At 67.9% G+C, this 57,671-nt stretch carries 33 protein-coding genes and 3 pseudogenes (1 of these 36 running past the window's edge); 21 read left to right on the forward strand and 15 right to left on the reverse strand.

All coding sequences use genetic code 11. From position 1 onward, the window contains the following. Together KN815_RS01775 and KN815_RS01780 are read left to right on the forward strand one after the other, a co-directional pair. On the forward strand, positions 1 to 418 hold a 418-nt coding region (locus tag KN815_RS01775), incomplete at its 5' end, for a hypothetical protein (RefSeq protein ID WP_216339484.1). 186 nt (positions 419 to 604) lie between these two features. Continuing rightward, positions 605 to 5,530, forward strand: a complete 4,926-nt coding sequence (locus KN815_RS01780; protein WP_253208686.1) for a DUF3320 domain-containing protein — start codon at positions 605 to 607, stop codon at positions 5,528 to 5,530. Between the two features lie 48 nt (positions 5,531 to 5,578). Here KN815_RS01780 and KN815_RS01785 read toward each other — a convergent pair. Then, positions 5,579 to 6,484: pseudogene (locus KN815_RS01785) on the reverse strand (DNA/RNA helicase domain-containing protein); the annotation flags it as partial. 58 nt (positions 6,485 to 6,542) lie between these two features. Between KN815_RS01785 and KN815_RS01790 the strand changes: the two are divergent. Then, positions 6,543 to 7,517, forward strand: coding sequence for a beta family protein (locus KN815_RS01790; RefSeq protein WP_253208687.1), 975 nt, complete (start codon positions 6,543 to 6,545; stop codon positions 7,515 to 7,517). On the opposite strand, the gene KN815_RS01795 is transcribed toward KN815_RS01790, so the two are convergent. From KN815_RS01795 to brxD, 3 genes are all read right to left on the reverse strand, one after another. Beyond that, on the reverse strand, positions 7,510 to 8,841 hold the full coding sequence (locus KN815_RS01795; RefSeq protein WP_216339490.1) for an SRA domain-containing endonuclease: 1,332 nt from the start codon (positions 8,839 to 8,841) through the stop codon (positions 7,510 to 7,512). The genes KN815_RS01790 and KN815_RS01795 overlap by 8 nt on opposite strands. Positions 8,842 to 8,950: 109 nt before the next feature. Then, positions 8,951 to 11,092 carry a DEAD/DEAH box helicase gene (locus KN815_RS01800; RefSeq protein ID WP_216339491.1) on the reverse strand — a complete coding sequence of 714 codons (2,142 nt, stop codon included), beginning with the start codon at positions 11,090 to 11,092 and terminating at the stop codon, positions 8,951 to 8,953. Further along, positions 11,089 to 12,426 carry a BREX system ATP-binding protein BrxD gene (brxD, locus tag KN815_RS01805; RefSeq protein ID WP_216339493.1) on the reverse strand — a complete coding sequence of 446 codons (1,338 nt, stop codon included), beginning with the start codon at positions 12,424 to 12,426 and terminating at the stop codon, positions 11,089 to 11,091. The genes KN815_RS01800 and brxD overlap by 4 nt, the downstream gene beginning before the upstream one ends. An 83-nt stretch (positions 12,427 to 12,509) precedes the next feature. Between brxD and KN815_RS01810 the strand changes: the two genes are divergently transcribed. After that, complete coding sequence (locus KN815_RS01810) at positions 12,510 to 14,357, forward strand: DUF262 domain-containing protein (RefSeq protein WP_216339495.1); 1,848 nt, start codon at positions 12,510 to 12,512, stop codon at positions 14,355 to 14,357. Between the two features lie 8 nt (positions 14,358 to 14,365). Further along, positions 14,366 to 15,400, forward strand: coding sequence for a CBS domain-containing protein (locus KN815_RS01815; RefSeq protein WP_216339497.1), 1,035 nt, complete (start codon positions 14,366 to 14,368; stop codon positions 15,398 to 15,400). 59 nt (positions 15,401 to 15,459) lie between these two features. Here the strand turns inward: KN815_RS01815 and pglZ are convergent, their stop codons facing one another. The 4 genes from pglZ to KN815_RS01835 form a co-directional block, all read right to left on the reverse strand. After that, a complete protein-coding gene (gene pglZ, locus KN815_RS01820; protein WP_216339499.1) occupies positions 15,460 to 18,378 on the reverse strand; it encodes a BREX-2 system phosphatase PglZ in 2,919 nt (972 codons plus the stop codon). Positions 18,379 to 18,412: 34 nt separating this feature from the next. After that, on the reverse strand, positions 18,413 to 22,375 hold the full coding sequence (gene pglY, locus KN815_RS01825) for a BREX-2 system ATPase PglY (protein ID WP_216339501.1): 3,963 nt from the start codon (positions 22,373 to 22,375) through the stop codon (positions 18,413 to 18,415). A gap of 294 nt (positions 22,376 to 22,669) precedes the next feature. Beyond that, positions 22,670 to 22,840, reverse strand: a complete 171-nt coding sequence (locus KN815_RS01830) for a DUF397 domain-containing protein (RefSeq protein WP_216339593.1) — start codon at positions 22,838 to 22,840, stop codon at positions 22,670 to 22,672. A gap of 29 nt (positions 22,841 to 22,869) precedes the next feature. Next, positions 22,870 to 23,742 carry a helix-turn-helix domain-containing protein gene (locus tag KN815_RS01835; protein WP_216339503.1) on the reverse strand — a complete coding sequence of 291 codons (873 nt, stop codon included), beginning with the start codon at positions 23,740 to 23,742 and terminating at the stop codon, positions 22,870 to 22,872. Positions 23,743 to 23,928: 186 nt separating this feature from the next. Between KN815_RS01835 and KN815_RS01840 the strand changes: the two genes are divergently transcribed. Beyond that, the gene (locus KN815_RS01840; RefSeq protein ID WP_216339506.1) at positions 23,929 to 24,591 is read left to right on the forward strand and encodes an ATP-binding protein; all 663 of its coding nucleotides are present in this window, start codon (positions 23,929 to 23,931) and stop codon (positions 24,589 to 24,591) included. A 4-nt stretch (positions 24,592 to 24,595) separates the two neighbouring features. Here the strand turns inward: KN815_RS01840 and pglX (KN815_RS01845) are convergent, their stop codons facing one another. Both pglX (KN815_RS01845) and pglW read right to left on the reverse strand, forming a co-directional pair. Then, a complete protein-coding gene (gene pglX, locus KN815_RS01845; protein WP_372458227.1) occupies positions 24,596 to 28,375 on the reverse strand; it encodes a BREX-2 system adenine-specific DNA-methyltransferase PglX in 3,780 nt (1,259 codons plus the stop codon). Between the two features lie 69 nt (positions 28,376 to 28,444). After that, positions 28,445 to 33,148, reverse strand: coding sequence for a BREX system serine/threonine kinase PglW (pglW, locus tag KN815_RS01850; protein WP_216339508.1), 4,704 nt, complete (start codon positions 33,146 to 33,148; stop codon positions 28,445 to 28,447). A 342-nt stretch (positions 33,149 to 33,490) separates the two neighbouring features. On the opposite strand from pglW, the gene KN815_RS01855 reads away from it, so the two are divergent. Together KN815_RS01855 and KN815_RS01860 are read left to right on the forward strand one after the other, a co-directional pair. After that, positions 33,491 to 35,383: a DUF2075 domain-containing protein gene (locus tag KN815_RS01855; RefSeq protein ID WP_216339510.1), complete on the forward strand. Its 1,893-nt coding sequence runs from the start codon at positions 33,491 to 33,493 to the stop codon at positions 35,381 to 35,383. Beyond that, entirely contained in the window at positions 35,383 to 36,285 is a 903-nt protein-coding gene (locus KN815_RS01860) for a hypothetical protein (RefSeq protein WP_216339512.1), read from the forward strand. Before KN815_RS01855 ends, KN815_RS01860 begins: the two co-directional genes overlap by 1 nt. 8 nt (positions 36,286 to 36,293) lie before the next feature. Here KN815_RS01860 and pglX (KN815_RS01865) read toward each other — a convergent pair whose 3' ends face one another. Continuing rightward, the gene (gene pglX, locus KN815_RS01865; protein WP_253208688.1) at positions 36,294 to 39,845 is read right to left on the reverse strand and encodes a BREX-2 system adenine-specific DNA-methyltransferase PglX; all 3,552 of its coding nucleotides are present in this window, start codon (positions 39,843 to 39,845) and stop codon (positions 36,294 to 36,296) included. A 282-nt stretch (positions 39,846 to 40,127) separates the two neighbouring features. On the opposite strand from pglX (KN815_RS01865), the gene KN815_RS01870 reads away from it, so the two are divergent. Next, on the forward strand, positions 40,128 to 41,543 hold the full coding sequence (locus KN815_RS01870) for an AAA family ATPase (RefSeq protein ID WP_216339516.1): 1,416 nt from the start codon (positions 40,128 to 40,130) through the stop codon (positions 41,541 to 41,543). Next, positions 41,540 to 42,187, forward strand: coding sequence for a DUF4276 family protein (locus KN815_RS01875; RefSeq protein WP_216339517.1), 648 nt, complete (start codon positions 41,540 to 41,542; stop codon positions 42,185 to 42,187). Before KN815_RS01870 ends, KN815_RS01875 begins: the two co-directional genes overlap by 4 nt. A gap of 196 nt (positions 42,188 to 42,383) precedes the next feature. Here the strand turns inward: KN815_RS01875 and KN815_RS01880 are convergent. Further along, a pseudogene (locus KN815_RS01880) lies at positions 42,384 to 42,635 on the reverse strand (lytic polysaccharide monooxygenase); the annotation flags it as partial. Positions 42,636 to 42,784: 149 nt separating this feature from the next. On the opposite strand from KN815_RS01880, the gene KN815_RS51455 reads away from it, so the two are divergent. The 5 genes from KN815_RS51455 (at position 42,785) to KN815_RS01900 (ending at position 48,669) form a co-directional block, all read left to right on the forward strand. Further along, positions 42,785 to 42,910 (forward strand): hypothetical protein, encoded by a 126-nt coding sequence (locus tag KN815_RS51455; protein ID WP_301184537.1) that lies wholly within the window; start codon positions 42,785 to 42,787, stop codon positions 42,908 to 42,910. A 660-nt stretch (positions 42,911 to 43,570) separates the two neighbouring features. Beyond that, on the forward strand, positions 43,571 to 43,801 hold the full coding sequence (locus KN815_RS01885; protein WP_216339519.1) for a hypothetical protein: 231 nt from the start codon (positions 43,571 to 43,573) through the stop codon (positions 43,799 to 43,801). 274 nt (positions 43,802 to 44,075) lie between these two features. Then, a complete protein-coding gene (locus KN815_RS01890; RefSeq protein WP_216339521.1) occupies positions 44,076 to 45,509 on the forward strand; it encodes an ATP-binding protein in 1,434 nt (477 codons plus the stop codon). A 291-nt stretch (positions 45,510 to 45,800) separates the two neighbouring features. Continuing rightward, a complete protein-coding gene (locus KN815_RS01895; RefSeq protein ID WP_216339523.1) occupies positions 45,801 to 46,616 on the forward strand; it encodes a hypothetical protein in 816 nt (271 codons plus the stop codon). 367 nt (positions 46,617 to 46,983) lie between these two features. After that, entirely contained in the window at positions 46,984 to 48,669 is a 1,686-nt protein-coding gene (locus KN815_RS01900; RefSeq protein WP_216339525.1) for an SWIM zinc finger family protein, read from the forward strand. Between the two features lie 354 nt (positions 48,670 to 49,023). On the opposite strand, the pseudogene KN815_RS49895 reads toward KN815_RS01900, so the two are convergent. Then, a pseudogene (locus tag KN815_RS49895) lies at positions 49,024 to 49,259 on the reverse strand (hypothetical protein). 201 nt (positions 49,260 to 49,460) lie between these two features. Here KN815_RS49895 and KN815_RS01905 point away from each other — a divergent pair. From KN815_RS01905 to KN815_RS01930, 6 genes are all read left to right on the forward strand, one after another. Then, entirely contained in the window at positions 49,461 to 49,865 is a 405-nt protein-coding gene (locus tag KN815_RS01905) for a hypothetical protein (RefSeq protein WP_216339527.1), read from the forward strand. Between the two features lie 105 nt (positions 49,866 to 49,970). Then, positions 49,971 to 50,981: a hypothetical protein gene (locus KN815_RS01910; RefSeq protein ID WP_216339529.1), complete on the forward strand. Its 1,011-nt coding sequence runs from the start codon at positions 49,971 to 49,973 to the stop codon at positions 50,979 to 50,981. 282 nt (positions 50,982 to 51,263) lie between these two features. Continuing rightward, positions 51,264 to 51,533, forward strand: a complete 270-nt coding sequence (locus tag KN815_RS01915; RefSeq protein ID WP_014054901.1) for a hypothetical protein — start codon at positions 51,264 to 51,266, stop codon at positions 51,531 to 51,533. Continuing rightward, positions 51,526 to 52,164 carry a DUF6879 family protein gene (locus KN815_RS01920; protein WP_216339530.1) on the forward strand — a complete coding sequence of 213 codons (639 nt, stop codon included), beginning with the start codon at positions 51,526 to 51,528 and terminating at the stop codon, positions 52,162 to 52,164. The genes KN815_RS01915 and KN815_RS01920 overlap by 8 nt, the downstream gene beginning before the upstream one ends. A gap of 181 nt (positions 52,165 to 52,345) precedes the next feature. Next, positions 52,346 to 54,586, forward strand: a complete 2,241-nt coding sequence (locus KN815_RS01925; protein ID WP_253208689.1) for an ATP-binding protein — start codon at positions 52,346 to 52,348, stop codon at positions 54,584 to 54,586. Positions 54,587 to 54,896: 310 nt separating this feature from the next. Further along, positions 54,897 to 55,949, forward strand: coding sequence for a beta family protein (locus KN815_RS01930; RefSeq protein WP_216339533.1), 1,053 nt, complete (start codon positions 54,897 to 54,899; stop codon positions 55,947 to 55,949). A gap of 245 nt (positions 55,950 to 56,194) precedes the next feature. On the opposite strand, the gene KN815_RS01935 is transcribed toward KN815_RS01930, so the two are convergent. Then, positions 56,195 to 57,670, reverse strand: a complete 1,476-nt coding sequence (locus KN815_RS01935) for a HEAT repeat domain-containing protein (protein ID WP_216339535.1) — start codon at positions 57,668 to 57,670, stop codon at positions 56,195 to 56,197. Then, positions 57,670 to 57,671 carry a 2-nt sliver of a helix-turn-helix domain-containing protein gene (locus KN815_RS01940; protein ID WP_216339537.1) on the reverse strand. 238 nt of this gene lie beyond the right edge of the window, so just 2 of its 240 coding nucleotides fall inside the window; its start codon lies beyond the right edge, outside the window; the stop codon is cut by the window's right edge — 2 of its three bases fall inside, at positions 57,670 to 57,671. The genes KN815_RS01935 and KN815_RS01940 overlap by 1 nt, the downstream gene beginning before the upstream one ends.

The raw sequence follows: 57,671 nt of genomic DNA on the forward strand, positions 1-57,671 counted from the left end.
ACCCGACCGCCCCCGCCCGCCCCTCACGACCGAGGACGAGGACTACTACCGCGAGGACCAGGAGCGCTACCGCACCCTCCTGGAAACCTTCCGCCACTCGGAGCTCCCCCCACTGGAAACGTCCCTCTGGCTCCTGAAGTCCCCCACCCTCATCCGCGCCACCTTCGAGGAACCCAAGGACGCGGCGGCCTGGCTGGGCCGCGAACTGACCGAACACGCCCCCGGCTTCCTCACCCACCAGGAAGCCGACACCGCCCGCCTGGCCCGCCTGGTCACCACGGCCACCACCCGCCTGACCCACGGCACGGACGTCTCCTTCGGCTTCTACCTGGGCCGCACCTCATTCCTCTCCCTGGCCCTGGTGACGTGCTCCCCCAACCACTGGACCCCGGCCCTCCCCTGCCCCCTCACCCGGTGACCGAGTCGTCCGACGCGGTCAGGGGGGCAGGCGAAGTGCGTCCGATTGGTATCGGAGCCTCTGTTTGAGGTGTGTTGTGTGTACTGGGCTGGTAGATACGGTGTTTGGGGGCCTCTCGCTTGCGGATCGTCCCCATGTGTGCGTTCTCGCTCCTGTGGAGGTACCGCCCGTATGACACCCCGGCCTGTGACCGGTACCGCACGCCCCCGCATCAGCGACACCGGTCTGGATCGGTTGAAGGCCGTCCTCGGCGGCTGGCGTAGTTCGCTGCTCGACATGGGCGGACGAAACAGACTGCTCAACTTCCGCCACACGAGGACCGCCACGCTGGAAATCGGGTCGCCCGATGCCGCTGTCCTGCTCCAGGGTTTGGCGCGGGGCTGGGACTTCGCTCCCATCGAGGAAGGCGAGGACGACGGCGACGACAGGAGCGGGGCGACAGCTCAAAAGACGCTGTCTTTAGGGGGAAGCCGCAGAACCATACGAAGCGACGGACTCATCACCCAGAAGACTCGGCAGACGGCGCTGGACGGGGCTCTCCGCCTTCTTCGCAACAAGTCCGCCCAGATGTTTAACGACTACGGCCTGTGGGTGCTGTGGCTGGGCGTGGGCATGCTCGATTGGCGCGAAGCGAGCGCTCAGGAGACCAGCTCGGCCCCGCTGCTGCTGGTTCCGGTGGAGCTGCGCCACGATGGGCGGACCGGCCAGGCGCGACTGTATCCGGCGGAAGGCCAGGAGCCGGTCCACAATCCGGCCCTGGAAGTGAAGTGCGACCGGCTGGGCATCGACTGGTCACCGGTGACGAGCAAGGACGTCGCCGAACTCGGCCCGGTACTCACCGCGGCGCGACACATCGCTGCCGGACAGGACGGCTGGTCGGTCGACGAGCGGGTGGTACTCGGCCTCTTCTCTTCGTACAAGGAGGCCATGTACCAGGACCTCCAGCAGAACGAGGACCGTATCCTGGCCCATCCTCTGGTACGTGCGGTCGGGCTCGGCCCCGATTCGGAACTTCCGCCTGACGCGCTCGAGTTCGAGCCGCCTGAGCTCGACCGAATCGACGAGATCCAGCTCCCGGAGCGGACCCCTCTCGTCCTCAACGCCGACGCGTCCCAGCGCCAGTGCGTCGCGGCGGCGCTCGACGGGCGTTCCTTCGTGATGAACGGCCCGCCCGGAACGGGCAAGAGCCAGACCATCACCAACATGATCGCGGCGCTGATGCACGACGGCCGTACGGTGCTCTTCGTCAGTGAGAAGGCCGCCGCCCTCGACGTCGTACGCAACCGGCTGCGGGAAGTCGGGCTCGGCGACTTCGCCCTCTCCCTGCACAGTGGTGACACCGCCAAGAAGGCCGTGGCGGTGGAACTCGCCCGTGTGCTCACCACCGAGGCGCGGGTCACTGGCGCCGCCGAGCACGAACTGGAGCGGGCGCGCCGCCTGCGCGAGGAGCTGTCCCGCTACGCGGCGGCGATGAACCAGGTGCGTGAGCCGCTGGGGCGTACTTTGCACGACATCCTGGGGCGTGTGGTCCTCCTCGAACAGGACGACACTCCTCGGCTTCCTCTGAGCGCCGCCCATCGAGAGGCCATCGGCGCTTTGAGCGCCGGGGCTCTGCAGGACGCCACCGCGGCCGCGCAGGCCGTCAGCCGCGCCTGGCGGCCTGCGGTCGAAGCGGAGGCGTTCGTCTGGCGCGGGCTCGTGGGTTCCTCGGCGATGACGGCGGCGTCGGAAGCTGCCGAGGCGCTGACCGCGCTGCGTATGGCCGGTGAACGCAGGCCCTTCGCGGCAGCGATCGACGAGCCTCGTATCGCGCACGACTTCGTACGGACGGTGGAATTACTCCGTGCTGGGCTGCCGGACCGCGATCCAGCACTGCCCACCGCACTTCCCGAAGAGGTCTCGGGCACGCTCGCCCAGCTCGCGGACCGCCTCGGCGCCCGCGAGCCGGTCACGCCCGAGGATGCGTTCACCCTGTTTGCGCTGACGGATCTGGCCTCTGCCGCCGAGCGACCACCGCGTGCGTGGTTCGGCACGGAAACGCGACGCGAGGCCCACGCGGCCGCAGAGGAGCTGCGCCGGGCCCTCGCCGTACTCGCCGAGGCGCGCGGCGGGGCCGACGACGTCTTCGAGGAGGAGATCCTCACGACGGCAGAGCTTCCGGAACTCGTACGGCGTTTCGCGGGGCAGCATCGCGGCATCACGGGCCGCTTCTCCGCGCAGTACAAGGCCGACCGGGCGATCGTCGCGGCGCTCACCCGGGACGGTGTCTGGCACAAGAGGCTCATCGGGCGCCTCGACCATGCTCTGGCCTGGCAGCGGGCGGCCACCGAGGTGGCTCGCCTCGCCGACCGGCACGGCGGGCTCCTCGGCCGCTACACACCGCGTACCGAAGCGGACCTTCCCGCCCTCGACCGGGCACTGGCCACCGCGGATCGAATCGCGGGTCTCTCCGGAGGTATAGAGCACCAGGACAAGATCGCCTCGTACCTCGCCGACGGCGGCGCCACCCCTGACCCGCTGCCGGGACTACTGGCCGGGAGCGCACGGGACTCCCTGACCAAATGGTGCGACGCTGTGACGCACCGCATTGCTCGCTGGTCGGACGCGGTAACGACACTGCTCGGTCTCTTCGATGACGCCCGGCGCGCGCACCTTTCCCCCGCGCTGCTGGGCAACTTCGAGCATGCCCAGCAGGTCCTGGACGACCTCCTGGAGGACGCACAGGGCCCGGAGGAGTGGCAGGCGTACCGCGACGGACTGGACGTGTTGGCCCGCCACCACGTCGATGAACTGGTGGCCCGCGCGGTGGAGCGCGGTATCCCCGCGGAACGGCTGTCCGACGTCGTAGAACATGCCCTGCTCAAGGCGTGGGTGGACCGGCTCCTCGACACCGACGAGAGGCTCCGCACGACGCGCTCCGCTGACCTGGACGCGCGAGTCGCCGACTTCCAAGAGGCCGACCGCCGCCTCGTCGAGGCGGCCGGCGGCGCGGTGATCGAGGCATGCAATCGGCGCAGGCCCCGCAATTTCGGCAGCGGAGCGGGCAAGGTGATCATCCGGCAGGCGGAGCTGCGACGTCGCCATATGCCCGTCCGTGAACTGCTCGGCCGCACGAGGGAAGTGGTCCGGACGATCAAGCCGTGCTTCATGATGAGCCCTCTGACCGTTAGCCAGTTCCTGCCATCGGACTACCATTTCGATGTCGTCATCTTCGATGAGGCGTCCCAGGTGCGTCCCGCCGACGCGATCAACTGTATTTACCGGGGCGATTCCCTCGTTGTCGCCGGCGATGAGAAGCAGCTCCCCCCGACGTCGTTCTTCGACGCGGCCGTCGAAGACGACGGTGATGAGTACGACGAGGACGTGCCCGACTCCTTCGAATCCCTGCTCGACGCCTGCAAGGCCGGAGCGCTGAACGTCCTTCCCCTGCGCTGGCACTATCGAAGCCGCCACGAGGACCTGATCACCTTCAGCAATCGGGAGTTCTACCAGAACTCGATGGTGACCTTCCCTGGCGCCCTGGACGCGGGAAACGACGTCGGCCTCGACTTCTTCCCTGTCGGCGGTACATACGACCGAGGCGGACGACGGGACAACAGGATCGAGGCGGAGGCCGTGGCAAGGCGTGTCATCCACCACTTCGACACCCGCTCGGGCCGCAGCCTCGGCGTCGTCGCTCTCTCTCAGGCCCAGGCATCGGCGATCGAGTTGGCGGTCCAGCAAGCCCTCCTGGCGCGCCCCGACCTCGACCACTGCTTCACCAAGGACCGTCTGCACGGCTTCTTCGTCAAGAACCTCGAATCGGTGCAGGGCGACGAACGCGACGTCATGATCATGTCGATCGGATACGGTCCTGACGAACACGGCAAGCTCGCCCTCAACTTCGGTCCCATCAACAAGGACGGCGGCTGGCGCCGGCTCAACGTGGCTGTCACCCGCGCTCGCCACCGTATGGAGGTCGTCGCGTCCTTCCACGGCGGCAGCCTCGGCGACAGCCAGAACAAGAGTGTCCAGCACCTCAAGCGCTACCTCCAGTACGCCGAGAACGGCCCCGACGTCCTCGCCCAGGACGTGGTGCAAGCCGCCGACGCTGAGCCCGAGAGTCCTTTCGAGGAGTCGGTGCTGAGAGTGCTGCGCGGCTGGGGGTACGAGGTCCAGCCGCAGGTCGGCGTCGCCGGATTCCGTATCGACCTGGGCCTGCGCCACCCCGACGCGCCCGGTACATACGCCCTGGGTATCGAGTGCGACGGGGCGATGTACCACTCCTCCAAGGTGGCTCGTGACCGTGACCGGCTGCGCGAAGAGGTCCTCCGAGGACTGGGCTGGAAACTCCACCGCATCTGGGGCACGGACTGGTACCGGGGGAGGGCCGCCGCCGAGGAGCGGCTACGGAAGGCCGTCGAGCGGGCCGTGGCGATGGACCCGCTGACCGCCTCGGCCGACGAACCGCCGCCTCCCGCGCAGACCCAATCCACTGTCCCGGCTCAGCAGAAGCCGAGTCCGGACCCCGGCCCCACCGCCGTGGACCACGAGCGGGTTCCTGTCGACACGGAGCCCGACCGCCCCTGGTGCGCCCCGTACGCGGCGCACCAGGTGTACGTGACGCCGTCGGCCGAACTCCACACCCCAGAGGCCCGGCCCGCGTTACGCCGGATCCTGACCCAGGTCATCGAGGCAGAAGGCCCCATCCACGAAGAACTGCTGGTGCAGCGCGCTCGCGAGGCGTGGGGCGTGGCCAGGGCGGGCTCCAGGATCCGCGAGAACATCAGGCAGGTGGTGCGTGGTCTGGGCCGGACGGGCAACGTCAGCGTGGACGGCGACTTCCTCGACACGGCGGATCGGCAGGACCTCAAGGCCCGCCACCCGGCGCACGGCACCGCTCCACGCCAGGCCGTCCACATTGCCCCGGCCGAACGACGGCTCGCCCTGCGGGAGCTGGCGACCGAATGTCCCGGCATGTCGCGCGAGGAGCTGCTGCGTCAGGCCTGCGATTTCTTCGGCTGGCGACGTCTGGGCCAGGACATCCGTGCCGCACTGGAAGCGGACGTCGCCGAGCTGTACGAAAAAGGGGTGTTCGTGGGAACGGAGGGCCGGATCACGGTGTCGCGGTGACCCCAGTACCGCAGCCCAGCGGGCCCCACGAGCAGGCTCAGGACACCGTCAGCCCACCGGTTCCGGGGCTCTGGCCTCGGCTTGGACGAGTTCGCGTAGCTTGGCACGCGTCTCGGCGTCCGTGGAGTAGACCACAGTGCCCTTCATGCCTCGGGTCAGCAGGACTTTGTACGTGTTGCGGATCAGGCGGTCCACGTCCTCGTCCGGTGTGGACTTCTTGAACACCGGGTCCCTCGAGGCAGAGCGATCAGCCACCCAGCGGTCATCGCGCCACACCAAGTCCGGCCCCATGATGACGCCGCTCCAGTCGTACTCGAAGCCCTGCGCCGTATAGACACAGCCGACCTGTCCGAAGCCGGCCGAGTCTGTCGCCCACAGGGCGGCCGGAGGCGCACCGGCCACCGCCCGATCCCCGTAGACGTTCCAAGGCCGGGCCCAGTCACCGATGACGACATCCAAAGGGAGCGACTGACCCGGTGCGATCTTGGTCCACTTCCAGCAGTACCCGGCGGGCATGCGGGCGCCGTACCTTTGGGCGCGTCGATCTTCGAGGAACACCTCCATCTCCTCAGGACTGTCAGCCACCATGAGCTCCATCTTGGAGTCGGGCTCCCAGGTGACCGGGCCTCCGTCCTCCAGACCGAGCAGCCGTACCACCCACTCCAGATAGGCGTCGCTCCCACCGCAGCGGAACTGGCCGTCGAGGGACACCGTGGTGACGGGCAGCCCCTTGGCAGCCGCAGCCTCTTCGATCTCGTGTAGAGAGCCCATCTCGCCGGGGTGTACGACCTGGTGCTCGTCCAGGAGGAAAACCGGCACACGGGCCGCGTCGATGAGTTCCTCCACCTGGCGTTTGCCGGTGCGATCAGCGGCCCGGGTGTAGCGGTTGGCTGAAGTCTGGCGCATCCGGTGTGCCTCGTCGCAGATCAGCACGTCGAGACCATTGCGTTCGGCGGGTGAGTTCATGGCCCTTGAGCACGCGAGGCCTGAGGTCCGAGCTTCCATCCGCCCAGTGATGGAGATCGTCCCCGACTCGGACCTCAGGGACATCTTGGAGACCTTCAGCGACCGCGCCATGGACGCTGTGCCGAATGGCACGGTGCTCACCGTCGACTGTGGTGCCCTACCAGAGGTCCAGGTTCTCCAAGGTGACGTCGGCGGTCCGATGGCCCGAGTGAGCGAGTCGCTTGGCCTCAGGGGCGTGACCATGTGCCCGGTCGTCCGGTGCACCGACACCGACGACGTGATGGCCGAGGCGGCGAGCGCGGTGGCCGGACATCAGAGCGGGGCGTGTCTTCGTGTCGCGGTGGCCGCGGACTCAGGCGAACCCTTCCCGGACAAAGAGCGAATTCGCGGGCTGCTCCGCGACCTCAAAGTCGAGCCCGAGGAGACCGACCTTCTGGTAGATGCTGGCCCCGTACGGTCCATCGCTGGTCGGGACGGCGCCGTGGAGCGCGTTCTGGAAGCGTTGGGGTTGCTTTCCCCGTGGCGATGGCGAGAGAGGTGTGTCGCTGCGGGCGCGTTCCCTGCCAATCTCACCGGCTTCCCCCGCGGCCAGGCGACACCTGTGCCACGGCTGGACGCGCAGCTGTGGCAGCAGGTGATCAATCGGTGGGATGGCGAGCCGCCGGATTTTGGGGACTTCGGGGTCACGCACCCGCACATGCCGAAGAGATCCAAGGGAACGCCAGACCCCAACATGCGCTACACGACCAGAGGTGACTGGCAGGTCTTCGTCTATCCGAGGATCCGCTCCGGCAATGATGACTTCTTCACTCTGAGCCAAGACCTCGTCGCTTCCCCTTACTGGCCGTCCACTGGTGCACAGACCTCGTGGGGGGACGCCCGGATCCTCGACTGCGCTCATCGACGACGGCCGAAAGCCGGAGGTGGTGCAGAGTGGCGAGCATGGGCAACCTCACACCACCTTGCGGTGGTTTCAGCCAACTTGGAGGCCATGGGCGCCCATGACCGCTCCGCTATGTGAGGATGTCGGCCTCTCGGCCCGGCCAAGCGAGTTCGATCCCCACTCGGTGACATATCCCGAGCCAACGGGCGTCACTGGGTTCGTGCTCCACCCAGAGGACTGCCCGAACGTTCGAGGTTCGAGTTCGGAGCAGATCGTGGTAATCGAGAAGCTGACCCACGCCGAGGCGCATCTGTCGCGCCTCATTGGTTCTCGTCAGAGACTTGACCTCGCATACGGCGAGGTCATCGGCACCCTTGCGCCAGGCGAGGTCGAAGTCCGGATCAGCCGCGCCGGGCGAGAGGACCGTCATTCCCCGCTCCCTGGCAGCCGCCGCCAGATCGTTCTGCAGTCTCCGATGTGCCCTGAGGTTCCGCGTGGCGAGGTCTGCGTTCACTGGACCGGGGGTGGCGGCGGCCGGCTCGACAGTATCGTCCGCGACTCGGTACTCACAGCCCACGGGCACGGTCGCCGGCTGCGAAGCGATGCCCACGGGTACGAGATGGAATTGGATGACCCGCCGCGTCGAGCCGCCGCCGGGCTCCGAGACATCTGCGTAGTCGTACGGAGCCGAGGGATCCACAGCGAACTCTCCGACGTAGCGGACATCATCGCCGTCTCGGTCGAAGAGACGCAGCGCCAGTCCCTCGCGTGCATGGTCACGGATCGCCGCGTCGTACCTGCCTGAGGGGGCTTGGTCACCGGTCCAGCCTTCACCGATGTAGCGGAATGTCCCATCCTCCGCCCATCCGTTACGACAACCTTGCCCGTGATCGGTGTGTGGACTGGTGAAGAGCAGAACGTTCCCGGACTCCGGGCATGTGCTGATGTCTCCGGCCCGGCTGCCTCCGTAGAGGTCGTGGAGGTCCCCGCGCCGGATCGTGTCACCGGGCCGCATCCCCCACTCGCGCGATCCAGCGGTACGGCGCTGGTCGAACGCTTCGCTGAACGCTTCCCACTGGTCATCGCTCAGACGGTGGGGATTTCCGGCGAAGAGCGTCCGAAATGGCGAGGTACCCACAAACCGTGGGTCCTCGGTGAATTCACTCCGAGGGACCGGCTCGTCGAGCCATTCATCCATGACGAGTGGGGCGTACCAGCGTTGCCCTGGGTCCTCCTGCCAGTACTCGTCCGGAGAGGATGCCTGCTGTGTCGGGGGCCCGGTGAATCGACCGCGGCCGATGAGACCTCCCTTGGGCCCCGTAATCCACATGGCGAACCGGCCGCCATCTGCTAATTCCCTTCTGTAGCGCACCACGCTCCAGGCCTCCAGCTCACGGCCGTCCCGGCGGAATGAGTCCAGATCGAACACCTTTCGGTTGCAGGTGAGGAGCCAGGCGTTCATACGTCACCTTCTGAGTCGGCCGACCTGTTGAGCAGGACTTGGAGGCTACGGCACGCCTCTGACACACCGCCCCCAGCCATCAGCCGGCTCCACAGCGATCGGCGTCCCGTCACGCATTCCACGTCGTGAACCTGACCGGTTCGCGGAGCGCCGCGGACGCTCCGTCGAGATCGGCCAGGCGGGTAGCCAGCGTCGCCTCGGCGAGGCGCGGTGGAAGGGCGACGCTGAACTTCAAGCCGGTCAGGGCACGTGGGTCCACTGCGGGCAGGCACAGGTGCTCAGCGCCCTCTGCAGCGGCCTTCTTCCACTCCAGTGGGGTGATGTCCTCACGCAGCCGGACATACGCGTCCGTGGGGCGCTGGAGGGGGTCGGCGACAGAGGTGAGCGTGGCGGCGAGCGTGGCATTGGCCCGGTATCCCGCCCATGTCCACCAGCGGACGTTCGTGTCCCGTCCGCCCCGCGTGATCACTGTGCCACCGGGGTGTACCAGGTCAGTGCTCGCCTCGCGAGCTTGGGCGAGTGCCCCCTCGGCGCGCCGGGTGAGTCTGACCGGAGGCGTCGTACCGAGCAGCACTTCCCGCGCCGCCCGCATCAGCTCGTACGAGGCGGCGCGGGCAAAGCCGACGCTGCCCCAGCGGGCCCTTCCGCCCCCGTCCACCGGCTCGACGAAACAGCGCCGCCGCGACCAGTCGATGTACGTGACCTGCCAGCTGCGCCCGGCGAGCAGCAGCCGCCGCGGTCCCACGATCTCGTCGGTGAGCAACGCCGGGTCCGTCGTACCGATCACGGTACGGCCGGACAGCACGGTGAACTCCGGTGCCGCGGTGAACACCGCCGTCAGATCCATAAAGTGCCGGAACCCGAAGCGCTGTTCTGCCTCGGGGCCGATGAACATCAGCCCGTCGTCCAGATCCAGGTACCCCTCGTCGATCAGGTGGCGGACGATGGGCTCCGCCGAGGCACCGAACGGGCCGAGCTCGCCCCACCAGCCGCGCCACAGCCGGTCGCCGACCCGGTGTTCCTGAAGACACAGGGCGAGGATCTGCTGGGCGGTGATATGCCGGGGTTCCGGAGGAGCGACGACCGGTTCGACCCAGCCGCGGGACCAGAGCAGGAGAAGAGCGGCCGCCGACAGCAGCCCGGCCTCGTCCACGGCCAGGAAGAGGCAGTTGCGCTTCGACCCGGGCCGACGCCCGGTGCGGCCAAGCCGTTGAAGGAATGAGGCGACGGTTGATGGCGCGTCGATCTGGATGACCCGGTCCAGGTCCCCCACATCGATGCCGAGTTCCAGTGTGCTGGTGGAGACGATCACACAATCGCGGGCCTCCGCGAAGGCTTCCTCCGCCCGGCGCCGCTCGTCCGCGGACAGCGAGGCGTGGGAGAGGAAAGTGGTCACCTCTTTCGCACGCAGCGCTTCGCCGAGCTTTTCCACGTCCCGGCGCGCCTCGCAGAACACCAGACGCTTCTCGCCACGGTGCAGCGCCGCGATCACCGTTGCGGCGTTGGCCAGCGAACCCACGTAGTCGAGTTCGATGTCCCCGGGCGGGGGGAGCGCCGGGACTTTCTCCCGCAGGTGAGGAGCGACGATGCGCGCTGTGCGCTTCCCGGCTCCGGACCCCTGGAGCCAGGTCAGCAGCTCCTCGGGGTTCCCCACCGTCGCGGAGAGACCGACGCGCTGGACCGGCCGGTCGGCCACGCGCTCCAGCCGTTCCAGTACGGCCAGCAGATGCCAGCCGCGGTCGTCTCCCGCGAAGGCGTGCACCTCGTCGACGACGATCGTGCGCAGCCCCGAGAAGAAAGCCCGGTGGTCGACGTTCGCGCTGACCAGCATCGCCTCCAACGACTCCGGCGTGGTCAGCAGCACATCCGGCCGCTCGTGCAGGATGCGTTTGCGGCGAGTCTGGGGGACGTCGCCGTGCCAGAGGGCGGCGGCGCGCCCCAGCCATGAGGCGTACGTCTCCAACCGGGGCAGGAGGTTGTTCAGCAGCGCCTTGAGCGGACAGACGTACAGCACCGAGGTGCCGGTCCAGTTCTCCTCCGCCATCCGCGACAGCAGGGGAAAGCTCGCCGCCTCGGTCTTCCCGCCGGCGGTGGGCGCCAGCAGCACCGCGTCCGCCCCGTCCATCAGCGGCGCGATCGCTTCCTCCTGGAGCGGCCGCAGGCCCGGCCAGCCCAGGGAATTCACGATGTGGTGGACCAGCCCCCGGTGCAGTCGGTCCAGTGGGTCGGCGCCTGCGGGTGCTTCCGTCACGGAAGGTCCAGCGCGATGTCGTCGGCGCTCGTGGCCGCCGCGGCATTGGCCTCGATCTCGCTCAGCTCCGACGTGTTCACGGTGAGGGCGTAATGCTCGCGCGGATCGAAGTCCTCGAACTGATCGATACGGTCGAGGACATCGCCGACGAGCTTCTTCAGGAACAGCCGGGGCGCCACACCCACCTTGCCGCCCAGCGCCCCGCCCACGGCCTTGGCGAGATCGGCGATGTAGGCATCGTCCGCGAGGGCCTTGACGCGGTCAGGGTTCGAAGAGCCGCTCGCGTACAGGTCACGGATCGTCAGCCCCAGGCCGATGAGCGAGTCGAGCGTGAAGCCGGACAGCCGGAGCTGTACCGCGCGCGGGTTGTCGAAGCGGGGGTCGGTGCTGAAGTCGGTGGCCAGCCGCTGGGCCAGGGGCGCCAGCCGCTGGACGCCCTGCTGCCCGTCGTAGAAGGCCGGTGTCCCGGTGATCATCAGGTAGAGCCCCGGGAAGCGCCCGGAGTGCACCTCGTCGATGAGCTGGCGCAGCGCGTTCAGTGCCTTGTCCCGTGCGTCGGAACGGACCCGCTGCAGCGTCTCGACCTCGTCCAGGACGACGAAGAGCCCGACATGCCCGGAGTCGCGGAGCACAGTCAAGAGGCCCTGCAGGAAACCGAGGGCACCGAAATGGTCCAGATCGCCCCGCACTCCGGCCGCCTTGCGGGCCGCGGCGGCCACGTGTGGCTGTCCGCCCAGCCAGGCCATGACCGCTGACGCGGTGGCCTCGTCGCCCGCTGCGAGCGCGTTCCGGTATCCCCGCAGCGCGATGGCGAACGACGGAGCGTGCCGTGAGACCTCGATGAGCCGGGCCGTCATCAGCTGTTCGACCGCGTCGGGCAGCGCCTCTTCCGAGGCTCCGTCGGCGAGCGCGTCTTCTTCCAGAGTGTAGGACCACGCGTCCACCACGGGCCGCAGCGCGCTCGGCGGAAATCCGGGTGTGGCCAGCCGCTCGGTGAGCCTGCGGTAGACGGTCTCCAGCTTGTGCAGGGGCGTCTCGTTCTCCGAGACCTGGATCTCGGCGACGGCGAACTTACGGCGCTTGGCGCGCTCACCGAGCCACCGGGTGAAGAACGTCTTGCCGGATCCGTACTCACCGCGGACCGCTTTGAAGACGGACGATCCTGACGCGACGGCGTCGAGTTCGGCGTCGAGTGCGTTCTCGAATCGCTCCAGGCCGGTCGCGAGGAGGTCGAGCCCGCTGTCGGGGACGGCACCACGCCGAAGGGCGTCGATGACGTCACGGCGCCGCGCCGCGCTGACGGGTCCGGTTCGGCCGGGGCTGTCGGTACTCACCGCATCAGTCTCGCACCGCGAGAGGCGAGCCTGACGGCTCAGCCATTGCACTTGACGCACGGTTGGTCACTTGGTGCAATCGTATGTTCACCGTTCAGCTTCAATCGGGGAGACGACCCAGCGTGGCGCTCGACGGCCTCAATCTCGGCAACGTTCTCAAGGACGTCGCATCCGGAACCCTTCAACTTCCTGATTTTCAACGCGAATGGAAATGGGATGACGAGCGCATCAGGGCTCTCATCGCGACGGTGACACTCGACTATCCCCTCGGCGTCGTGATGGCGTTGCAGACCGGCGGCCCCTCCAACTTCAAGGCCCGCACCCTCAACGGCGCGGAGTCCGCCGAGGGCAAGACGCCCGAGTTACTGCTCCTGGACGGTCAGCAGCGCATGACCTCCCTGTTCCAGGCGCTCCACCGGGACCAGCCGGTCGAAACCGTCGACACTCGGAACAAGGAACTCAAGCGCTGGTACTACATCGACATCGCCAAGGCCATCGGAGCACCGGCGGACCGTGACGACGCGGTCGTCTCCGTGCCCGAGGACCGGATTCTCCGGTCCGACTTCGCCCGCAGGGTCGTCCGGGACCTGAGCACGGTCGAGCGGGAGTGCGCGGAAGGCTTCTTCCCGCTCCACCTCGTGTTCGACACCCAGCGCGTCAACGAATGGCTTCAGGAGTTCGTGAAGGTCGATACGGCGAACTGGGGCATCTGGAGCGACTTCCAGCAGCATGTGCTCAACCACGTGCAGCAGTTCCAGGTGCCGATGATCAAGCTCCCGGCCTCCACCACCATGGACGCCGTGTGTGCCGTGTTCGAACGGGTCAACACCGGAGGTGTCTCGCTCAATGTCTTCGAGCTGCTCACCGCCACCTACGCGGGCAACCAGGAGCATGTCGCGGAGCTCGGCGACTACTACCGGCTCCCGGTCGAGTGGGAACAGATCAAGAAGGATCTGACCTCGTCCTATCCGGTGTTCGGCCGTATGGAAGCCGGTGTCGAGGACGGCCTCAGCAGCAGCGACTTCCTGCAGGCCGTCGCGCTCGTCCGCACCTGGGAGGAGAAGCAGGCCGGCCAGCGTAGCTCGGTCTCCTGCAAGCGCCGTGACCTGCTGCGGTTGCCGCTCACGGACTTCCGGCGTCTCGCGCCACGGTTGGCGGAGGCGTTCAAGTGGGTGGGGGCGTTCCTGGAGCAGCAGTGCATAGTCCGCACCGGCGACCTCCCGTACCGGACGCAGCTCGTGCCCTTGGCCGCCGTCCGTGCCGTCCTCGGGGAGGAGCTGGACACGCCGGGCTCGGATGAGCGGATCGCCCAGTGGTACTGGTGCGGTGTGCTCGGCGAGATGTACGGCGGATCGACCGAGAGCCGGTTCACGCGCGACGTGGAGCAGCTCATCGGCTGGATCCGCGGTGAGGAAGGGGTCATTCCCGACACAATCGCCGAAGCCGCCTTCCTGGACGACCGGCTGGACAGCCTCACCACGCGCAACAGCGCCGCATACAAGGGCATCTATGCGCTGCTGGTCAAGCAGGGCGCGGTGGACTGGTACTTCACCGAGGCGCCCCTCACGGCGGGCCGACTGATCGAGTACAACGTCGACGTACGACAGATCTTCCCCAAGGGGTGGATCGCCAAGAACGCCTCGGCGCAATCGGCCAAGGCGAACTCCATCGTCAACAAGACGCCGCTGTCCTTCCGGGCGAGCCGAAGCCTCGTGGGGTCTCCCGCCGTATACCTCAAGTCGCTCACGCTGGAGTCCGGGATGCGGCCCGAGTGGTTCGACGATGTCCTCGCCACTCATCTCATCGATCCGTCCGCCCTGCACGAAGCGGACTTCGAGCGCTTCTATGAGAACCGTGCCCGGCAGCTACTCGACCTGGTGAAGTCCGCCATGGGCAAGCGCACCGTCTTCCGTGACACGGCGGGCTGGTGAGTTGAGCGATGCCGCAGACACCGTCCGAGTCCCAGCTCCGCGAACTCCGGGGGAAGATGATCCCGGTCGCCGAGCTTCTCGCGCTTTTCGGCACGAGGGTGAGGAACGACCAGTCCGTTCTGTTCATCACCCAGACGCTGAAGGACGCCGGGCTTTCGACCGTTCCGTACTTCGCCAACTGCAATGGCCGGGCTGATGTACAGGTCGTCCCCGAGGAGTCTGTCGCGCCCCCGGAGCCCGATGGTGGGGAGGACGAGGAGGCGGAGCAGGACGGGCTGTCACGGGGGACGCTGCCGCAGCATTCCTTCAGAATCGGTGACCTCCCGGCCGCCCGTAACGGGGTCGACTCCGTTCCGTCCACCGCACAGGTCAAGACGGCCACCCACCTCATGCTCGTCAAGAACTACTCCCAGGTTCCGGTCATCGACGGCATGTCGACGCTGCGCGGTGTGGTCACCTGGAGCTCGGTGGCCAGGATGTACGAGAAGAACGAGGACACCTCCCTCGCGAACGCGATGGTGGAAGATCCACCGACGGCCGATGTCCACGGAGACTTCTTCTCCTTGTTGCCGATGATCAGTGAGTACGGCTACCTGCTCGTCCGGGACATGAGCGGGCGCATCACCGGAATCGTGACGGCCGCCGACGTCACGGAGCGTTTCGAGGCGACGGCATGGCCCTTCTTCGTGATCGGTGAGATCGAGTTCCGGCTCCGCAAGTGCCTGGGTACGGCGCTCGAACCGGACGCCATCCGCGCGGTGCAGCGCAGGAACAGGCAGACGGGCCAGATCACGGACCTGATGTTCAACGGTTACGTGAAGCTTCTCGACGGCCACCAGGAGAACCCGGCGCTCTGCCGGAAAGCGGACCAGAACTGGCAGGCTCTCGGCTGGTCCCTCGCGGACCGCGTCCAGTTCGTACGGCAGCTCGATCGAGTGCGGGAGATCCGCAACATGATCGCGCACTTCGAGCCCGAGCCGCTGTCGCAGAAGCTCTGCCAGGAACTGCGCCAGTTCCTGGGGCTGCTCCGCCTGTACACCTGACAGCCGCTGGGTGCCGGACCGGACGTCCGGCCCGGCACCCAGCGGCAGGCTTCACCCCATCACCGCAGCTCGAACTGGTCCCGAAGTAGACCCGTGTGCAGCCGCACCGTCCTGCCGTCCGGCAGTGTCTCCAGGACCTGCACCCCGTCGTGGTTCAGCAGCTGCCTCAGTACGGCCGCGAAGCCGTCGGCCGCCCTGGAGGCGGGCAGGCCGATGCGCTGTGCCAGGGCGGTCACCGGAAGGGTGCCTCCCGCGTCCAGCAGAGCCCGTACGGCCTTCTCGACCCGAGCCAGCTCCGGCGGTCGGGGCCTGCGGGCCAGCAGGTCCACCTGGGCCTCGAAGATCTCGGATGCCATCAGCCCCTCGACCAGTGCGTCATCCGGAGAGACCGGTGAGACCGGCTGCGCGGAGAGCAGGGCGTCCTCCCCTTCCGAGGGGACCAGCGTCACGTCGAAGAGCGAGTCGTGGCTCCTGGCCAGCTCGGCGTCCGCCTTCGCCCGCTTGGACGCCTTCTTCGCCGGAGCGGGCGCCACGGCGGGCCGTGCCGGCGTCGGCTCGTCGGCTGCCGTGTCGAGCGGCCACCACGGCGGCTGCTGGCTGCCCAGCTCACGCCAGCCGCTCGGCGGCTCGGCGCCGAAGGGCAGGAAGGCCAGGACGGGGATGGTGACCTCGGCCAGGGAGGCGCCGCCGTGGTAACCGGCCTTGTGTGAGGTGTAGCGGGAGTCCGCGTCCCAGAGGGCGACGATCTCGCCGCCGGGCTCCGGCGCGACCACGCGCGGTCCCGAGAGCGCGATCTCCGTCTCGGCGAGCGGGCCCGTGCCGGAGCGGTGGCGGGCCGACTCCACACGGTCGGGGTCGGCCTCGACCCGTGCCCCGTGCCGGTCGATGACATGGCCGTGGTCGCTGGTGAGGATCACGGCCCGGCCCTGGGAGGCGGCGAAGTGCAGCAAGTCCCGCAGCCGCCCTATGTCCCCGAGCCGCCATGCGCCGTCGCCGAGCTTCTGCTCGGTGGCGAGCCGGTCATCGACGGTGTTGAGCACCACGGCGACATGCGTGCGGTCACCGACCAGCGCCTCGTGCAGTTCGGGCCCGAGCGGCGCACCGCTGGTGTCGCCACGCAGGTCGTCCTTGTGGAAGACGGCGGCTTCCTCCTCACCCCAGAAACGGTGCTCCGGGAAGAGCCGCTTCTCGTCGGCCTGGGTACCACTCATGAGACGTGCGGCGAACAGAGAGGTGCGCGACACAGCCGTGACGGTGGGCAGCGCGGCGGCCATAGCCCGGCGTACCGGGGTGCCCTTCGCCTTGGGCAGCGGGTCGTACTCCACCCAGTGCTCGCGCAGTTCCTCGCCGAGCTGGGCGGCGATGGCGGCGCTCATCCCGTCGAGGACCAGAAGCAGCACCCGGCGCTTCCCCGACTTCACCACGGGGGCGACGACCTTCGGCAGGAAGGTCTCCACCGTCAGCATGTCCTCCGGGGGCCTGCCGCCCGCCGTCCAGGCCGCGAGGGACCGGGCGAAGTGCCGGTCGATGTCCCGGCGGCGGGCGCGTACGGAGGTGCCCAGGGCGTCGTAGGCGGACTTCAGCGTCGCTTCGGGGTCCCCGCCGGACTCGATGTGGTCGAGCGCGAGGTCCACCCAGCCGGTGTCGGTGACGTGCCGTCCGATCCCGGCCCGCACGCTTCCGCTCTCCGCCTCGCCACCGGTCGCCGGTTCGGTCGCGAGCCACCGGGTGAGCCGCTGCGCCATGCGGGCCCGTTCGATACGGGGACGGGCATCGGGTTCGGGCGCGAGCCGATGGTCGTCGAGCGCGGCCACCGCCTGCGCGATCCGCGCCTGTTCTCCGGCCGACAGTGCTTCCCCGACGGCGGTGAAGCGGGCCTCCAGCCCCGCGGCCAGCACAGGGCTCGTACGGGTGGCCTGCTCTGCACCGAACTGCCGCGCCAGCGAGGCCGCACGGTCGCGTACGGAACCGGAGAGGCGCCGCGCGGTCGCCGTCGGCTCCTCGTGGGCCGACCGTCCCGTCAGCAGCAGCCCGGAGACGTATTCCTCGCAGGCGCGGCCGAAGGCGGCCACCAGCGTGTCCAGGGCCTCGCCGTGGGCGGGCGGCTCCTCGCCGAACCAGCGCTCGGCCCGCCCCCGGGCCCGGTAGTTCTCCGCGTCCGCCGCCGCGTCGGCGTGCACCCACAGCGCGGCGCAGACCAGGCCGAAGGCGACGGCGTCCGGCCCGTGCTCGGCCTCGGCCAGGGCGAGCAGCGCCCGTCCGGCCTGGCCCGCCTGGTCCGACGAGCCGAGAAACTCGCGGATACCGGCCCGCTCGGGGGCGCGCAGCGCCAGATAGCGGTCCGGGCCTCCGGACGCCAGCGACCACCTCAGCAGCGTGTGGATGTCGAGTTCGTCGCCGTTCGCGGACAGGCTGTGCTGCTGATCACGGTCCGGGTCGTACCGGCCGATGCCGAGCCTGCGGAGGGTGAGTTCGCCGAGCGCCTTGTCCCGGGACAGTACCCCGCCCGGGAGCCGCGGCCAGCCGCCCGGCGGGGTGGCGTCCAGCAGCGCCTCGGCCGCCCAGGTCTCGTCGACCAGCCAGCGGTCGGCGCTGGCCGCGCCGAAGGATTCCCGCACGACGTCCCACGAGTCCACCACGTTGACGCGGTGCCGGTGCGCCTTGGCCAGCAGGTCGGGGCCGAGTTCGGCCTCCTCCCGGTCGGTGAGCACCACCAGCACGTCGGGGCCGGGCGCCGCCGGCGCCTGGTGCGCCAGCACCAGCTCGTACGCGGCGAGCGGTGAGGGCGCGGTGGCCACCGACGCGTGCCGGTGTTCGCCCCACGCCAGCTCGGCCGGGCCGTCCCAGCGCGGCGCGGCGCGCAGGAGTACGGCCCGGCGCTTGCCCGGGGTCAGGCCGGGCTGGGACGCCAGGTACTGGGAGATGGTGGCGGAGTTGAGCCGTGCCGCACTGGTGGTGGGTCCCGCGCTCGTGCTCATCGTCGTGGTCGTCACCGCACCCGCCTCGTTCCGCTCATTCCACAACCCGCCAGCTGATCTCGATCGTCGCGTCGGGATCGGTGGCCGTCAGCTCGTCCAGTTCGGCCCGGAGCTGGGCGATCACCTGGGACGCCTTGGCCCGTCCGCCGCCCGACCGGCGCCCCGCACGAGGGCCGGGCAGCGGGTGGTTGGTGGACACCGGCGGCCGGGCGGTGTCGTCGCTCAGGCTCACCGCGTCGGGCGTGGTGGGCCGGGCGGGCGGGGACACGGGGACCGGCGGGTCCGTGGGGTTGGCCGTGGGCGGCTGCGGGCGGGCCGCCGCCTGGCTGCGCTCGATGACCGAGACGATGGACTTCCGCGCGTCCCGCAGGGCGTCTTCGAGCCGCATCGTGCGCTGATCGGCGCGTGCCGCGCCGCGCAGCGCCTCCAGTACCGCTTCGCCCTGCGGCCCGTAGCTGGGCGCGAGCTTCAGCATGTCCCAGGCCGCGACGACCAGTGCGTCGGCGACGGCCTTGGCCTGCTTGATCGTGGCCCCGTAACGGCCGGCGGACGCCTCGCCCAGCTCGAAGGCGGCGAACGTGGTGATGACCTGCTTGGCCGCCGCCGAACCGCCCGCCGTGCTCTCGGAGAGGTCGCGCAGCTCCTTGAGTAGGTCGCGGGAGCGGCGGGCGAGGGTCAGCCTGCCGGTGCCGGGTTCGTCGGCCCCGTCCAGGCCGAGCAGCTTCGCGTGCTTCTCCAGCTCCTCGACCAGCGTGTCCACATGCGGCTTGTAGTCGCGGGCCCTGGCCGTGATCTGCCGGGCGAAGTGGCTGACCAGTCGGCCCCGGCGCAGCTTCGGGGGCTGCTCACCGAAGATGTCCCAGAACCGGCGCCCCGCCTCCTCCCAGACCGCTTCGTCCGGCAGCGGCTGGGAGCGCAGGCCGTCCTGGGGCTTGATGGCCGAGAGTTCGGGCGCGGGGTCGAGCAGCGAGCCGGCGCGCACCCACACTCGGTCGTCCATCTCCGCGTACGAGGCGATGACCAGGTTGACGAGGAAGCCGTCGAGGCCCATCGGATCGGGCCGGTCGATCCACTCGGCCAGCTTGACCACGCTCAGGTCGCCCGGACCGCCGTCGGTGCGGGCCTGCAGGTTGAAGTGGTCCACCCAGCGGCTGGAGGGCCGGAAGTAGACCTCCCCCTGCTGGCCGAGCCCGAGGGGCGCGGCGATCCGCCGCATCAGGGGCCGGTCCTTCGAGGGAACCTCGACCTGCCGCTCGGCGGATTCCGCCGCCGCCCGGATGTGCCCGAAGACGGTACGGGCCTGCGCGGGCGTGACCGCCGTGTGGGTGCCGTCGGGGTCGAGGTCGGGGTGCGCGGGGAACTGGTGCGCCAGCAGCTTCTTCGCGATGTGCCGGGCCCCTTCGGACAGCGACTGGCCGATGGAGACCTTGAGGTCGGGCACGTCGCGCAGCGACTCGAAGTGGTCCTCGAAGGACACATCGACGTCGGACGCCTTCTTGTCCGCGCAGCCGTACGCTTGCTTGAAGGCCGCCGTCACCGTCTTGATCAGGGACTCCCGCTGCTCTTCGAGGAGCACCCTGGCCCGCGCCCGGTTGTCGGTGTTCAGGTGCTGGGCGTAGTGGGTGTCGAAGCGCCGCTGGTCGGCCAGCGCGTAGTCGATGACGACCAGTTTCTGGAAGTCCTTGTAGCGGGGGGCCGACAGGTAGGTGGGGATCCAGCCCACGGTGCGGGTCCCGGCGCCCGACTGCTCGCGCAGCGTGCGCAGCCGGTTGACCGCCTCGACGGAACCGTGTTCGCTCTCCTGGTACGGCAGGTCGATGACCAGCCGCCACAGTCCCTCCTGGCTGGGGGAGAACTCGTGGTCGGGCAGGTTCTCCGGGTCGTTGACGTCGCCGATGACGACTTCCGCCGTGCGGTTCGATCCGCGCCAGACGAGGGCCAGATCATCCGCGCTGCCCAGCCGCTCGTGCACCTCCAGGCCCAGCTCCTTGGCCAGCAACCGCCTGGCCAGGGCCCGGCGGTTGGAGCGGTTGTTGTTCACGTTCGCGTTGGCGATGACGGAGTCGACGTCCACCCCGGCCAATTCGAGCCGGACACCGGGGTTGACCTTGGTGCCGGTCGCCTTGATCTCCACGAAGTGGGTGGCCCACTCGTCGACCTTCGCCTTGATCATCCCGACCTCCGCCCCGGGGATGGGGGAGAGGACCGAGCCGTGGTTGAGCGCGCCGAGCCGCCGGATGGTGAGGTCGCGGAGGGCGGGCACGCCGGGCGCGAGGGCGGACAGCAGCAGCGTGCACATCAGCCGGTTGTCCCCGACGAAGCCCCGGCAGCGTTCGAGGAGCTGCGGGTCGGTGATGGTCTCGCGGCGGTGCTGGTAGCGCTCGACGTCTTCCTCGGTGATCTCGTACGTCCCGAGGAGATGTGGCCGCAGTTTGGTCCGGTACAGCTTGTCGGCGACCTTGAACTCCACCTTGAGGCTGTCCACGAACGGCTTGTCGCCGCCGTCGGCGATGACGGGGTAGAGGTCGCCGAGCGGGATCAGGTTCTCCAGCGTCGCGTCGTCCCGGTGGTCGGCGAGGAGCTGGCCCATGAGCTTCAGGCCGGTGCGGGAGCGCTGGAGGGCGGAGGAGATGTGGACGAGGGTGTCCATGAAGGCGGGGGAGAAGGGGTACGTCAACCGGAACGACTCCTCGTCGGCCCCCGTCGTGGCCTCGTCCGAGCCGAGCAACACGTCCCAGACCTGAGGCCCCACGCGCTTGACCTTCGCGAAGGCGGCGTCCAGCTTGGCGGCGGCCTCCGCGTCCTTGGGCGTGAGGAGGCGCGCGTGGGCGATCTGGGGGAGGTTGCGGTCCTCCAGGGTGATCTTGTCGAAGCGGCCGGAGGCCAGGTTCAGGCTGTCCTGGATCGCGGTTTCGGCGGCGCCGGAGGTCTCCTCGCCGACGAGTTCGCGAAGGTCGCGCTGGCGGGCGATGAACGACACGATCGGGATGGCGCGGCGCGAGTCGGCGCCCTCCACGAAGTTGGTGATCTTGTCGGTCTCGCGGGAGACGAACTTCTGGTCGTGGATCCGGTTGGCGAGCCAGAGGATCAGCTCGTCGAGGAAGAGGATCAGCCCGTCGTAGCCGAGCGACTTCGCGTGCTCGGCGATGACGGCGAGGCCGGCGTCGAGGGAGATGAACCCGTGCTCGTCCTCGGCCGCGTGCCGGGCGAACCCGGGGAACCAGGTCACGCTCGCGTCGTGGACGAGCTTCGCGCGTAGCTCGGCCGGGGTGCTGGGGTTGACCAGGTTCAGGTTCACCTCGCCGCCGTCCAGCTCCTCGGCGGAGAGTGCGGTGTTGAGCAGTTCCGGCGTCCAGGTGAACGGATCGCCCCACTCGTCGTCGTCCTCGTCGTCGGCGGTGGCGCCCGGGGTGGGGGCGTCGGCGAGCCCGGCGATGAAGGTCTCGTCGCCGACGCGGTGGCGGTGGGAGCGGATGTCCTCGAAGAGGGAGTCGGTCCGGTAGACCTGCGGGGTGGGGGCGTCCTTGTGCTGGGGCAGGGACTTGACGTGGCTGACGTAGCCGCCGAGGACGCGCTGCTCCAGCGATTTCGCGCCGAGCATGTGGTACGGGACGAGGAGGAACCGCTTGCCGTCGGCGCCCAGCCACTCGTGCTTGGTAAGCACCGGGTCGAAGTCCCCGCGACTGCGGACGGCCGCGTCGCCCCGGAGGAGGGCGTGCAGGACGGCCATGAAGTGGGACTTACCGGAACCGAACGAGCCGTGGAGATAGGCGGCCTTCGAGGTGTGCCCGTCGAGGGACGCCTTGATGAGGCTGAGGGCCTCGTCGAAGTTCTCCAGGAGGCGCTCGGTGACGACGTAGTCGCGGAGGGCGCGGGCCGCACCCTCCTCGGTGACGGCCTCGGCGAGCTTCAGCACGAAGTCGGAGGTGGAGATCGACGTCTTGATGTCGATGACGTCGCGGAGGAGAGGTGCCGTGCCGGTGGCGTTCGGGGCCATCTGTGTCTCGCTTCTCCTGGTTCCTGCGTCCGGTGTGCGCGTGAGCGCGTGGGCCTGGACAGCAGGGTCTCCCCCCTGGCCCGGGGCGGCGACGGTTACGGATGGTCTCCGTGCGGCCCCGGTGTGTTGTCGTCAGTCGTCGCGAACCGGTCGTTCGGCGGCTGTGGCCCGTCCACGATCGTAACGGTTTGCGTAGGGGAGGGAACCGGTGTGCGGGACGGGGTGGAGTGACCGGTGGGAGTGGCCTACAGGTTGTCGACGTCTCCGGCAGCCATTCCGGCCTTGTGGTCCCGCTCAGCGCAGGTGCGTGATGAATGCGGACCAGGCCGTCCGACCGACACGTATGACGGGACCGGCGGGACGCTTGCTGTCGCGGAGCAAGACGCTGTGTGGGAGGTTGTCGGCGACCTCGACGCAGTTGCCCTGCCCGCCGCTGTAGCTACTCGTACGCCATGCCGCCTCCATGAGGTCTGGCGATATATCGGTTTCATTGCTCACGACTGGTACTCCTTGGCGACGCGACGGATCACAGCGAGCGATTCCGTCGGTGGCAACGCTGCCGTGCGTGCATCGTCGAAGAGTTCGCGATAGCGAGCGACTTCGAGTTCCCGCTCCATCCAGATGTTGCCGGTCGGGGTTTCTGACAACACGAGGTCGAGCGATGCCAACTGCGGAAAGCTGAGAAGTAGGTACGGCCCGAACATACTTGAGTGCGCACCACGTGAGAACGGCAGCACCTGCACAGTGATGTTGGACTGTTCCGCCATGGCGGCCATGTGCTCCAGTTGTGCTCGCATCACGGCCGGTCCGCCGACCTGCTGCCGCAGGACTCCTTCGGACAGTACGGCCCAGAAGTCCATGGGCGTTTCGCCGACCAGTCGTTCTTGCCTGGTGAGCCGCACCTGGACGAACTGTTCGATCTCCTCGGGCGTCTGCCAGGAGCGCGAGGCCACCGTCACTGCGCGTCCGTACTCCGCAGTCTGTAGGAGCCCGGGGACGAGTTGCACTTCGTACGTTCGGATGCTGTCGCAGATGGCCTCCATCTCGATCTGGTCGCGGTACGCGTCGCCGAGCACGGACTCGTACTGACGCCACCAGCCGTCGCGCCGCCGCCGATTGGCCCTGCGCGCCAATGCCGCGAGGCGCTCGCGTGCCTCGCTGTCTTCGACGTCGTATGCGTGCATGAGGGCGTTCAGATCCGGCGTGCGGACGGGAACGTGACCGTTCTCGATGCGGCTGATCTTCCCCTTGGTGCAGTCGAGGACTTCTGCTGCATCGGCGGTGGAGAGGCCCGCGCTCTCGCGGAATCTGCGGAGTTCGTCGCCGAGTTGGCGTCCCAGCACGGTGGAGGGTTTGACGGTTGGCATACGTCACTACCTATCAGGGCCGGGGGCTTGATGGCTCCCGAAGTAGCACGAACGAGTGAATCGAGAAGCGATAACTCATGCAACGTTGCGCGAGTCTCTGTCGCGAGGGCAATCTGCTCAGGACGGTTCGAACCGCCACCAGTTCACAGGGACTTGATCGACAGCTACCGACCCCCAGGGGGCGTCATGGCAGAGCACTCCACCGCATACGAAGTGAAGTTCCGGTTGCCTCGTCGGCGGAGCAGCGTGCCCAGAGCGCGTGCGTTACTGCATTCCGCACTCGGTGAGTGGGGCATCGGGCAGGCGGCCGAGACGGCTGAGCTGGTCCTCTCGGAGCTGGTGACCAATGCGATGCGAGTGCGTGTGCCGCGTGACCGGCTGGTCGGAGTGCGGATCGAATGGCTGCCGGAAGACAGCCTGCTGCGCTTGGAAGCCAGCGACGCAGGCGAAGGGAAGCCCGAGGTGCGGGCGCCCGGTGAGGACGAAACAGGCGGGCGGGGACTGATGCTCGTGCAGGCGCTGGCCCATCGCTGGGGTTTCGAGCAACGCGCGTGCGGGATTGGAAAAACCGTCTGGGCCGAGCTGCAGGCCCCGGACCGCGCTCCTGAGCGTGATGGGGCTGAGATCGCTGCGGCAGCGGTCCGCCCGGGTCAGTGCGTACGGGTGTGGGGCGCTTGGCGGACGGTCCGAAGCGTGGGCACTGAGCGTTCTGCGTCCGGCGACGGGTGCACTGTCGTGCTTGAGCTTGACGACGGCCCGGGGCTGCGGGTCGATCCCACCGCGCCGTTGACCGTACGAGACGCCGATGTGTCCTCCCCGTGCAGCGACGGCGAGGACACATCGGGATAGGCGATCAGCCCTTGGCCGAGCGCCGGCCGCGAGTGGCCGGGGCGGGCCGCCAGGCCCGCAGATCGTCATCGGTCAGGTCGTGTTCGCCTTGCTGGGTGGCGCGGTAGCCCGCGAAGAAGGCTGCGGGAGAGCTGCCGTAGAGCGGGTCGAAGTCGTTGTGCCACTGGTCGAGCCAAGGTTGAAGTTCGAGCAGGCCCGCGAGCAGCGGCGTCATCTCCTCGGAGGACAGCCCGTCGTGGTTGGTGAAGTACGTGGCGAGCGCCTGTGCCTGCTCCCGGTGGTCCCAGCCTGCCCAGCCGAACAGCTCCGGCGTCCCGGAGATCGCGCCGGTCGCATACGAGATGAACCGCTCCTTGGGCACGTCCAGCTTGCCTCGGGCGCGCCAGTAGGACGGCTTGAGGAAGTCGGCCGAGGTGTACTTGGGCGGCACGGGGATGGCGTCCCGGATCTTCCGCTTGGCGGGCTCGTCCGGGGCGGCGTCCTCCTTCCGCTGGAGATCCCAGACGTGCTCCCAGTCCTGGCGCTTCTTCAGGCCGCTGGGCTTGTAGCGGAGGGCGGGGAGGAACGGCACGTGCTCCTCGGCGAGGAGGTCAGCGACGATGGTCGCCAGCTCCGTGCGGGGCGCATGCAGCTCCGCGACGGACACGAAGTCCTCGTCGAGGGACAGCGCGGAGGCGAGCTGGTCCAGGGTGAGGATGGTCGGCTGTCCGTCTGGGAACCACAGCTCGTGGTTCTCAACCCGGTCCAGCAGCCAGGACTTGAGTGCACGCTCCTGGAGTGCGTCCCATCCCTCAGTTGCCCAGCGGCGCTTGTATTCGGGGCGCTCCACCATGCCGATGGCACGGGAGGTTTCGATGACGTCGATGCGCTTCTGGACGACGGCCTTATAGGCGTCGGACCAGTGGTCGGGCAGTTCAGTGATGGGAGTGGAGTTGTGCCGTTTGAACCACTCGTCGGACGCCTCGCCCTTCTCGACGCGACGGGCGAGTACGACCTCGAAGGCGCGCTCGCCCAGAGCGAGTTCGGGAACGTCGGCTTCGGGGGCGCGCAGGTCCTCGGTATGCAGGTTGTAGAGGGAATAGACCTTCCAGTCCAACTCTTCTTGGAGAGCAATCATTCGGGAACGGGTGGACTCCCATGCCTCTCTCGCCTTGTGCAGGTTAGAGGCGGAAGGAGGCGTCGCTGAAGCGACAGCCGTAGGGGTGACAGTGAATAGCCTTTGAGCTAGGCCGTCGATGGAAGTCGCAAGCTCCGTGGGGAAATCTGGAGGAAGTGGGAAATCCCCCATGGGGGTACCGTTGAATTGGTAGAAATCTTCGAATGGGAAGGTGCTCTGTCGTGCGCCTTCCATATCTACGGTGCTTCCCATATTGTGGCTCACTTGTTTGAGCCAGAACCCCGCAATGGAGCTATTTAGTATTCCCAGGAGCTGGAAGTGCTCCTTTTCGTCACTCCCTTCTCGCAGTTTAAGTACGGGTGCTGATTGTTTGAATACCTTCCCGCCTCGATCCAGCACAAAGTGATTGTGTGTCGCAACAAAAGCAAAGGTGATCGACAGTGGAGTGCGATAACGTTCAGCTACCCAGCGATACCAACCCCACCACGCCTTACCGAGGTCATGCTGAGTCTGGCCATCAAAGTCGGTAGTGGAGCGGAGGTGGCTCCGTGTCTTCCACAGTAGGCGCGCCCAGGGGGCGCCAGTATCGTAGGGCAATGGGTTAAGGTCGTTATCGTAGGGTGTAATAGCACTTTCCGTGCAATGGCAGTCCCAGTCTCTGACTACCTCCCCAACGATGAGTTTCCTGGCAAGGTCACCAGTGATGCGCTGTCGCCGGAGGGCCTCCGGAGTGCTGATGAACGCGTCGTCTTGCCCGGGGAAGCTGGCGAAACCGATATCTCGAGCCAGAACGCTCCTCAGTTTGATTCGCCCAGTTTCCTCGATTTTTTCGTTGAGTTCGACGGCGCCGTCAGTGAGCATCCAGGGATGTTTGCGGAAATACTGGTCGCGGGGCAAGTCGTCTACAGAGACCCACTGACTTTTTGATCCCGGATTGTCGATCTGCTGGGCGATTGCTTGCCAGACCAGGCCCTTCTTGCCGTTCTCTGGTGCTGTTGGTTCACCTTGAATTCCGCGTACGGTTCGAATGGTGTCTGTGCGGACGCTTCCAGGGCGGCGTCGTCCCACAAGGATTACTGTAGGTGTCCCGTGTCCTGGAATGTGGGCCCCTGATGTGTCAATAACTTCCGTCAACTCGACTTTGTGGGCAAAATATTCCTCAATTAGCTTGGTTCCGAACTCTCGTTTTGTGAAGGAAGTCGCCGTGATCTGGCCCACCATTCCGTATCCGCGCCCGTCGGGTGATCCGGATTTCGCGAGCTGGAAGAATCGCTCAGCAAAGGGTACGGAGAGCGCATACTTTCCCGAGCAAGATGCGTACAGTTCCCGGTACAAAGAATTTAGCTTCTTGTCCTTGACCGTGATGTAGGGCGGGTTCCCCACCACCACGTCATATCGCCCCATCTCAAGGATCCCTGGATGCGCGTGCACGTCCTCCGTCGCATACGAGAACCCCGCCAGCGGGTCCCCCGACTCCTCACCCAGCAGTGTCAGTTCAAGCTGCCGCGCCTTAATCAACGAGTCGCCCACCGCCAGGTGAATCGGCCAGTCATACCTGGCCGCCTGCGCCAGCGTCCGCACACCCGCCGCCGCCATCCCCGCAACCAACAACCGGAACCGCGCAATCGCCACCGCGAACGGGTTGATGTCCACCCCGTGCACCGCGTTCAGCGCATCCCGCACCCGCTCGTGCACATCCCGCCCCGGCTCGCGCTCCGCAAACAGCCGGACCATCCGCCGGAACGCACCCAGCACAAAGTGCCCCGACCCGCACGTCGGGTCGATCATCTTCAGCTCGCCGAACTTGCCGCCCAGCTCCCGCACCACCGGATCCATCGTCCGGTCGAGGATGAACTCCTCCACGAACTCCGGGGTCTGAAGCAGCGCATACGTCTTTCGCGCCGACTCCGACAGCCACTGGTACAGGTCACCCAGGAACCGGGTGTCCCAGCCCTTCGTGGGGTCGTTCTCATCCAACGGGTCAGTGAAGTCGTGGACCAGCCGGTCAGCGTCCTCCCCTTCACCCCGCTCACGCCAGAACTCCACCAACGCCCGCGCCGCATCATGCGACAGCGGAATCTGGTACAGCGGATTGCGCCGCTTGTCGAACAGCAGCTTCCCGGCCTGGCCCGCGCCCAGTTCCTCGAACGCCCGCTCCAGCCACCCGCGATACGTCGGGTCCGGGTCCTCCTCCACGTACTGCGCGTACCGCGCCTCCGCCAGGTCCCGACGCTCCGCATCCGGCCCCGTCAGATACGGCTCCGCGATCAGCCGGTTGTCCTCGCAGAACCGCACGAACACCGTGCCCAGCACCCACGCCACCGCGACCTGCGTGACCCGCTCGTCCAGCCACGCGTTCCACGTCGCCGCCGTACGCCCCAGCTTCCGGGCCTCGTCGTACTCGGCCCGCAGCCGCCCCGCGACAGCGTCCGCCGCCCGCACTCGCTCCACGCGGTCCGCCGACAACTCACCCTCAGCCGAACCCAAACGCGCATCCAACCAAGCACTCCACCGCGGAGTCGCCGGATCCGCCTTGCCCGCCTTCTCGTACTCCTGCCGCAACGGTTTGAGGACCGATTCCCCGTCCTTGACCTGCTTGGCGAGATCCACCTCGATCGCCTTGACCTGCTTGATCAGGTCGGTCCGCAGCGCTGGAGCGTCAATCACGTCGTCACATCTCCCGTGTTCCCCGTTGTCCCCTATGTGCCCATCGCCCTGGCGGCTCCCGCCCCGCCGCTAGCCATCCCCCGGCAAGCCCGCACGCGCCGCCGACGCCTCGGCCCGGTGGGCGTTGGCCACCCACGACTCAGGCAACTCGATCCATTCTCCCAGCCCCGACTGGTACGGCACAGCAACCGCGCCCAGTCTCGGAGGTCGCGCCGGGTCGCCCTGCGGGCACAGCAGCCACAGCCCGCGCCCGCCGTCCCGCGCCGCGTCGGCGAGCCGTTCGAGCACCGCCATCGCGTCGTACCGCGCGAACGCACCCGCGTCCGTCAGCAACAGAGGAGACCCCGAGCCCGACCCCCGCGCCCCCGACACGAGCTCCCGCAGCCGTGGCTCCACCGCGCCCCAACTCGTCCGCGCGTACTCACCGAACCGCATCGCCGCCTTCGAACCCGGCTCCGCCGCGTCCGCGCGCAGGATCGTCTCCCACGTCGGCTTCGGCCGCGGGTCCACCTGCTCGTGCAGGGCCCGCAAGAACAGATCGGTCACCGACACCGCCTCCGCGCCGAAGCGGTCCGTCGTCAGCTCGTCCACCGCGCGGCTCGCCAGCCCCGTCCGTACCGTCAGCACCCGGAAGCCGTCCCGGCGGGCCGAGGTGAGCAGCCGCTCCTCGGCCACCGCCGCGCCCGCGAGCTGCGGGTCGTCGGAGTAGCGGTGAGCGGTGAGGACGCCGGTGGCCTGGCGGGCGGCGTCCGACGACAGGTACGTGGACTGGCCGTCGCGCTGGCGCGGGATGTAGCGCAGCGTCCCGTGGCCCTCGCGGGTCTTCAGCTCCAGGTCGAACCCGGCCTCCCGCAGCGCCCGTGCCAGCGGCCCGTCCGTCGGCAGCGCGTGACCACGCCGCTCGTTCAACAGCTCGGGGAAGCGCGCCCGGACCCGCTCGTGGATGTCCTTGGGTGTCAGCCCCGGCTGCCGCTCGTCCGGCATGCCGGGGATGCGCGGCACCAGGCCGGCCTGGGTGAGGCGCAGCGCCCGTACGAGCGGCAGGTCGCGGGGGTAGATCTCGAGGCGGGGCGTCGCGGCGGCCCGGCGCGAGGCGGCGGCGGCGATCTCGACGATGCGTCGCTCGTCCCACTCCACCGCCGGGCTCGGCGGCGCGATGGCGCCCAGCTCGGCCAGCACCGTGGCCGCCGTCGGCAGGGTGTCCAGCTTCGCCAGCCGGTCGGCGACCTTGCCCAGCTTCTGCGCGTAGTGGAGCAGACCGGGCCCGGAGGGGGTCTCGGGTGCGTCGTCGGGGCCGACCTCCAGGGCCAGCAGCCCCGCCCCCATGCCCTCGTCGGCCGCGTCACGGTTCGGCGCGTGCTGGAACTCGGCCTCGTCCGGTACGAGTTGCTCGACCTCGACCACCGCGCGTACGGCGGCCAGCGCCAGCGCCCGGCGCTGCTCGCGCTCCGGGAGCTGGGTGCCGCGACGCACCGCCAGGGCGTCGGCGATCTCCGCCGCGGAGGCGACCCGGCCCAGGTCCCGCAGCAGGCCGAGGATCTCGGCGCGCAGCACCCGCACCGCCGGGTTCTTCTTCCACCGGGTGCGCTGGTTCTTCAGCATCTGCGGGATGCGGCCCGCCGACAGCCCCAGCGCGCTCGCCACGTCCTTCTGCTTGGGCCAGACGCCGATGTCGGGCAGGGTGCCCCGCTCGTCGGGGAGCCGGAGGAGCAGCCGCACCATCTCGCACTCGTTGCGGTTCGACTCGTCCTTCTTCAACTCCGGTACGAAGATGGTCGCGAGCGTGTCCAGGGTGACCCTGCGTAGGGCGAGTTCGGGCAGGCCCTCCGCGTCGCCGTTCTCCGCGATCGCGGTGGCGAGCGCGGCCTCCGCGACCGACAGCTCCTCCTTCGCGTCCTTGCGTCCCTCGGGGGTGAGCGGGGCGGCGGGCTGTTCGGCGAGCCGCTGCCGCCACTCCTTGATGCGGCGGAGGACTTCCTTACGGGTCTTGGCGCCCAGGCCCGGCGCGTTGACGAGCTGGTGGCGGCTGTAGTCGAGCAGACCGCCGACGTCGTTGACGTCCAGCCCGTGGACGAAGGACTGGGCGGCCGGGCTGAGGCCGGAGGCCGAGATGGGGGTCCCGCGGTCGGCCTCGGCCGCCAGCCGGTCGCGCTGCTGCTCGGCGCTCTCCTCCTCGGCGGCCGGGATCGGGGCCTCCCGGGCCTCCGCGGGCGTCTCCCCGGTGACGCCCGTACCGCCCGCGGTACCGCCCGTACCGATCCCGCCGCCCGGGGCGGGGGTGGGCTGACGGGAGCGGCGCGACGACGGCTTCGCCTCGTCCATGGCCAGGAAGATCTTCTTCCAGGCGTCCCGCATCGGCTTCAGATCGGGATAGCGCTGGGCCGCGTCCCGGTGCAGGGCCTTGCGGAAGAACGCGACGAGGCCGTCGCGCACCGCCGGGTCGAAGGCATCGGCCGCGATCTTCGGGTACGGCTCCTTCTCGGCTTTGGTCTGGCGCGGCGAGACCCTGCCGTCGCCCCAGACCGGAAGCTCCCGCGAGGCCATCTCGTGCAGGGTGACGGCCAGGGCGTACCGCTCGGCGTGCCCGTCGTACACCGAGCGCTCGGTGAGCGTGCCGATGAACGGGTCCAGATAGCCGTCCGTCCCGGCCCCGGTCTCCTGCACCGGGTAGGCGGCCAGCGAGAAGTCGATGAGCACCAGCTCACGGGTGCGGTTCGGGCGGATGCGGATGGCGATGTTGTCCGGCTTGATGTCGCGGTGCCACACGCCCTCGCCCTCGAGGAAGTCCACCGCGCCGAACAGGTAGTCGCCGTACGCCTCGAGCTGGTCCACGGACAGGCGGCCGAACTCCCGGAGCTGGCGGGCGACGGTCTCCTCGCGCCGCCTGCTCCTGCGCTCTCCGGGTGTGGCCGGTTCGCCGTCGGCCTCGCGTTCGTTCCCGACGTACTCCATGACGAGGACGGTGCGGCCGCCGATGCGCTGCGGTTCCGGTTCGACGAGGCGGATGATCCGCGAGTCGGGGCGCAGCCGTCCCATGATCTCGGCCTCGCGGGCGAGCATCTCGCCCTTGCTGTCCGAGTTGGCGACCTTCAGTACCGCGAGGGTCTTCGAGAAGCGCACCTCCGGGCCCGCCGTCAGGTCCCGTACGAGGAACGCGCGGCTGGTCGACCCCGTACCGAGGCGGCGCCTGACCTCCCAGCGGCCCGCCAGCACATCGCCCGCGACCGCTTCCAGCGGGTCCTTCTCGGGCTGGGCCGGCCGTGCGGGCTCCGCGGGGGCGGGCTCGGTCAGGTCCGACTCGACGACCTCCAGCATCTCCAGGAAGTCATCCACCGAGTCCAGGCGGTTGTCGACGTGGTAGGCGGTGGCCGCCTGCACCAGCTCGTCGATGTACTCCGACAGGCCGTCGACCACGGCGCTCGGCCGCAGTCCCTCGCCCGCCTCGTAGCGGGCCAGCAGCTCGGCCTGGCTGGCGGCCGGGGCCTTGCCGGTGGCCAGCAGGTAGGTGAGGACGCCGAGGCCGTAGATGTCCAGCGCCACGGGGTCGGCCTTCAGCGCGGTCAGCTCGGGGGCGAGATACGGATCCGCGCCCTCCGCGAGATGGGCGCCCGCGCGGGAGAGCGTGGTTGGCGCGAACCGCTCACCGCTGCTCGGCGTGCCGGAGCCCGGACCGCGCTGGACGGCGACCTGCCAGTCCGAGATCTGCAGATACGGGGTGAGCCAGGCCGCATCCTCACCGTCCGCCTTCGCGGCGCGGCCCCGGGCGCGGGGCAGCACATGGATCGCGCGAGCGGCCAGGGTGCGGTGGTAGATGCGGCGGCTGTGGGCCGAGCGCACGGTCTCGGCGAGCTGCCGGACCAGCGCCATCCGGCTGAGGATGTCCAGCTTCTCGCCGTACTGCGCCAGATACTCGTCGAGGCGCAGCGTATGAGGGTCGAAGTCGAAGATCAGCGCGGGCCCGGCCGAGTGACCGGACGGGTCGTACTGCTTCAGTTGGACGACACCGGGGTGCTTGAAGCGCCGCAGCACAGCGGCCTCGCGCCGCGCGGCGCGCTCTACGGAGGCCCGCAGCTCGGCGTCCGAGCCGCGCTCCCGCAGGTAGACACGGATCCGGGCGGCCTCCGGCAGTTCGCTGTGCCGGGCCAGGTAGTCCGCCCAGGTCGGGCCGGAGTCGAAGGACTTCCGGTGCAACAGGTAGGGGCCGACCTTGTACTCGGCGTCGCTCCGGCCGATGCCCACCCGATCCAGGGTCGACTTGATCCGGCGCGACCGGGTCCGGTCGATGCGGCGGCGCTCGTCGTGAGGGGGCGCGGCCAGCATCTGGGCGAGCTGGTGGATGGTATGGAGGCCGTGCTGGTCGTGGGCGGGCAGCCGGTTCTTCAGCGAGGAGTCGGTGAAGCAGACGGCTTCCGAGACCCACACCCGCTCGCCCTCCTGAGCCAGAAGCTGCGCCAGCTCCTTGGCCTTCTTGTTCGCCAGGTGGAGCGGGTTGCCGTGGGTGATCTGCCGTCCGCTGGGCTGGGTCTGCAGCCAGGTGCCGTTACGAGACTCGACCGAGCCGTGCCAGTCCTTCAGCTCGACCAGATACACCCCGCCGGGGGCGACCACGAGCAGGTCCACTTCCCTGACGTGGCCGCTGTGCGCGGTGAAGGTGAAGTTGGACCAGGCCCGCCACGGGTCGTTGTCGGGGAGCTTCTCGCGGATGGCTTCCAGCCCCCGGCGCTCGTGCTGGAACTCGGATTCGGTGACCGTGACCCACCGGCCGTCCCGCATGCGCCATCCCCGCTTCGTGTCTGTCGTCGATCTGTACCGATTGCGGCTGCTCGGCAGCAATATCCCCGGCCCAGATCGTATCGGTTACGAGGTGGGAGTCGGCAGCGCTGCGACCTGCTGCCCGCAGGGGCCTGGGATCGCCGTGGCGGGAGGGGCTGAGTGGGCCGTGCTGGTCCTGCTTTGTGCGATTGGTTCCATTTTGCCCTGACTGAGGGGGCTTCTGCTCTGGGCTGACGACGCCTCAGCTATTGATATTATTATCTGTTCAAGGCGACGCGGGGCTGCGTCGACCAGTGCGTCAGTGATGTGCATGTGACCCCTCAGCCGTATGGAGACCGCTCCGTGCCCCTCCTCCGCCTGTCCGGACTTTCCCTGCTGGACCGCATCAACGCCGGAGTACTCGTCGAGGACCTCACGGAGCGGTACCGATCCGCACTCTTCAAGCGCCCTTCCTCCAGGGAGCGGCGGTCCTGGGGGAAGAGTCTCACCGCGCTGGGGGAGGTTCTCCGTGACGCCGGGCTCGGCCAGGTGGAAGTGCTGATCGAGCAGCAGTTGCCCTTGTCCAGTCTGCGTGCGGACGCTGTCCTCGCCGGCGTGCACCCGGAAACAGGCAAGCCGTCCTACGTGGTCGTGGAGCTGAAGCAGTGGAGCGCGGCAAGGCTTGTGCCGTCCACGGACGACCTGTGCCTCGTGGACAAGCTCGATGAGCAGGCCCTACTGCACCCCGTTGCCCAGGTGCGCCGATATTGTGACTGCCTGCAGAATTTCACCAGCGTGCTGGAGTCCGGGAAATATGATGTTTCCGGGATCGCTTACCTGCACAATGCCGATGACCAGGACGTTGCGGAGCTGTTCAGGCTGCCCGATGCTCGCGCACAGCTCTTCACGAAGACGACGCGCGGTGCGTTGATGGAGCATCTGCGGCGCTGCCTCGCTCCAGCGCCAGGAGCCCCGGCTGCGGACTTTCTGCTGGACAGTCCCCGTGAGCCGAGTCGCCCCCTGATGGATGCGGCCGCAGACGAAATAATAGACGGCGGCGAATTCACGCTCCTGGATGGGCAGCAGGTCGCGTTCTCTCTGGTCAAACGCGCGGTGGAGCTGTCGAGTCAGTCCGATACGAAAGAAGTCATTGTCGTTTCGGGGGGCCCCGGTTCCGGGAAAAGTGTCATCGCCGCGCAGGTCATGGGGCACTTGGGTCGGAATCGTCGAAGCGTTGTGCATGCCACCGGTTCCAGATCCTTCACCACGACGCTGCGGACGGTGGTCGGCAAGAGGAATGGGAGCATTGCGGAACTGTTCAATTACTTCAACAGCTTCTCGGCGGCCGACCGTAACAGGCTCGACGTCTTGATCTGTGACGAGGCGCATCGAATCCGGGAAATCTCCCATACCGGAAAAGGTCGACAAATAGATGAACTCCTTGACGCGGCCAGGGTTCCGGTCTTCCTGCTCGATGACTACCAGGGCGTGCGTCCTCTCGAAATGGGCAGCGTCAAGAAGATCAGTGATGCCGCCGTCGCGCGTGGACACATTGTCCGACGCGTCGACTTGAATGAGCAATTCCGCTGCGGCGGCAGTCGCGCATACGAGTACTGGATTCTTCGTCTTCTGGGACTTGAGCCCGGCGGGCCCCTGCCGTGGACCAATGAGGAAAATTTTCAGGTATATGTCGCCGACTCCCCAAAGGAGATGGAGGATTTTCTCCGAGTGCGGCAGGAGGCCGGACTCACCGCCCGCATGACGGCAGGCTTCTGCTGGGGCTGGAGTAAACCGAAAGCCGATGGAACCCTGGTCAGCGACGTGGCCATCGGTGAGTGGCGCAGGCCCTGGAACGTCGATAGTCAGCGATCAGTGAATGGAGCGCCCGCTTCGCCGCTGTGGGCCACCGATCCGGCGGGCTTCGGCCAGATCGGTTGCATCTACACGGCTCAGGGATTCGAGTACGCCTGGAACGGGGTCATCTTCGGTAAGGATCTGGTGTGGGACGGCAACAAGTGGCGCGGGAACCAGGCGGAGAACAAGGACACGTCCGTCGCCGCCCGAACGAAGCCGGATGAATTCGAGAGACTCATCCGCCATACCTACAAGGTTCTTCTCACCCGTGGCCTGGCGGGGACGGTTCTGTACTCCGATGATCCGGACACGCAGGCCATGCTGCGTGAGCTGGTCAACACGGACATCCGTGCTCCGTGGCCATCGGGAGACGCGGAAGCTACTCCGGGCATGGAGCGCTGATGTCCACGACCGCGTACATCTACGTCTCCAAGAAGTCGAGCGGCAACCTGGAAATCGGACTCAGCCGTGGAGTTTGGGGCTGGCACACCAGCGGCCTGGACCGTGCCAACGCGCGCGCCGCTGTCCAGTCCCTGAAGGAGGGCGACCTCATCGTCTTCGGGTACGGGGGACCCGCGAATCGTGTGCCGCCCGGAGAGTGGGCCGATGTCAGCCTCCGGCGCGTCGTCGTCACCCAAGTCACCAACCCCTACTTCGTCGAGCACGCGCCGGTATGGTCGGACGCTGAGTACCCGGAGCGCATCGGCATCGATGTCCTCGACGAAGAGGAGGACGTCCACGGCAGCGCTCTGGGCGCCGCCGGCATGGAAGCCCTCCGGCTGTCCTCGAACAAGCAAGGCGTTGCGATCCTGCAGGCCGGTACCTCGGTCGTCACGAATCTGGCCGATGCCCTTCCCCCAGTGGAACCCGGTTCCGGGGACGGCAGCATCGATCACGACGGGGAAGAAAACGCGGTCGCGCGGGTGCTCGTCCGGCGCGAGCAGGCCAAGCTCCGCAGGCGCCTCCTCAAGGGCGCCAACCAGGCCACGTGCGCCCTGTGCGGACGCACCCTCCCTGTCCGCTTCATCCGCGCCGCCCACATCAAGCGTCGCAGTGCCGCCAGCCGCGAAGAGCGCCTCCAACTCGCCAATGTCATGCCGGCTTGCCTCCTCGGCTGTGACGAGCTCTTCGAACACGGCTACGTGCACGTCACGAGCGACGGCAGTATCGCCGTGAGCGACAAGGCCAACACCACCCCGGACCTCGCGGCGGCGGCCAAGGCCCTCGAAGGACGGACAGTCGCCGAATACGGCCCCAGCCGGGAGCCCTTCTTCACCTGGCACTGCGACAACGTCGTCGGCTGAACTCGGTGTCAACCCCTGATGTGACTCTGCACCGTTCTCCGTGGCCGCCAGGCGGCAACGTCGTGCCTGCTGAGTCCATGAGAGGTTCGCAGCTCGTCCAGGTGATGCTCGAATTCCTCGGCCTCTTGAGCCTCCCACTGGCGGACCCAGGGGAGCAGCTCCTGGATACCCGCGAGGAGGGGAGTCAGCTGATACACGGTCCAGTCGGGCCGCCGGATGAGTTCACTCACCAGATCCAGCAGGACGTGAACGCGGTCCGTCTCATTCCAGCCGGACCAGCCAAGGAGTGGACCGCCCTCCTCGGTGGCGCCTTCGGGATAGGAGACGAAGCGTTCCCGGGGGATGTCCAGGCTGCCTCGGTGCGACCAGTAGGCAGCCCGCCGGAAGTCGATCGCGCTGAACTTGGGCGGGACAGGGATCCCGAGGGCCTCACCCGTCCTGTCCTCGCTGCGCTGGAGTTCCCAGACCTGTTCCCACTCGGCGCGCTTGCGCAGCCCCGATTCCTTGTAGCGCAGCGCGGACACGCATGGCACATGCTCGGTGGCCAGGACTGCCCCCAGTACGTCACCGAGGGCCGCGTCCCGCATGTCCAGATGATCTGTGGCATAGAGCGCGGCGACGGAACGCAGGTCGGCATCGTCAGCGAGTTGTCGAGCCAGTTGGCCGGGCGTCCGGGGGCGCGGGCGGACAGCAGCGCCGTTTCGACGCTCGAACCACAGTCGTTCGTCCTCACAGCGATCGAGCAGCCAAGAGCGCAACGCTCGTTCCTCGCGCCTTTCCCATGGCTCCGATGACCACCGACGCTTGTACTCCGGGCGCTCGACGAGGGCGATGGCCCGGCGCGATTCGATGGCGTCGATCCTGGCCCGCACGATTTTCCGATAGGCGGACGGCCAGTGTGACGGGGGCTCGGTGATGGGTGTGGCACCGTTTCTCGTGAACCAAGAGTCCGTTGCTTCTTTGGCGACCATCTTCCGGGCCAGCACGATTTCGAAGGCGCGCTCCCCGGGCCGCAGCGGAGGCAGCGCGGAACCAGGAGGCATGGTCAGGCGAGTTTGGTCGTCAGCGGGTAGCAGTCCGTAGGAGCCGTATACCTCCCAGTCCAGTTCCTCCTGATGAGCGATCATTTGGTGACGCAGTTCTTCGTGCGAACTTCGGGCCGCATCCAAGGCGTCCCGGTCGAGCGGGCGTTGCTGCGCACACACGGTGCTTGGTTCACGGGCAGCGAGGCTCCGTCCGAGGGCGTGCAACGCCCTCGCATGGTCGAGCGGAGGGTCGGCAGGCAGCGGAAACCGCGAGAAGGACGCCGTTGCGAACGTGCGGGACCACGCCCATTCCTCGCCCGGCAGCGGAATGCCCAGCCCATCGGATCCGGCGCTGGAGTTGACCTGCTTGAGCCAGAAGCAGGCCGTTGATGAATTGAGGATTCCCAGAAGGGCGACGTATTCCTCCTCGTCCGCGGTTGAGGGCAGCTGCAGGACCGGAGCGGTTCGGCTGAATGCCATTCCGTCCTCCTCCAGCGCGAAGTGGTTGTGTGAGGCCACATACGCGAACGTGATGGCCGGCCCCTGGGCCCCGCCGTAGGGCCAGCGCCTCCAGGCCCACCAGGGCCTGGCCCGCGATGGCTGCTGGGACCCGGGGGCCGCACGCAGAACCTGTCGCATCGTCCAGAGATGCCTCCCCCACGAGGTGGTGAGGTCAGGGGGGAGGGGCCCGCCGTTTGCGTCATAGGGAGCCAAGACGTCCGCCGCCACACCCGCACGCCAGTCCCGTACGGTGTCGCCCGTGACCATGCCGCGACCCAGCGCGGCCGAGTCGGAATGCCTGGTGAACCAGGGTCGGTCGAGAGTGAAGACATCGTGCCGCCCTGGGTCGGTGAGGACGCCGACCGGAGCGGCGAGAACGTCGGCCAACTGGCGTGGAGCGCGGGAGAGCACGTCCATGAGGTCCGCTCCTCCACCACCCGTGAGAGTCCAGGGGAAGCGGTGGAAGCGCTGACGGGGTTCGTCCTGGACACTCACCCATTCAGAGGTGGTGCCGGGCTGGTCCACCTGGTCGAGGATCGCCTTCCATACGATCCCCTGGGCCGGATCCACCGGCTGCCTCGGTTCTCCGCGCACGCCGAGGACCGATCGCACCGGTACGTCACGCATGCCTGGGTCATCATTGCGCCCCACCAAGACCAGAGTGGGGGTCCGATGGCCTGGTACGAAAACTCCTGAGGTGTCGACGACATGTGTGAGTCGGACGCGTGGAAAGAATTCCTCGATCAGCTTTTTTCCGAAATTACGCTTCGTGAACGAGCTCGATGTGTACATTCCGACGTACCCAGGCCGTGTGGTGACATTTCGCGCCGCGAGCTGGAACATGTGCTCGGTGAAGAAGCCGGAAAGAGGGAAGGGTCCTGTGGCGGAGGTGTAATGCATGCGGTATGCCGTGTTCATCGCCTTGTCGCGCACGGTGATATAGGGTGGCTCTCCCAGTACCGAATGGTATGACCCCTGGCGCAAAAGGCGGCAGTGCTCGGAAAACTCTTGCACGTCCCCACGTGTTTCGCCGCCCTCGTGTTCTATATCGCCGAAAACAGAAAGGGACAGTTCCTTGGGCATGCCGGACCCCTCCAGCAAGGAGTCGCCCACCGCCACATTGATGACGTGGTCGGGAAACTGATCCAGGGTCCGCTCGCCACTCTCCCGGGCGGCAGCGATCAACAGTCTGAAGCGCGTAATGCTGACGGCGAACGGATTGAGGTCGCAGCCATGGACGGAATCCAGCGATCGCAAGATCAGCTCGCGGTCCGGGGCCTCAGGTTCCGCCAGTCGCCATGCGGCCAGCAGCCGTTGGAAGACTCCGATCGGGAACGTCCCCGATCCGCATGCCGGATCGATGCTGCGAAAACCATGAAGGCCGAACTCCGCGATAGCCGGGCCCGTGGCGAGGTCGAGGACGAAGTTCGCGATGAACTCGGGAGTCTGGATCAGCCCATAGGTCTTCCGTGCCGCCTCGCTGATCTCTTGATACAGATCCCCCAGGAAACGGGTATCGAGTTCAGGATCGGTGAAGTCGAAACGGATCGAGCCGTCGCTGCCGCGCCGTCGCCAGAACGCCACCAACGCGGCCGCGGCCTCGGGAGAGGGCGATAGTTCCCCCAGCGGACCGTGCTCCAGGTCGAAGATGCGGGCCATCGCTTGATGGGAACGGGCCAGATGCGTGAATGCTTCCAACAACCAGTCCCGGTCGTTCTTCTCCGGGTGCGCCGCGAGATATGCCTCGTGCCGCCCTTCCGCCTCCACCAAGCGAGCCCCAGGCCCTGCGAGAAAAGGCCGATGGATGAGGTTGTTGTCCTCACAGAAGCGCACGAATACCGTGCCCAGGACCCATGCGACGGCGGCCTGCGTGATGCGCTCGCTCCGCCAGACTCCGTATGTGGCTGACGTGCGGGAGGAAGCACTCGCCTGTCCGTACGCGTTCCTCAGGCGACGGCGAAAGCGCTCCACGTTGTCGCTGCGCTCACGGAGGTCGCCCTCCAGCGCCAGAACCTGCTTGCGCAGGTTGGTCATGAGCCCAGTCCTGTCCAACGAGGACGTCTCTGCATCGGCTCCGTCAGTCGGAGGCACAGCGGCGACCTCTCCTCCGTACAACATCAGCGTTCACGATCCACTGTCCTATTGGATACATCCTGCCAGCTCTCCAGCCCGACAGGCCCGAGCGTCGACGGCCATCGACCGACGCGCACGATCGGTCACGGCCTGAGCCCTATGATTTCTGTGCGCGCCGGCCTGAACACCGCCGGGCACCGCAGTACCACGGTGACGACAGGGCCGGATGATCAAGGGGGACACATGCTGACACGCCTTGAAGTCAGTGGATTCAAGAACCTTCTCGATCTCAGGGTTGAGTTCGGTCCGTTCACCTGCATCGCGGGCGAGAACGGCACAGGAAAGTCGAACGTCTTCGACGCGATCCAGTTCCTGAGTCTCCTCGCCGACCACTCCATGATCGAGGCGGCTCAGGCCGTCCGCGGAACCCACGGTGAGCTGCACGGCGACGCGCGGGACCTGTTCTGGAACGGTTACGCGGCCGGCGAGCACGTGATGACGTTCGCCGCGGAGATGATTGTTCCGGGTGAGGTGGAGGACGACTTCGGCCGACTGGCCCAGCCGACATCCACGTTCCTCCGCTACGAGCTCCGGCTCGGATACCAGCCCCCGAGGGGCGGGGAGCGGGGCGGCAGACTGACGTTGCTGTCCGAGGACCTGAGCCAGATCAGACCGCGTGACGCCGGATCACACCTGCGGTTCCCGCACAGTGCCAAGGGCTTTCGGAATACCGTGATCCAAGGACGCCGGTCGGCCGCGCCCTACATCTCCACCACTCTCGACACGGGCGACGCGGTCGTCCGTATCCACGCCGACGGGGGCCGCAGAGGCCAGCCGCGTCCCGCACCCGCGAGCCGGGCCCCGCGGACCATGCTGTCCACGATCAACGAAAACGACGATCCGACCATCCTGGCGGCGCGGCGTGAGATGCAAACCTGGAGGCGGCTGGCTCTCGAACCCTCCGCGCTGCGCACCGCCGACCGCTATGACGACCCCAGTTTGATGCGGCCCGACGGTCTTCATCTGCCGCGGTGTCTGGACCGGATCGCCCGGGAGAGGTCGTCGGACGACCCCGCTCGTGTCTACTCGCGGGTGGCGGGGCGCCTGTCGGATCTGTCGGGTCTGCATGTGCGCACGCTGGACGTGGAGGCTGACGACACGCGAAGGTTGCTGACGATCAAGCTGCACGAGATCGACGGCATGGTGCTGCCGGCCCGCAGCCTGTCCGAGGGAACTCTGCGCTTCCTGGCGCTGTGCGTCCTACTGGAGGACCCGCAGGCAGGCGGTCTGATGTGTATGGAAGAGCCCGAGAACGGCATTCACCCGGCCAATCTTTCCGCGATGGTGAAACTGGTGCGTGACCTGGCGGTGGACGCCGATGAGCAGGTTGATGAGGACAATCCCTTCCGGCAGGTTCTCATCAACACCCACTCGCCAGGGGTCGTACAACTCGTTGATCCCGCAGATCTGCTGATCGCTGACACCTCGACCGTTCCCGAGGCCGGCGGTAAGACGGCGCGCAGCTTGCGCCTGCGCCCCCTGGCCGGCACTTGGCGTGCCGGGGGTGCCGAGAGGGGGTACGGCACCGTGGCCGACATCCTCGCGTACCTCACGACTCCGCCAGAGGCTCGGCTGACCCTTGAGGGGAGCGACTCGTGACCGTTCGCGCCCTCTACCTCTGCGAGGGATCAAGCGACACCGGCCTGCGCTTTCACATCGAGGCGATCGCCGCGGACGTGGGCAGGGAGATTCTCGTGACGGTCCCCGACCTGAATCGCCTGCCCAGCAAGCCCGGTCACTCGGTCGAGGACAAGCTACGAGCCGCGCAGCGTCTCAGTGATGGCGAACGCGCGTACGATCTCGTCGTCATCCACCGCGATGCGGACGGTCATCCGGCGGACCATCGCCGCCGGGAGATCGCCAAAGCGGTGGCCCAAGTGAGCCCGGGTCTGGCACACGTACCGGTGATCCCTGTGCGGATGCTGGAAGCGTGGCTGCTGCTTGACCACGCCGCGATCCGTGAGGTGGCGGGGAATCCCAACGGCAGAGTGGCACTCGGTCTGCCGAAGGCGGCCAAGGCCGAATCGGTGCCGAATCCCAAGGCATTGCTCAGGCAAGCGCTCGCCACGGCCAGCGAAGAGAAGGGGCGTGGCCTGAAGAAGCTCCAGGCACGCTTCTGCGAGAACCGCGCACGGCTCCTACAGATGCTGGATCGCGAAGGGCCTGTAAAGCAGCTCGCCTCTTGGATGTCGTTCACCAACGACCTCCGTGAGGTGCTGGGCAAAGTCTCCGACATCGCATGAGTGCTGCCCGTTACGCCGAATCCGATGTCCGTCGGCTCGCTGGAGCCCGGTCGTAGGACAGGTAACCATGCAGGCTCGCGGCACTGCCTTGGCCGGTCCTCGCTATAGGGGACCAGGGTGCGCGGGCGACTTCCGCGATGCCCGCGGCATCGACCCGGACACGTCGCGTCCGGCGGGGTCGGGTGTGGGATGTGGCTCAGCCGAAGTTCACGTCACTGCACAGGAAGTACGTCTGGTCCATGTGCGATGCCTGCCAGATCGTGTAGAGGACGTGGCGGCCGGTGTAGCCGGAGGTGCTGACATTGATCGCGTAGTTCTGATTGAGCGGCTGGGTGGTGGGGTCGTACCCCTGGCGGGACACATACACCTTGAAGTAGTCCGCACCGTGGCTGGCCTGGTCGTACAGCTTGACGGTGAACTTGCCGCCGATGTTCGTGACGGCGTGCGCAGCGTTCAGGACGCTGACGGCACTTGGCTCCACCACGACTGGTCCACCGGCCCGCTCACCGTCGAGGAAGCAGCCGACGCGCTCGGACGGGCGCAGGCGTACCTCGAGAGCGCCAACTGGACCGTACGCCACGTCTCCACGAAGCCCCGGTGCGGGCCCTGTTCGCATTCCACGAAGAGGACGAAACGGTGGCGCGGCTCGTCCCCTCGGCCGAGGGGACGCTGCGCGTCGCAGTGACCACACCCGCCGTCCAAGCCGCCGTCACGGACACCTGACGGCGTCAATCCGCTTCGGGCTTCGGCCCCGTCCACACCCGTCGGGAGCCAATGGCGCGGCCTGCTCTGCACTTCCGCGCCATGATCCGCCTCGACGGGCTGGATGATCGGGGACGCGCGCCGCCCGGATGGGCGACGACAGACCGCCTGGGGAAGCCGGGCGGTCTGCGGTCAGCCAGCTTCGGCCTCCGGGCTCTCGGCGCGGATGTCGTCGGGCGGCGCATGCTGCGTTTCGATGCTCAGGTCGACGCCGCCGGACTTTCCGGAAGAGGCGGGAGCACCCGTTGCTCAGCGTAGGCCGACCTGCGGATCATGTCGTGTGTGCCGGACTGGACTGATCTGATGAGCCAAGCGCTCAGTGCCTTACTGGGGACCGTCGTTGGCGGCGCCATCACCGTACTCGTTGCGCGGTGGCAAACTACCAAGACGATCAGCGCACAGGCTCAACTAGCAGCTGAGCAACATACCGCTAGTGTGCAATTGGCCCAGGCCGAGAGAGAGCGGGAGAACTCGGCGGGCGCGGCCAGGCAGCTCCTTGAACGCTTGGCCGATCTCTATGCGTGGTTGCCCTCATTGCCGGACGTAGCTCTTGAAACCCCCAGGCTGAGTGAACATGCACGGGCGCGTTGCGCTGAGGCCATGGAATCCGTCCGTCGTGGGATGTTCACCGAACTCTTCTCGATCACAGACGCCGAGATGCGTGAGCGGTATCGAGTATTGGTGCGCCTCGTCTACGACGCGGGGAGGCGTAGGGCGGGAGGCCGGCATCCCGAACGAGTGATCAGAGACGTGAGGAACTATTTGCGCTACGTGCAGATATCTCTTGGGTTTGTCATAGATGGCGAGCCGCTGCCTGTCCACGAAGAGCCTCCGGCCCTCGACCGAGACTGACCTGACGTCTGGCTGCCGTCCAGTTCTTCGGCGATCTGGAGAGATCCTGCGGACGGCAGTTGAAGAAGGAGACGGCGCAGAGACCCTGCTCTCTGTGGTTCTCCGGCGCTCTACTGATTCGTGGGCTGACCTGCGGAAATGGAATGCTGATAGTTCAACATTCGACTGTGTTGCCCCCGAGGCCCGGCCTGCCTTGTCCAGGGAAGCGAGGTAGCATCTAAGTAAGATTCAATCTATGTAAGGTCCAAACTACGTTTGATGCCTGAGGTGAAGGATGGAGTTCAAGGGCAGGGCTGCCGACCTCGACCTGCTGACCAGGCAACTGGACCTGGTGACCGGAGGTACGGGGGCCACCCGGGGCCAGGCTGTGATCATGACGGGGCGGCGCCGGGTGGGGAAGTCTCGCCTGGTCCAGGAGTTCTGTGACCGTTCCGGAGTTCCGTACGTGGTCTTCCAGGCGACCCGGGGCCGTAACGCCGTCGCCGAGCGATCGGACTTCTCCGCCGCGCTCGCGCAGTCCCCGCTGCCCGGGGCGGAGCTGGTGGCCGGACTCCAGGCCGCGGACTGGAACCAGGCGCTGCGGTCCCTGGCCGTCGCGGTGCCCGGCGATGCCCCGAGCATCGCCGTGATCGATGAAGTGCCGTGGCTGGTGGAACAGGACCGGGAGTTCGAAGGGGCGCTCCAGACGGTCTGGGACCGCCATCTGTCCGCCAAACCGGTTCTGCTGATCCTGGTGGGCAGTGACATGTCGGTGATGGAGGCGTTGCAGTCCTACGGCCGTCCGTTCTTCGGCCGGGCCACGAAGATGACCGTACGGCCGCTGCACCTGGCCGATGTGCAGGCGATGACCCGTCTGGACGCGGCGGACGCGGTCGACGCGCTCCTGATCACCGGAGGCTTCCCCGAGATCGTCCAGTCGTGGCGGCCAGGGATGGGGTGCACCGATTTCCTGCGCGAGGCCGTGGCCAACCCTCTCTCGCCGCTGCTGGTCGCGGGTGAACTGTCGCTGCTGGGGGAGTTCCCCGAGGCTTCGCATTCGCGGGCGGTCCTGGAGGCGGTCGGCAGCGGCGAGCGGACCTTCTCCGCCATCGCCGCGGGGGCCGGCGGCGCCGGCGCCCTGCCCTCCGGGACCCTGTCCCCGCTGCTGCACACCCTGCACACCAAACGCATACTGGCCACCGACCTTCCCCTCTCCACCAAGACCGACACCAAGAACAAGCGCTACCGGATCGCCGACCCCTACCTTCGTTTCTGGCTGGCCTTCCTGCATCGGGCCATCCCGCTCATCGAACGCGGCCGCGGGGATCTCGCCCTCGAACGCATCGAACGGTCCTGGACCACCTGGCGAGGCCGCGCGGTCGAGCCGATCATCCGCGAGTCACTGCTACGCCTGCTCCCCGATGACCGGTGGCCCCATACGGAGGCGGTCGGCGGCTGGTGGAACCGTCAGAACAACCCCGAGATCGACCTGATCGGCGCCGACCGCGAACCGGTGGCGAGCACGGTGCACTTCATCGGCTCGGTCAAATGGCTGGAATCCCGGCCCTTCGGCCGCCGCGAATACGACGCCCTGGCCCGGGACATGCTCGCGGTCCCCGGCGCAGAACCGGACACCCCCCTGGTCGCCGTCTCCCGCTCCGGCACCGAGAACGGCCTCCCGCTAGCTGCACACTGGGGTCCGGAAGACCTGGTCAGCGCTTGGCAGTAGCCGACGGAGCAGCGGACAGGTGCGGTTCTCATCTGCCCTGACAGGTCACTGGTAGCGGGCTCTGCTGACACCTCGTGCAAGGTACTCCCGGCGAAGGACCCGGTACATGAAGGACCCGGTACATGGGGACGAAACCGAGCTGGGGACGAAACCGAGCCATTGATGAGCGGTGAGCTGGTGATCCAGACGGCCGTCCCGGTGAATCGCGCGGGCACGTAGACGATCGGCGCTTCGGCCGCTGCGCACGGACCGGCCCGTACGCACCGGGCGGGGGCGCGCTTGAATGACCGCATGGCTGTGGTTGTGGACGAGAAGACGGTGCACGCGTTCGCCGACGACACCGAGGTCACCGAGGGGCGGACGCTGCTCGCCGACGGCGCGGTGATCGAGGCGGAGAGTGAGCAGCGCGGCGTCAGCGGCTTGGTGCGGGACGGCTCGGGCGCCGCCTGCGACGTGTGGGTGCAGGTCGTAGGGCGGGAACTGACGGCGGAATGCGACGGTCCGTGCGCCCTGGCCTCAGGACGCTTGTGCCGACATGCCGTCGCACTCGCCCTGCACGCCGTCGAACGGCGCTTGCCCTGGCACACCCCGCCCACCACTCGCCGCACGCCCCGCGAAGCCCTGCACGCGCTCACCGCCGTGGAGAAGGCCACCGTTCTGGACCGGCTGCTGGACGCTCGGCCCGAACTGCGCACGGAGGCCGACAAGATGGCCGTACGACTGCTCGCTCCGCGTGAACGCACCGAACTGACCGCCCTTCAGGAGGGGACGGCGGCCGATGTCGAGCAGGCCCTGCGCGCCCTGGACGCCGACAGTCTGACCACCGGCCACCGACCCGGCTTCGGGTACACCGACGTATCCGAGGCGGCGAGCCGCCTGATCGAGCCGGTCATCGAACAGCACGAGGCCGATGTCCGCCGCCGGCTGGCGCTGGGCATGCCCGACGCGGCCGAGGCCGTGGCTCTCGGCGTACTCGACGGCCTGGACGCCTGCGAGGGCGACTACGACGGCGACGAGGTGCTGTGCTACGCCGGGGAGAACCTCGCCGAGATCTACGGGTACAAGATCCGTGAACTGATGCGCACCGCGGGCCGGGCCATGGAGTAGGCCCGCCACCGCGCCGACGCGAGGCCGGCCGGGGAACACCTGCGATCCGGGGCTGAGCTTCAGGAGGGGGATATCAGGTTGCCGCGGTAGCCGCGCTGCGGGAACCCGGCGGCACCACGCCAAGGGAGGGCGCTCACGGGTCCTGCCGGTGGGTAGCGCGAATCTCGCTGAATCCGGGGCAAGAAGGAACCCGGAAGCCCGGGTGCTCATCACCGGCGGCGCCGCTCCGCACAGGGCCGCCGAACACATCCGGGCGACTGAGGTGCCGGGATTGGAGGCCAAGCCTGCCGAAGTCGTCAGCTCGCGCCCCTGGCCTCTCCTAGGCTGGCGGTGCATCGGAGCACAACCACGGCAGAGCGGAAGAACCATGCGCGGCCTCACTGAGGCGAACCTCAAAATGCTGGCCGGCCCCCGTTCCTACGAGCGCGGGCTCGGCTACCTGGACGCGGTGTCCGGAGTCGAGGTCGGTGACGGCTGGGTCACCGCGAGTGTCCATGGCACGGAGCGGTACGAGGTGGAGCTGACGCTGGACGGGACAGGTGGGCTGTCCGGAGAGTGCGACTGCCCGTACGGCATGGAGGGCAACTTCTGCAAGCATCTGGTCGCCCTCGGCCTGACGGTGCTCGCCCAGCGGGAGAGCCTGCCGCGGCAGCGGAAGGCGGCCCGGGACCGTGCGCAGGACCTTGACGGGTGGCTGTCCGCCCTGTCCAAGGACTCATTACTCGCCCTCGTACGGGAACAGATCGCCGAGGACCGGCAGTTGCGCCGCCGCCTGGAGCTTCGGGCCGCGAGCGCTCGCGGCGACCTCGCCGCGGTCCGGGCCCGTATCCGTGATCTGCTGGACATCTCACCGTTCACGCAGTACGGGTACGTCGAGTACGCCGATGCCCGCGCCTACGCCGATCAGGCCGGGCAGGCGGTGTCCGCGATCGGCGCGCTCACCGGTTCGGGCCGGGCCGACGACGCGATCACCCTGGCGCGGGAGGCGATGAAGCTGCTCGCCGACGCGGTGGAGAGCGTCGACGACTCGGACGGATGGCTCGGGCAGGTCGGTGCGGACCTCGCCGACGCCCACCTCGAAGCGTGCCGTGCGGCACGCCCCGACCCCGAGGAGCTCGCGCGCTGGCTGGTCGGTCATGCGCTCGGCGACGTGGACGACGGCCTCACGGACATCGATCCGCTCGACTACGAGGACGTCCTCGGCGAAGAGGGGATGGCCGTCCTGCGGAAGTCGGCGGTCGAGGCGTGGCGGGGGAACCGCCGCGGCTGGGCGGAGAAGTACCTGATGGAGCGTCTGGCCAAGGCGGGAGGTGACGTGGACGCGGTGATCGCCGTGCATGCGGCCGACCTCTCACCGAACGGCCACACACACCTGGTCATCGCCCACGAGCTGGACACCGCCCGGCGCCCCGACGAGGCCCTGCGCTGGGCGGAACGCGGCATCCAGGAAACCCGGGGCACCTGTGACCTCGCCGTCATCGACACCGCCCTCGTCGACTACCTCTGCGACCGCTACGCGCAGGCGGATCGGATGCCCGATGCCGTCGCCCTGCGCCGCGACCACTTCGGCGCCCGCCGCACCCTGCTCGCGTACCAGCAACTGCGAGCCGCCGCCCGGGCCGCGGACTGCTGGCCGGCCGAGCGTGAGGGAGCGCTGGCTCTGCTGCGTGCCGACGCAGAGCAGCAACAGCACTCGCGGTACGGCGGCCCGATCCTGATCGACGCCCTGCTCGACGACAAGGACACCGACGCGGCCTGGCATGCCGCCACCGAGACCGGCGCCCACGACCAACAGTGGCTCACGCTCGCCGACCAGGCCCGTGCCGCCCGCCCCGCCGACGCCCTCGGCGTCTACCGGCGCCTGGCCGAAGCCCTCACGAAGCAGACGGGTAACGCGATCTACGAGCAGCTCACCAGCCTGCTGCTGAGCATCCGCGACTGCCACCGCCGCCTGGGTACACAGGACGAGTTCACCACATACCTCACCGCCCTGCGCGCCGACCAGAAGCGCAAACGAAACCTGATGCGGCTCCTGGACCAGCACGGCCTGTGAACCCACAACCGGCCCCTGAAAGCCGAGCCTGTACGACCGGAGCCTGGGGCGTCCGACGGCCGGTTGGGAATCGTTGTATGGCATGGGCCGACTGCTGTAGTGAAGCGCTTCTCGCAGGCTCGAGTGCCCGGCGGGGAACTCGGCAAATGGGGACAAAGCGAGCCATTAATGGGCGGTGAGCTGGTGATCCAGACGACCGTCCCGGTGCCGGTGACTCGAGCGCGCACGTAGCCGACCGGCGCTCCGCCCGCACCGCACGGCAGTCGCCCCTAGCGCATCAGCGGCGGACCGGACGACCGGCGTTGTGTCGGCTCTCGCCTGGCGCACATTCGGCAGAGCGCGAGGGGTGTGCCGTCAGATTTTGATGATGGTGATGTGTCCGCCGCATAGCGCCGTGAGGTCTTCGGGGTCGGAGGTGAGCACTGTTGTGAGCCCAGAGACGGCAAGGGCGGCGGCACTGAACATGGCGTCGATGGCGTACTTGTGCCCGTGTCGGCCAGGAGAGCGGCGGCGTGGCGGGCGACGGCGTCGGTGACTGGCTCGACGACTCAGCCGGTTACCGCGCGGTCTCGCAGTACGGCTTTGGCCAGTCTCTCGCTGTCGAGGACCAGGGTGCCGCCGGTCGGTCAGTAGGAGAGATCATAAATCGTTCCGCTTCGCGGGCACGGGCCGGGGTTTTCGGCCCCTGTAACCCCATTTGTCGCAGCACGCAAGGGAGTTGGGTTACTCTCTCCCACTCTCCGGGGGCCTGACCGAAGCACCGCACCTCACCGTCACATCAAGGGGAGCATGTGGATCAGAACGTGCTGGCGCTTGCAGGAGCCGCAGGTACGACCATCGTGACGCTGATGGTCACCGACGCATGGGAGCAGGCCAGGCGCGGTGTTGTATCCCTCTGGCAACGCTTTCGGCCGCAGGAGGCGGAGGAAATCGATGGACTTCTGTCCAGGTCGCGTGAGGCTCTCCTCACCGGCGGGGAGCAGGCCGACATCGAAAGCGAGTGGCAACTCCGTCTCGGCGCTCTGTTGGCTCAGCGGCAGGAAGCCACAGCCGCACTGTCGTCCCTGCTGAGTGAGCTGAACTCTGACCGGAACGGCCAGGTGATCAGTGGAACGATGCACCTCGAGGCGCACGTCGGCGGCCAGGGGCAGGTTTACCAGTCCGCACGTGACCAGACCGTGAACCACTACCGCTGATCGAGCATGAACGAGTCAACAGACCCTCTCACTGGCGCGATCCACTTGTGGGGTACCGCTTCGGAGGGCGCTGGCGTGTACCAGGCGGGTCGAGACCAGACCGTGATGCACGTCAACCTCAATGTGAGTGGGGACCAGGATGGTTCAGGGCACCTCGGCCTACGTGTCACCCCGGAAGCTGCTCAACAGCACACGCAGTACGTCATCGAGAAATTGACCCTGGCTGTTGAGCACTTCCGCCGCAGATGCGAGGAACTGGAGGACGAGGCGTGCCGGGCCCGTATGGAAGGACGCCGCGAGGCGCTGCGCGAGGTGGAGCAGAAACTGCGGGACGCCGAGTGGCGTGTGATGCAGGCCCAGGCGATGAAAAAGCAGGCCGAGCAGGAACGCGAGCGTCTCGAGGCCCTCTTGGCCCGGTCGCGGTACAGGGCGGCCGCAGCGAGTCGGCAGCCGGCGCAGGGGGTGGCGGCGCCGGACGACCAGCGAGTCTTCGAGACAGTCCTGGCCTCGGCCGATGACGAACTGCAATTGATTCGTGAAGAGTTGCGCACTCTGGCCGACGATCTTCGGGGGAGTGAGGAGCGGCCCGACGGCGGTCGGGTTGTACGAGGTGAAACCGAACCCGCGCCCCCGGTCGTCCCGGACCGGGCGCCTGAGGTCGCCACCGGGACTTCGATCGGCTCCCCGGCGCCTGGGACACCGCGCTCTCAAGCGCGAGCGGTGACCAGTACCTCGCAGCGCGCCACCCGCACGCTGGGACGCGGCCGACGGTTCCTAGGCCGCCTGTTCTTCGTCTCCGCCGGATTGCCGATGCCCGTCGCAGGCGCGGCCATAAGAGCGACGTTCTCCCACGAACCGGGAGTGGCAGTCATCTGGCGCGTTCTGTTCCCCGTGAGCGCGGTACTTCTCGTCACCATGGCGGCCGCCCTGCTCCTCTTGTTCGCTAGGTTGGCGTACGCGTGGGGGCAGGACGAAGGAACACATTCATTGAGCTGTGCCGTCCACGCAATAGTGGGCATCGTGACCTGCCTCGTGGGAATGGCACTGACGCCGGACGCCCTGCCGCTGCTGGCCGACTGCGGCCGGTTGTTCGCGGAGTACCTCGGTCCGTTGTAGGCCTGTCGGCGAATTTCGAAGGGCCGCGTCCACGGTCTTGGTGTACGGCGACGGCGCGCAGGCAGTGGGAGCGCCGGGTGTAACACCTTTCCCGGATGCACTGCACTTCGGCGGGTACAGCAAGAGAGCCGACCGGCGCCTGACCGCACGGGGAGCCGCCTCTGACGGCTTCCGTGCCACCACCCGGCGGCTCGGCCGTAGGGCGACCCTCTCACCGATGGGTGTGGCCCTGGATACAGTGGGTAGCCACAGCGTGCTCGACCACCTCGACCGGAGGCAGACATGGCCCGTGCCTGGGAGGCTGACCCGTCCGCGTTATTCGAGCGTCGGCTTGGGAAGTCGGCCGAAGAGCTCGGGAACTCCGATGGTAATGACGAGTGTCCGGACATCTGGCAGCTCGACAACGGTGATGTGGCTGTGATCGGCAGGGATCTGACAGCCGTCTACGGCCCCCGCCTGCCGCAGGGCGTGAGCCTCGCTCCTGATGAGCGGCTGGTCGTCATCCCGGGGAACATGCTCCGCGCGGCGAAGAAGGACATCCCCGATGCTTGATCTCCTCGCCCCCGTCCTCGTTCCCGAGCAGGGCGATCGGCTCACCCGCACCGCCTACAAGGAGGACTTCCGGCAACGGGAGGACGCGGTCCGTAACGGCAGTTCCTGGAAACTGGAGCGCCGACAGCACTTCGAGGAGCAGGGCAGTCCGAGCCGGGACGCCCTGCGCCGGGGTGACTGGGAGGAGGCGCTTCGGCTCCTCGCCGACCGACGCGACACCTTGGCCGCGACCGCTCAGGAAGACGAGCGCAGGGGATATGTCTTTCACCGTGTGCGGGTGGTCGAGAGTCCACTGACGCCGTATGTGCAGTGGGAACTCCACTCCCAGCGCCAGCGCGCGGAGTACGGGCAGCGGATCAGGGTCGTGCCCGCCGCGCAGGTGACCGTCTCGGAGGACACCGGTCCGCTTCCGGAAGTGGTGGTGCTGGGCGGCCGCACCCTCTTCCAAGTCCTGTACACCGAAGCAGGAGTTGCGAACGGTGCGATCCGCTACACCGACCGTGACCTCGTCGAGCGCTGGGAGAACTACATCAAGGCGCTCTACGCGGTGGGTGAAGGGGTGATCTCCTACTTCGACCGTGAGGTGGCGCGCCTTGATCCGCCGACGCTGAGCGACGCGGGAAGGGAGTAGACCGATCGCATCGCCAGGTGGACAGGACGAGCACTTCGGCAGCACCCACTCCGAGCTGTCGGGATCCTCACGTGACGTCGTCCAGGCGAGAAGTGTCCACGGAGGCATCCACTTCCACGCGCAGGGCACACCGGACCCGGGGAGGTCTTCCAGCCCTGTCCCACGCCAGTTACCGGCCGACGTGGGCGGATTCGTCAACCGAACCGATGAGCTCGGCCAGTTGAACGCCGTCCTCACCACCGAGGACGGCGGTCCGCTCGTCGTCTCGGTATACGTGATCGCCGGCACCGCCGGCGCCGGAAAGACATCGCTGGCACTGCGCTGGGCACACCAGGTCCGGGAGCGCTTCCCGGATGGCCAGTTGTACGCCAATCTGCGGGGCTACGACCCCGGAGAGCCGGTCGCGGCACGCGAGGCCCTGCACCGCTTGCTGACCTCGCTCGGTGTCCGGGCCGAAGCCGTACCGCAGGATCTCGACGCGGCCGCTGCGCTATACCGCTCGTTACTGGCCGACCGCCGGGTACTGGTCGTCCTGGACAACGCGGCCACCGTCGGCCAGGTCAGGCCCTTGCTGCCAGGGAGCGCGCACAGCCTGGTGCCGGTCACCAGCCGCAGCCGCCTGTCCGGCCTCGCCGTCCGCGACGGGGCCCGCCGGCTCACGCTCGGCGTGCTGCCGGAGCCGGAGGCGGTTGCCCTGCTGCGCGTCGTCACCGCGGGATACCGGCCGGTCGATGACGAACGGCAGCTCGCCGAGTTGGCCCACCTGTGCGCACGCCTCCCGCTCGCTCTGCGGATAGCTGCGGAACGCGCCGCTAGTCACCCCCACCTACGGCTGGACGACCTGATCGCCGACCTGCGCGACGAATCGGCCCTCTGGGACGCCCTGAGCACGGGCGACGACGAGGAAGCCGAAGCTGTTCGCACCGTCTTCGCGTGGTCGTATCGCGCCCTGTCCGAGCAAGCCGCCCGCCTGTTCCGCCTGCTGGGCCTGCACCCCGGACCCGAGTTCGGGCTGCGGGCCGCCGCGGCCCTGGCCGGGTCGGCCGGCATCAGTCGGTCCCGGCAGATGCTGGACTCTCTGGTCGGCGCACACCTCCTGGAACAGACCGCCCAGGACCGCTACCGGTTCCATGACCTTCTGCGGGCCTACGCCATCGACCAGGCCCAGCACGAAGAGCCGCCGGCCGAGCGAGAGGCAGCTCTGCGGCGCGTGCTGGAGTGGTATCTGCACACCGCCGACGCCGCGCAGAGCTGGATCAACCCCGCCGAGGACCGCGTGCCCCTCACGCCCGCCCCGGACGACATCAGCCCGCTGACGTTCTCCGAGTACGACGCCGCCGTGGACTGGGCCGAGCGCGAGCACGACAACCTCCTCCAGGCCGTGCGTACGGCGGCCGACGCCGGCCAAGACCGACTGGCGTGGCAGTTGGCCACCGTCCTGTGGAACGCGCAGTTCCCATCCGCCTCGGGCACAAGCTGGCCGGCCGTGGGCCGCATCGGGCTGGAGGCAGCCCAACGGCTGGGGGAACGCGCCGCACAAGGCGCACTCCACACCTACCTCGGCATGGCCTACACCCGCATCAACCGCCAAGCCGAAAGCCTCGAATCCCACGAGAACGCGCTGACCATCCGGCGCGACCTGGGCGATCGCCTTGGCGAAGCACGCTCACTCAACCTGATCGGCCTGAACCATCTCCGCGGCAGACGACTCGACTCCGCTGCCCGCTACTTCGAGCAGGCCATCTCCGCCTTCCAGGAGCAGGACGCCGCCCACTGGGCCGCCACGGCGATGTCCAACCTCGCGACCACCCACTACCGCGCCGGGCGGCTTCCGGAGGCGGCGACCGTCATCGACCAGGCCCTGGCAGCGCACCGGACTCTCGGTGATCAGCGCGGCGAAGGCAACATCCTGCGTGTGCTGAGCGACGTCCAACGCGAACAGGGCGACGTCGAGGCATCCCTGGCCTCGGCCCAGGCCGCCCTCGACATCGCCCTCACCCTCCGCAACCTCCGTCTGGAGGGGTTCTGGCTGCTGACCCTCGGCGATGCCCAGCAGGCGAACAGCCAGTACGCCGAGGCCCTGACCTCCTACCAACGATCCGCCACACTCCACCGACGCCTCGCCGACCGCAGCCGAGAGGCGCTGGCCTGGCAGGGCGTGGGCGAGGTCTACCGCCGCCTTGGACGCCAGACAGAGGCGGCCGACTTCCACCGCCAGGCCGCCTCGACGCACCGCGATCTCGGCGATGAGTGGCACCAGGCCCTGGCGTTGGATGGCCTGGCCTCGGCGGTACTCGGCGAAAGCCCGGAAGAGGCCCACCGACACTGGACACAGGTACTGAGGCTGCTAGCCGACTTCGACGATCCTCGCGCAGTGGTGGTGCGGGAGAGAATCGAAAGTCGGCTGACAGAAACTAGCTGAAGCAGCGGCTGAGCCGTTCCGGACGGTGCTCGGTGGCGCTGATCAGCCGAAGGCCCCAGAACGGTGTCTCTGCCGCACGGCGAGCTGCGGGTGCTGGCCACGCTCCCGGCCGCGTACGTGGCTCCGGGTGGTCCACACCGCTGCGAGAGCACGATGCACATCAGCGGAGAGGCACGGGCCCTGGCTCCTCGCCTCCTTGCCACTGACGCATGCACGCCGTCGTGGCTGATTTGCGCCCTTTCCGGACTCCGGAACCCAATTCACCGTAAGGGTCGGGAGACGACACGGTCTGCGCCGAGGGGGAGCTGCCATGTCCGCGCCGCTGTATGTTTCCGTGCTGCCCATCCGGCCGCATGCCATGGCCGCTTTCCGGGGGCTGCGGCCCGACATTCAGGCCAGGGTTGCCCCGCTGTGGACCTTGCCGCCCCGCACTGGCATGCTGCCGGACCTCCTGGCCGTGGAACTTCGCAAGGATGCGGGCCGCGTTTCCACCGCGCACCGTTACCAGTCGGCCTGGCTGGACGCGCCGTTCACCGACGAGAATGAGGCCGCTGTCCTGGCCGAAACCCTGCCGCCCGAGTGGTGGGCCCAGCGGAACCTGCACCCGGTGACCGGCCCTTGTCGGCCCGTCCCTCAGCAGTCCCTGGCTCTCGCGGCAGCCCAGCGGCGTGGCGGCGGTCTGGGTATACGCGTGCGGGTCCCGGGTGAGTGGCACGACCGGGACATCCCATGTCTATGCGCACTGCTCGACCGTGCTTGTCCCATCGGCCCAGTCGACCTGTTCCTTGATCTGGGCACCGTACTGCCCTCCCGCAGGGACGCCGCCAAAGAGGCTCTGCGGGCTCTCGACGTGCTGGTCCCACTCGCCCCCTGGCGGACGGTGTTCGTTGTGGCAGGCGGCTTCCCCGAGCCGCCCGAGGGCTTCCTGGAGAGCGCCTGGCATGAGTCGCCACGATCGGACTGGGACACGTGGCACGAGATCCACCACAGCGGGCGCTCCTACCTCCCGTTGCTGCAATACGGCGACTACGGCATCCTCCCCGCCGGGTACGTCACCCAGACCGCGGTCTCGGGCAACGGAGGACCGAGGTGGGGCATCCTCCGCTACACCACCACCCGTTCTTATTTCCTGGCCAAGGCGCTACAGCGCGGCGAACACCGCGATGCCGTCAACCGCGACGCCGCGCGGCGCCTCACCCGCCTCGCGGACTTCCGTGGCCCGTCCGTTGGAACGGGGGAGGGCTGGCTGCGCGACTGCGCCCAGGGATCCGTCACCACCGGCAACCACTCCGTGTGGAACCGAGTGGGAAACATCCAGCACATGACGTTCGTCGTCAATTGTCCCGCAGGGCAATTCGGTTGAGACGGTGGGCCACCGGAACCGGTCCATCATCTGAGCGAACCCCGAATCCAAGGGTCATGCTGCCGGTGCTATCGGGCTATCCATCACTGCCAGCGTGGCGGATGCCTAGGCATATCTGCGACCTGGTATCGGGGCATTGGTAATCCGGAGAGGCAGTTCACCCGCGAGTGCGACCCGGGCGCGGGTACGGGCACCATCACCGACAAGTGGGTTGGCCAGGACGCCGAGCAGTGTTCGAGCCACTGTTACCGGCGAAGCGTCTGAAGCTTCAGGGCGTCGAGAATGCCGTCCGTGTCCGGCTGACGGAGCCAGTCGTCGCTCTTCGCCCACAGGATGGCGATGCCGGCGCGGCTCTGAGCGTCGAGTCCGCTCAGCAGGCCAGAAACGGCCTCACGCGAGGCGTCCCCGAGTGCCAGGACGATCAGCCGACGAACGCGTTCCGGCGCCGCCGGGAGGGCATTTACGAGCTCGGCGACGAGGTCGCGGTCAGCCAGCAGGTGCGCAGCCGTAGCGGCCCGGTGCAGGTCATCAGCATCAGCGCGAAGCCAGTCGAGGAGCTCGTCCAGGCACTCCTGGGGCAGGTCCGACGGTATGGCCGCCGCTGCGTGCGCCGCCACAAGCACGCTGGGATTGTTGACGAGGTGCATGAGCTTGGCGGGTGCCTTGCGAGCCCCAGTCCCGAGCCCCCAGGCGGCAGCCGCACGTACCTCTTCCGGAATTGCCGGCTTGGTGCTGCTGGCAATCGAGTACAGCGCCTCCGTGGCTTCCTCGGCGTCGATCTCCGATAGGCAGAACACGGCCTCCATACGCACCTCGTCGGCCGAGTCAGCGCCTTCGGCGAGCACGAGCAGCGCAGCGACGGACGCTGGGCGCGTGGGGGCAAGGCTAGCGTGCGCTTCGAGGCGCAGGAGCCGGTCATTGACCTCGTCATCCGCTATGCCGATGAGCATGTCCTCGACGGGCTCTGCGCCGAGGAACCGGGCGGCCTTGACGGCAGGGAATCGAATGTCGTCGTCAGTTGACAGAAGGTCCTCCTTCCAGCTCCAGGACCCGTCCCCGGCACAGGCGATCGAGTCAGCCATACGGAAGCAGAACGCGACCGGCTGGCCGGCCTCGAATGCCGTCCCTGCTGCCAACGTGTGGAATGTGCCCCAACTCCTACCTTGCCAGTAGAGATAGGTGCTGGCGCCCTTCGTGACGCGAAGCTTTTTGAGGTCGTCGTCGACGGTGAGGACCTCACCGGCAACGTCCGAGGCCCACATCGGCCAACGGCGATCCAATTCCGATCCCTCGGACGCGGACTTTCGCTTGCCCGCCTTAGAGGAACCCAGAGCATCTTCCAGGCTCTGCCGAGTCACGTAGACAAGGTTGGACACGCTCACGGGGCTCGTCTTCATGTCGACACACGCGAAGGCGAAGACGTCGTCCGGGCACATGCCTCCGTCGCGCCAGGTGCGGCCTGTCACCTTGGAGTCGGAGAGTATGATCTCAAGCTTCGTCTTGCCCTTGCACTCAAAACGGCGTCCACAGCTAACGCAGAGGAGGTCGGGTAGCCGCATGCGCTTGACCTTCGTCTGCCATACCTTGTTGGACGTGGCGAACCGATCGAGCTTGATAATGCGGTGCCCGTGATTGAGCTCAAGGTCTTGGGCAACCGCGTCGGCGGCGTAGACTCCCATGCTCAGGAACCGAGCGAAAACAGCGTCTTCTTTGAAGCCCATC

The sequence above is a fragment of the Streptomyces niphimycinicus genome (assembly GCF_018883605.1).
Taxonomy (GTDB): Bacteria; Actinomycetota; Actinomycetes; order Streptomycetales; family Streptomycetaceae; genus Streptomyces; species Streptomyces niphimycinicus.

Excerpts from the sequence above, each read along its gene's own strand:
- KN815_RS01795 (WP_216339490.1), bottom strand. The coding sequence starts at position 8,841 with ATGAACGCCTGGCTCCTCACCTGCAACCGAAAGGTGTTCGATCTGGAC.
- KN815_RS01810 (WP_216339495.1), top strand. The coding sequence starts at position 12,510 with ATGTTCACCGTTCAGCTTCAATCGGGGAGACGACCCAGCGTGGCGCTC.
- KN815_RS01815 (WP_216339497.1), top strand. The coding sequence starts at position 14,366 with ATGCCGCAGACACCGTCCGAGTCCCAGCTCCGCGAACTCCGGGGGAAG.
- pglZ (WP_216339499.1), bottom strand. The coding sequence starts at position 18,378 with ATGAGCACGAGCGCGGGACCCACCACCAGTGCGGCACGGCTCAACTCC.
- pglY (WP_216339501.1), bottom strand. The coding sequence starts at position 22,375 with ATGGCCCCGAACGCCACCGGCACGGCACCTCTCCTCCGCGACGTCATC.
- KN815_RS01830 (WP_216339593.1), bottom strand. The coding sequence starts at position 22,840 with ATGGAGGCGGCATGGCGTACGAGTAGCTACAGCGGCGGGCAGGGCAAC.
- KN815_RS01835 (WP_216339503.1), bottom strand. The coding sequence starts at position 23,742 with ATGCCAACCGTCAAACCCTCCACCGTGCTGGGACGCCAACTCGGCGAC.
- KN815_RS01840 (WP_216339506.1), top strand. The coding sequence starts at position 23,929 with ATGGCAGAGCACTCCACCGCATACGAAGTGAAGTTCCGGTTGCCTCGT.
- pglW (WP_216339508.1), bottom strand. The coding sequence starts at position 33,148 with ATGCGGGACGGCCGGTGGGTCACGGTCACCGAATCCGAGTTCCAGCAC.
- KN815_RS01860 (WP_216339512.1), top strand. The coding sequence starts at position 35,383 with ATGTCCACGACCGCGTACATCTACGTCTCCAAGAAGTCGAGCGGCAAC.
- pglX (WP_253208688.1), bottom strand. The coding sequence starts at position 39,845 with ATGACCAACCTGCGCAAGCAGGTTCTGGCGCTGGAGGGCGACCTCCGT.
- KN815_RS01870 (WP_216339516.1), top strand. The coding sequence starts at position 40,128 with ATGCTGACACGCCTTGAAGTCAGTGGATTCAAGAACCTTCTCGATCTC.
- KN815_RS01885 (WP_216339519.1), top strand. The coding sequence starts at position 43,571 with ATGTTCACCGAACTCTTCTCGATCACAGACGCCGAGATGCGTGAGCGG.
- KN815_RS01890 (WP_216339521.1), top strand. The coding sequence starts at position 44,076 with ATGGAGTTCAAGGGCAGGGCTGCCGACCTCGACCTGCTGACCAGGCAA.
- KN815_RS01895 (WP_216339523.1), top strand. The coding sequence starts at position 45,801 with ATGGCTGTGGTTGTGGACGAGAAGACGGTGCACGCGTTCGCCGACGAC.
- KN815_RS01900 (WP_216339525.1), top strand. The coding sequence starts at position 46,984 with ATGCGCGGCCTCACTGAGGCGAACCTCAAAATGCTGGCCGGCCCCCGT.
- KN815_RS01910 (WP_216339529.1), top strand. The coding sequence starts at position 49,971 with ATGCACGTCAACCTCAATGTGAGTGGGGACCAGGATGGTTCAGGGCAC.
- KN815_RS01915 (WP_014054901.1), top strand. The coding sequence starts at position 51,264 with ATGGCCCGTGCCTGGGAGGCTGACCCGTCCGCGTTATTCGAGCGTCGG.
- KN815_RS01920 (WP_216339530.1), top strand. The coding sequence starts at position 51,526 with ATGCTTGATCTCCTCGCCCCCGTCCTCGTTCCCGAGCAGGGCGATCGG.
- KN815_RS01930 (WP_216339533.1), top strand. The coding sequence starts at position 54,897 with ATGTCCGCGCCGCTGTATGTTTCCGTGCTGCCCATCCGGCCGCATGCC.
- KN815_RS01935 (WP_216339535.1), bottom strand. The coding sequence starts at position 57,670 with ATGGGCTTCAAAGAAGACGCTGTTTTCGCTCGGTTCCTGAGCATGGGA.